The organism is Streptomyces sp. CB02058 (assembly GCF_001905505.1).
Lineage (GTDB): Bacteria > Actinomycetota > Actinomycetes > Streptomycetales > Streptomycetaceae > Streptomyces.
In genome coordinates this window covers 519,045-576,715 of sequence record NZ_LIPG01000002.1, presented here as the reverse complement: position 1 = coordinate 576,715, position 57,671 = coordinate 519,045, and the positions used below count along the sequence as shown (strand labels likewise).

Sequence of the window (57,671 nt, the reverse complement as noted above, 5' to 3'; positions counted from 1 at the left end):
CGCGTGCTCGGCACCGCCGACGTACAGGTCGACACCACCGGTCGGCTGCCCCTCGCGCGGCCCCATCCAGTACTGCTCGATCGCCGGGTCGACCAGCCGCTGGTCGTTGTTCGGGTCCAGGTAGCGCAGCTCGTACCAGCAGGAACCCGCCCAGTTCGGCATGGTGTTGGTCTCGCGGCGGTACTTCTTCGGACCGTCGCCCAGGTCCAGGGTGACGTTGACCCAGTCGGCGTTCCGCGACAGCGGGGTCTCGGGCTGGGTGTCGGCGTCCTCCGGGTCGAAGGTGCGCGGCGAGTAGTCCTCGACCTCGGGCAGCTCCAGCGGCAGCATCGACTCGGGCAGCGGGTGTGCGATGCCCTCCTCGTCGTAGACGATCGGGAAGGGCTCGCCCCAGTAGCGCTGCCGGCTGAACAGCCAGTCGCGCAGCCGGAAGTTGACGGTGCCCTCGCCGACGCCGCGTGCCTGCAGCCACTCGGTGATCTTCGCCTTGGCCTCGACGACGCCCAGGCCGTCCAGCGAGATCTCGTCGTTGGCGGAGTTGACCAGCTTCGCCTCGTACGAGCCGAAGGCGTCCTCCCACGTCGAGGCGTCCGTACCGCGGTCGTCCGACGGCTCGACGACACAGCGCATCGGCAGCTCGAAGGCACGCGCGAAGGCGAAGTCGCGCGCGTCGTGCGCCGGTACGGCCATGATCGCGCCGGTTCCGTATCCCATCAGGACGTAGTCGGCGATGAAGACGGGGACCTGCTCGCCGCTGACCGGGTTGGTCGCGTACGCGCCGGTGAAGACGCCGGTCTTGTCCTTGGCCTCCGCCTGCCGCTCGACGTCGGACTTGGCGGCGGCCTGCTTGCGGTAGGCGGTGACGGCCTCGGCCGGGTTGGCGTGGCCGCCGGTCCACACCGGGTGGGTGCCCTCGGGCCAGGCGGCGGGGATGATCCGCTCGACCAGCTCGTGCTCCGGGGCCAGCACCATGTAGGTGGCGCCGAACAGGGTGTCCTGCCGGGTGGTGAAGACGGTGATGTCACCGGCCCCGTCGACGGGGAAGTCGACGCGCGCACCCTCGGAGCGGCCGATCCAGTTGCGCTGCTGCAGCTTGATGGCTTCGGGCCAGTCCAGCCCGTCCAGATCGTCCAGCAGCCGGTCCGCGTAGGCGGTGATGCGCATGTTCCACTGGCGCAGCTTGGCCTTGAAGACCGGGAAGTTGCCGCGCTCGGAGCGGCCGTCGGCCGTCACCTCTTCGTTGGCCAGCACGGTGCCCAGGCCGGGCGACCAGTTGACCGGGGCGTCCGACGCGTACGCCAGCCGGTACTGACCCAGGATGTCGGCGCGCTCGGCGGCGCTCAGCGCGCCCCATGCGCCACCGCCGGGAACGGGACGCTCACCGCTCTCGAACTGGGCGACCAGCTCGGCGATCGGGCGTGCCCGGTCGGCCTCGGTGTCGTACCAGGAGTTGAAGATCTGCAGGAAGATCCACTGGGTCCACTTGTAGTAGTCCGCGTCGATCGTGGCGAAGGAGCGGCGCTTGTCGTGGCCCAGGCCCAGCCGGCGCAGCTGGACCTTCATGTTCTCCATGTTGGCCTCGGTGGAGGCGCGCGGGTGTGTGCCCGTCTGCACGGCGTACTGCTCGGCCGGCAGGCCGAAGGCGTCGAAGCCCAGGGTGTGCAGGACGTTGTGCCCGGTCATCCGCTGGTGACGGGCGTAGACGTCGGTGGCGATGTAGCCCAGCGGGTGGCCGACGTGCAGACCCGCACCCGAGGGGTACGGGAACATGTCCATGATGAACTTCTTGGGCTTGGCGGCCAGCTCGGAGCCGTCCGCCAGGTCACCGGTCGGGTTCGGAGCCTCGTACGTCCCCTCGGCGTCCCAGAAGTCCTGCCAGCGTGCCTCGATGTCGGCGGCCATCGCTGCCGTGTAGCGGTGCGGCGCGGCCACCTCGGCCGCGGTGTTCGTCTCGCTCATGATCCTCAAAGCTCCATCGATCGTCATCTGCCGGCGCCCACGTCTACGGACACACGTCTACGGAAACGAAAAATCCCCTCGCACAGGAGGGGACGCCGCGCCGAGTCCGACCAGGCATTCTCACCGGTCGGAAATGATCAGCGCGGCTCGCTAAGCAGAAGGCGTACGGCACGCATGGCGTCAGGGTACCGCACGGGCCCGGGACCCGGCCCGGCAGATCTGCCCGCCGACGGGCGGTACGGGTCCCGGCACCCCCGGCCGGCAGGCACGCGAAACGCGCGAACCTTCCACATGACCCACACACTCCGGAGGTTACTCCGCGTACTGCCCTGTAACGGGGCAACCGCTCAAAGCTCGTACCGGCCGGTATGGGGCGACCTAGCATGCGGCAACGGGACCGCTTTGCCGAGCCATTCGGAGTCGCCCCCCATGAAGCCTCATCGCAGGATCCGCTCGTCCCCCACCACGAGCCCGAGCCCAGGAATGAGCCCCTCGCTGCGGGGCGGCCTGGCCGTCGCGGCACTGGTTCTCATCCCTCTGCTGGCCGTCGCCGGGAGCGACGGCATGCGCACCGCGTTCGACTTCACCACCGGCGTCCTGACGCTGGTGTCGCTCACCGCTGCTGTCGCCTGGGGCCTGCTGGCCACCGACCGGCTGTTCCTCTCGACCCGTCAGCGGCTGCTCTGCCAGGGCATCCACCGCGCCTCGGCCGTCGCCTCGCTGGGCTTCCTCCTGCTGCACGGCACCGTGAAGATCGCCCTCGGACACGTCGGCCTGATCGGCGCCCTCATCCCCTTCGGCACCGGTGTCGGCGGCACCGCCGGCCTCATCGGCTTCGGCTCGCTGGCCGGACTGCTGATGATCGTCGCCGGTGCGACCGGGGCGATGCGCAGCGCCTTCGCCACCCCGGGCAGGATCGCGGGCCGCTGGCGCGCGCTGCACGCCCTGGCCTACCCGGCCTGGTGCTCCGCCCTGGTGCACGGGCTGTACGCGGGCAGGCAGCCCGCGACCTGGGTCGTCGTGATGTACATGCTCTGCCTGGTGGCGGTGGCCGCCGCGCTCGGCCTCCGTCTGCTTCCGCCTCCGGCCAAGCGCGCGATCACCGACCGGATCTCCGCCCTGATCAGCCCGGACGTGCCCGTGTCGGCGTCGGACCCGGTCATACGCACTTCCCCGCCGCCCGGCCCGGAACACCTGCCTTCGCGGCCCTCCCGGGGTCTGCCGCCCGAGGCTCCCGGCTGGGGCGAGGACGACCACGGCGTGCGGGGCACCCCGGTCCGCTCCCGGACGCTCAGCGCCCCCGCGCAGCCCGCGGTGCCACCGTACGAACCACCGGCGTACGAGTCCCGGCTCGAGGGACAGCCGCAGTACGGGCAGGCGGAGTACGCGCCTCCTGGTGCCCCGGAGTACGCCCCTCAGGGGTACGAGCCCCCGCCGCGCGGCTCCGAGCGGCTCGCCCCCGGTCCGGTCGCGGCCCCCTCGCCGTCGGCGGGCCCCCGGCAGGGCATCTCCGCCGCGTACAGGGCCGTCTCCCGGCCCTCCGTACGGCCGCCGGAGCGAACGGCGGACACCCGCTGGCCCGCACCCTCCCCCGCGCCTCCCGCGCAGGCGCTCAGGCCCACCTACGCCGCGCCCCCGCCTCCCACGTCCGACCAGGAGACCGAACAGTTGCCGGGGCCGCTCTACCCGCCCCCGGCCGGAGCGCCCTGGCACGCACCCGCAGGAGACCGACCGTGAACGTCCCCCTCCCCGATGTGCCCGAGGTCCGCGTCGTCGGGCTCCCCCAGCTCACCACCGGCTTCGACCTGGTGGAACGCCTCGACCTCGCCATGCATCTGAAGGTGCACGGCCCTCTCGAGCCGATGACGGGCGAGCGGCTCGCCGAACTGGCCGAATCCATCTCGCTGTGTGGCCGCGGCGGCGCGGGCTTCCCCTTCGGGAAGAAGCTCCGCGCGGTCGCGAAGGCGTCCATACGCCGTGGGGTCCGGCCCGTGGTGGTGATCAACGGCAGCGAGGGCGAACCGGCCTGCCGCAAGGACACCGTGCTGCTCAACCGCGCCCCGCACCTCATCCTGGACGGCGCGCTGCTCGCGGCGGAGGCGCTCGGCGCCCGCACGCTGGTGGTGGCCGTCACACGCAACTCCACGGAGATCTCCGTGCGGTCCGCCCTGGCCGAACGCGGTCTGTCCGACCGGCGAGGACAACATCTGCGCGCCCGTGTCGTGCGTACCCCGGAGCGCATGGTCTCCGGTGAGGCCTCGGCGGTCATCAGGGCGGTGAACGGTGGCCCGGCGCTGCCGCCCGGCCGCCGCGAGCGCGCGGCGGAGTCAGGGGTGGCCGGCGCCCCGACGCTCCTGTCGAACGCGGAGACGTACGCACAGCTCGCGGTCGCCGCCCGGATCGGCTCCCGCCGCTACGGGCACACCGGTCTCGCCGACGAGCCGGGCACCGTCCTGCTCACGGTCTCGGGTGCCGTGGCGCGCCCGATGGTGATCGAGGTGCCCACGGGGGTACCGCTGCGGTACGTCCTCCAGTTGGCCGGAGCCCCGCCGCTGCCCCAGGGTGTCCTCACGGGCGGCTATCACGGCAACTGGATCGACGCGGTCGCCTCGCACGACGCCATGGTCTCCAGGGCCTCCCTGGCCGCGGCGGGCGGCGCGCTCGGCGCGGGCGCGATCCTGCCGATCGGGCCGGAGACCTGTCCGATCGGCGAGTCGCTGAGGATCGCGAACTGGCTGGCCGCCGAGACCGCGGGCCAGTGCGGCCCGTGCAAGCTGGGGCTTCCGGCCGCCGCGGGCGGGCTGTCCGACGTACTGAACGGCGGTGGGCCGGCCGCCCTGGAGGCGCTGCGCGAGGTGACCCAGGCCGTCAAGGGCCGAGGGGCGTGCAAGCATCCGGACGGGTCGGCGCGCTTCCTGACGTCCACGCTCTCGGCGTTCACCGACGATCTGGCCGCCCATGTGCTGGACGGCGGCTGCGGGCGGGAGACGCTCGGGGTGCTGCCCCTGCCCGCGCCCGGCTACGAGGGCCTGGACGAGTCCATTCCCAGCGGCGAGAAGCTGGCGGTGGACTGGACGCTCTGCCAGGGACACGGGCTCTGTGCGGACATCGTGCCCGAGCTGATCAGGCTGGGCCCCGACGGATACCCCGCGCTCGCGGACGCCTCCGTTCCGATGCACCTGCGGGGCCGTGCCCAGCGGGCCGTACGGCGATGCCCGGCGCTGGCCCTCCGCATCGAACAGGCTCCCGCCGAACGCCCCGCGCTGCCGAGCGCGGAGCGCAGGGCCCTGGGCAGCGGACGGGGCTGATCCACGGGCTCCGGGAGCTGCCTCACGGTCTCCTGTTGTGTCCTTCGTCTCCCCGGGGAGACGAAGGACACAACGAGAAGCGGGCCACCCGATCCGGGTGACCCGCTTCTTCACTGTGGAGCTAAGGAGAATTGAACTCCTGACCTCCTGCATGCCATGCAGGCGCTCTACCAACTGAGCTATAGCCCCGTGCTGTTTGCCGCCCGGTTTCCCTGGCGACATCGAGAACATTACACGGTCACCCCGGCGCATCAAAAATCGTTTCCACTCCGCCCCGGCACGGCGGTCGAGCGACCCCCCGGTCTGCGGCCCGTCCCCTCGCGACGGCGCTCCGTCAGGCGGTGGCGAAGGAGTAGAACCGCTTGAGCGTGCAGTGCTCCTCCAGGAGCCTGCCGTAGATGGGTTCCCCCTCGAGCTCCCGGTAGGTCTCGATGGGGTCGCCTTTGATGATCAGCGCCCGCGCGCACTCCTCGCACCAGTACTGGAACTCCGCGTTGACCGGGTCCATGTCCCTGACGATGGGCGTACCGCTGCCGCACCAGTCGCATTTCCGCCTGTGTGCACCCATGCGGTCAGCTCCGACTGCGGCTGCTGGCCGTACACGCGGAGGAGTCCTCCTGCGGGCCGACGGAGCCTCGGGGTGCGGTGGAGCGATGGGCTGCGGTGGAGATGAGACGCAGGTCCGGGACCCTTACGCGGCTCGCAGGCATCGCGCTCCCTCCCGATCGGTCCGTCGCCCTCCGGCGCTCCGATTCTGCCATGGCCCCGCAAGGAGGTCAGCCCGACGACGGGCCCGCGGCCCGGCTTTGTCCTGAAGAAACGGCACGGGAACGGCCCGTACGGCCGCGAGGAAGGCAGTGGAGCACCCCGGGAGCCCTTGTCCCGGACGGGCCAAGGCAGTTGGGGCGGGGTCGGCGCACGGAGATGGCCGGATCCGTACGGCCGACGAAAACCCGATCCGTACGACCGGCGAACCGGATCCCTACGACCGGCGGAACCGGATCCGTGCGGCCGGACAAAAAAGGATCCCGCCCCCTGCTGGGGACGGGATCCTTGCTGTGGAGCTAAGGAGAATTGAACTCCTGACCTCCTGCATGCCATGCAGGCGCTCTACCAACTGAGCTATAGCCCCGCTGTCCGCTGTGTTTCCCCGCGTTTCCGCGCTGCGAACAAGAAGAACTTTAGCCTGCGACGAGCCGGAAAGTGAAATCCGGTCCCCGCCGCCCGGAGACGGGCTCCGGGCGCCCGCTAATCGTCATCCCCGAGCACCGGTTCGGGGAGCGTGCCGGCGTTGTGCTCCAGCAGACGCCAGCCGCGCGCGCCTTCGCCCAGCACGGACCAGCAGCAGTTGGAGAGCCCGCCGAGCCCTTCCCAGTGGTGGGCCTCGAGCCCGAGCAGACGGCCGATGGTCGTCCGGATCGTGCCGCCGTGGCTCACGACGACGAGGGTGCCCGCGTCGGGCAGTTTGCGGGCGTGCTCCAGCACCACGGGGGCGGCCCGGTCGGCGACCTCGGTCTCGAGCTCGCCACCACCCCTGCGCACCGGCTCGCCGCGCTTCCACGCGGCGTACTGCTCGCCGTACTGCCCGACGATCTCCTCGTGGGTGAGGCCCTGCCAGGCACCCGCGTAGGTCTCGCGCAGCGCGGAGTCGTGGGCGACGCCGAGGCCGGTGACCGAGGAGAGCTCGGCGGCCGTGGCCGCCGCCCGCCGCAGGTCGGACGCGACGATCGCGTCCGGCTGCAGCGAGGCGAGCAGCCGGGCGGCGCGGCGGGCCTGCCCGACGCCGACCTCGGTCAGCTCGATGTCCGTGGAGCCCTGGAAGCGGCGCTCCAGATTCCACGCCGTCTGGCCGTGGCGCCAGAGGACGATTCTGCGGCCCCTGCCGCTGCTGCTGCCGTTCAGCTGAGCTCACCTTCCGCGCCGCCGTTGAGCTGGGCGTGCTCCTCGGCCTTGCCCCGGGTCTTGACCGCGTCCTCGGGGAGGGCGATCTCGGGGCAGTCCTTCCACAGTCGCTCGAGCGCGTAGAACACACGCTCCTCGCTGTGCTGGACGTGGATCACGATGTCGACGTAGTCGAGGAGGATCCAGCGGGCGTCGCGGTCTCCCTCGCGGCGTACCGGCTTGGCGCCCAGCTCCTTCTGCAGCCGCTCCTCGATCTCGTCGACGATCGACTTGACCTGGCGGTCGTTGGGAGCCGAGGCCAGCAGGAAGGCGTCGGTGATAGACAGCACGTCGCTGACGTCGTAGGCGATGATGTCGTGCGCGAGCCGGTCGGCGGCCGCCTGAGCGGCGGCGTTGATGAGCTCGATGGAGCGGTCCGTGGCGGTCACATGCAGGCTTTCGTCGGCGGTCAGATCAACCTCTAGGGTCTCACGGACCGCCGACAGCCCCGACTCCTCAGGACGTCGACTGCTTCGGGATCTCGTAGTTCTGGCCGAGGATCACGGAGACGTCGGCGTTCGCCGCGGGCTTGCCCTTCTTCACGGAGGTCGTCGGCAGGCCCAGGGTCTTGGCGACCTCCTCCGCCTTCGCCTTGTCCTCGGCGGTCGCGTAGAGGATCTCGGACGTCGCCTCGGTGTCCGCCTTGCCGCTGTCGACGAAGGAGTACCCGCCGTTGACCAGCTGGATCCTGGCAGCCTGGGTGGCGTCCGGGTCACCGTTGGCGTTCTTGATGCCCACGCGCACGGCCGCGCCCTGTTCGGGGGCCTTCACCGCACCGCCCAGGATGTCCTTGACGACCTTCTCGGTGGCCTCGTCGGTGAGCGTTCCGTCGGCCTGGACCGGGAGCAGCTCCGTCTTGTAGTCGCCGACCTTGGCGTGTCCGGCGAGTTTGGCCAGGGAGGCGCCCAGATCCTGCTCGGGCAGGGACGGGTCGAGGATCTGGGCCAGTGTCTCGACCGTGACGGTCGCCGCCTTGGGGTCCTCGGACATCTTGCGCAGCACGCTGCGCATGACCTGCCCGAAGCGCGTCAGCTGCTTGGTCTCGGCCTCGCCCGGGCCCTGGTAAGTGGCGTACGCGACGGCCATCGGGCCGCTCAGTGTCTGAGCCTCACCCTTGCTCACGAGGGGCGAGGCACCCTTCTTGGCGTCGGGCACATCGGTGTCGGTGTCGACCTCGATGTTGCCCACGAGTTCGACGAGGTTCTCGAGATACGGGGTGTCGAGCCGCCAGGTGCCGGTGATGCTGGTGCCGAGCAGGGTGTCGATCGCCTCGCGGGTGCCGGTCGACCCGTCGTCGTCGACGGACTTGCCGAGGGTGGTGGTGGATCCGTCGTCGGATGCCACGGCGAGCGAGTTGGGGAGCAGGATCGTGGTGCCCTGCTTGGTGGTGACGTTGTCGACGAGCAGCGCCGTGGAGGTGCCGCCCTTCTTGGTGTTGTGCAGATGGACGACGATGACGTCCCGCTTCTGCGGGCCGGTCGCCGTGGCGTTCTGCTCGTCCTGGCTGGAGACTCCGGGGATCTTGCCGGCGAACCAGAGGTAGCCCGCGCCGCCGACGACGACGAGGGCCACGACGACTATGAGCGCGACCATACGGTTGTGGCCGCGTCGCCGGGCTTCCTCGCGCCGCTCGCTGCGGCTCTCGGTGAATTTCAGCCAGTCGATGACGTCTTCGGAGTCCTCGTCGGGCTCCTCGATGAACGAGAACTGCTCGGTGCCGTAGTCACGGTCGGCGCGACGCTGCCCGGGTACGTCGGCGGCCGGTTCGGGCTCACGGCGCGGCTCCGGGACGGGCGGCGCGGTGGCGGGCGCCGCGGGGGCCTGGGGGGCGTTCCACTGCTGGGCGGTGTCGTCCACGGCCGGCTGCCGGCCGGTGTCGTAGCCGTACGTCCCGTAGCCGCCGCCGTCGTCGTAGCCGTAGCCCTGCGGCGTCTGCTGCTGGGTGTGCTGACCTGCGTAGGGGTCGTACTGCGGCTGCGTGCCGGCGTACGGGTCGTAGCCGTAGCCCTGCTGCGACTGCGTGTCCTGCTGGGGCTGCTGCGGGCCGTGCTGGGGCTGCTGCTGCGCGTACGGGTCGTACTGCTGCTGGTCGTACTGCTGCCCCTGCTGCTGGTCGTACTGCTGCTGCCCCTGCTGCTGATAGACCGGCTGCCCGTACGCGTCGTAGCCGATGATCTGCGGCTGCTCCTGCCGGTACGGGTCGTACGGGTTCTGTCGGTCGTTCACAGGTGCCCCTCTCCGTGGCTCATTCGCCGCGGTACAGCTGGCGCTTGTCGATGTAACGGACGACGCCGTCGGGCACCAGATACCAGACCGGCTCACCCTGCGCGACCCTCGCACGGCAGTCCGTGGACGAGATCGCCAGCGCGGGAACCTCCACCAGCGAGACGCCGCCCTTGGGCAGTCCGTCGTCCGTCAGCAGATGACCCGGCCGGGTCACGCCGATGAAGTGGGAGAGCGAGAAGAGCTCCTCGGCGTCACGCCAGGTGAGGATCTGGGACAGGGCGTCGGCGCCGGTGATGAAGAAGAGGTCCGCGTCGCCGTGGACGGTGCGCAGGTCCCGCAGCGTATCGATCGTGTACGTCGGTCCGCCACGGTCGATGTCGCTGCGGCTGACGGAGAACTGCGGGTTGGACGCCGTCGCGATGACCGTCATCAGATAGCGGTCCTCGGCCGGGGACACCTGCTTGTGGCTCTTCTGCCACGGCTGCCCGGTCGGGACGAAGACGACCTCGTCGAGCTTGAACTGGGCGGCCACTTCACTGGCCGCCACCAGGTGTCCGTGATGGATCGGGTCAAATGTCCCACCCATCACGCCGAGTCGGCGCTTGCCGCTGCCGGTAGGCACTTTCTGCTCTCCCATGCGTGCAGACCCTACTGGCACAGCTGTTCGCCTCTGCCTCAGCGGTCTCGGTTGAAGCGGGTGGTGATCCAGAGCAGGAGGAGCAGCACGAAGAGCGCGCCGCCACCGGTGAGGTACGGGCTGAGGCTTTCGTGGTTACCACCCTGCTCGCCTTCTGAGGCGAGGGTGACCAGCTGGTGCGCGGTGCTCGTGAGGCTCATCTTCTGCAGGACCTATCCATCGGGAATCAGGAGGGAGACGTCGCGCACATCGTATGCGGGCGCCCCGGGCACGCTCACGCCGACTCAGTCGTTGTTGTCGTCGTTGCGGTATCCGCGCAGCAGGAACCAGGCGAGCAGCGCCGCTCCGACCAGCGAGACGAGCAGCACGATGCGGAGCGTGTCGCCCGGCCCCTGGTCCTCGGACACGGCGGCGAGCAGTACGGCGGTATGCGGCATTCCGGGCGCTCCTCAAAGTTATCCACAGCCCCCCGCACACCGTAGCGCCAGCGCCTACGCTGGCTTTTGTCAGGGGGACGAGCTACGTCTCGTACGAACAGGGGGCTTCCATGACCGACACCAGTCACGAGGACGTGCCGAGCAGGCACCGCAAGCGATTCCCGGGCATCTCGTCGCGGGCGTACGAACATCCGGCGGACCGTTCCGCCCTGGTGGCGCTGCGCAAGCTGACCGGTTTCGACACCGTGTTCAAGGCGCTGAGCGGGCTGCTTCCCGAGCGCAGCCTGCGGCTGCTGTTCCTGTCGGACTCCGTCCGGGTGAGTGACGCCCAGTTCACCCATCTCAACGACATGCTGCGCGACGCCTGTTACATCCTGGACCTCGAGAAGGTCCCGCCGATGTACGTCAGCCAGGACCCGAAGCCCAACGCCATGTGTATCGGCCTCGACGAGCCGATCATCGTGGTGACGACCGGCCTGGTGGAGCTCCTCGACGAGGAGGAGATGCGCGCCGTCGTGGGCCACGAGGTGGGCCACGCACTGTCGGGTCACGCGGTGTACCGCACGATATTGCTCTTCCTCACCAACCTCGCGGTCAAGGTGGCGTGGATCCCGCTGGGCAATGTCGCGATCATGGCGATCGTGACGGCGCTGCGCGAGTGGTTCCGCAAGTCGGAGCTGTCCGCCGACCGGGCGGGGCTGCTGGTGGGCCAGGATCAGCGCGCCTCGATGCGCGGGCTGATGAAGATCGCGGGCGGCAATCACCTCCACGAGATGAATGTGGACGCCTTCCTCGCCCAGGCCGACGAGTACGAGAAGGGTGGCGACCTCCGCGACTCGGTGCTCAAGATCCTCAATGTGCTCCCCCGGACGCACCCGTTCACCACGGTGCGGGCGGCCGAGCTGAAGAAGTGGTCGGAGACCCGGGACTTCCAGCGGATCATGGACGGCCACTACCCCCGGCGCGACGAGGACAAAGACACCTCGGTCACGGACTCCTTCCGGGAGTCCGCCTCGCACTACGCGGACACGGTGCGCACCAGCAAGGACCCGCTGATGAAGCTTGTCGGCGACATCGCGGGCGGCGCTGGCGACCTGGGAGGCAGGCTCCGGGACCGGTTCACCGGCGCGGGCGGCGGCAGCTCCAACGGGGGCGCGGCCGGCAAGGGAGGTGCCGCGACCGGCAAGGACGGCACACCGCCCTCGGACGCTACGGACGGCTCCGAGGGGACGTGGCGGCGTCCGGACCCCGAGGAGGGGCAGTAGGCAGGTCGCCGAGCGCCAGCGTGCCGCAGAGCCCGGCCTTGGGCATGCCCGTGGCGTAGGGGTCGGTGCCCGCGGGGCCCCGGCTGTCGGCCCGCTCGCCGGCGAGCAGCGGGCGCAGCATGCCCGCCGTGTCGGCCGAGCACGACTGCGGCCCGGCCTGGACGTAGGCGTTGCGGACCTCCAGCCGGTGCAGCCGGATGTCCTCGCGGTCGAGGAGGAAGTGGAGGACGCGGCGCACGGTGAACAGCGAGGCGTCGTCCGCCCGGTGGGGGCCGGACACGGCGGGCCTCAGCGTGTACGTGAAGGTGTGGTCGGACACCACCTCCAGGGTGTCCGCCCCCGCCTCCGAGTAGGAGAGGGTGCCGTGGACGCGGACGTCGGGGGCGGCCAGTTCCACGTCGGCCGGGTCGAAGCGGACCAGCCAGCCGGTCGCGGTGTGCTCGCCGTCGTCGGCCGGTGAGTCCATGCTCCGGTCGAACTGCACCGTCTGGTCCGGATCGAGCAGCCGCCCGACCGGCCGGACAACCCCGCCGGTGAGCACGTCCGGGTCGAGCGAGGAGTTCACCAGGTAGTCCTTGACCGTGGTCAGGGCGATGGTCACCTGGCTGTCCGAGAAGTTCTTCGTCCTCCGGACCGTCGGCAGGTTGATGCCCGCGGCACCGGAGCGGTACTCCGCCGCCGGACCGTCGGCAAGGAGGGACTCGGCGGTCCCTCCGGGGACGGGGCCCTGCGGGGACAGCGGGACCACAGTCGTCTGAAGCGGCTCGGCACGTCTGCCCACGGGCGTCGGGTAGGGGTTGCGGAAGCCGATGTAGACGGCGGTGGCGAAGGCCAGGACGATCAGGACGACGAGGGCGATGCCCGCCCTGGAGCGGTGCCGGCGGGTGCCCCGGCCGGGGAGGGAGCGTACGGCGCGGGCGTGGTCGCCCATCCGCTCCTGGGCGGAGAACTCCTGCAGCCGGGCAGCGCGCACAAACGATTCGTCGAAGACGACCGAGCGGTATTCGTCCTCCCCGCCCGAGGGGTTCTCGGGCGGACCTTCCGGCGGTTTTCCGCGGCCTGTCATGACTTCTCCCGATCCTCCGCGCCACCGGCGAGAGCTGGCGCTGGGAACCGCCTCGGCCGCTTGGCCTCGGGCGGAGCTGTCCGTCACGGGTTCGACGCATGGACACGTGGCTGCCCTCTCCCCGGGGACGGGGACGGGAGGAGGGATCACAGGGTCATACCTTGAGAGTGGGTCGATCGTCATCAAGGTAAACGCCCCGCAGGTGGGAGCGCAGGTGGAGCGCGTCCAGGCGGCGTGCGTCCGGAAGCCGCGGGGCCTGAGACCGGTCCGCCCGGACCCGCGCCGGCCCTGAGGCCGCGTGACGGCCCGGAGGAACGCCTGCCCGCAGGGTGCCTGCCCCGGCGAGTGCGTGACGGCCCGGAGGAACGCCTGCCCGCAGGGTGCCTGCCCCGAGGCTGCGTGGCGGCTCGGAGGATGCGTGACGGCCCGGAGGGATGGGGGCCGGCATGCGGAGGGGTTCCGTCCCCAGGGTGGTCGCCTGCCCCCACGCACGCCTGCGGCGCGACCCTCCGCCGCGTGCTCTCAGCGTCTCAGGGGGTGCGGGGCACCGCGGAGACCGCTGGGCGGGAGTAGTCGGCCGAGGCGGAGGGAGCCGCGCCCGGCTTGTCGACGCCGCTCGTCACCGGAGGCGGGACCTGCTGCTCCTGCCTGCCGGCGGCCGCACCGCGGTAGACGGCGCTGAAGGCGAGCGCCACCATCCCGATCCCCATCAGCAGGGCGAGCAGCCAGGCCACCGGGCGGTGCCAGCGCGCGGAGCCTCGGTAGGGACGCAGGGAACCGCCGTGGCGCCCGTAGGGGCTGCTGTCGTCCCCGTAGAAGCCGTCGGGGTCATCAGGGTCGAAAGACTCACCGAAGGCCCTCTCGCGGCCGTACAGCCCGTCCGGGCCGTAGCCTTCGTCGTAGAGGTCGTCGTCGATGGCGCCGCCGCCCGAGCGTGCGCGGCTCGCCTCGGCCTCGGCGCGGGCCTGCGCGGCGGCCAGGAGACGCTCGACAGCGGTGGGTTCGTGGATCTCGGCGGACCTGATGAAGTCCTCGTCGAACACCACGGAGGCGAAGTCCTCGTCCGCGCCCCCGCGGTCGTCGTCGGGCTCCCAGCCGTCCGGGAACGGCCTGCCCCCCACGTCGTCCGGCACAGCTTCAGCGTAGCCCCGGCGGGGCGATTTGGGCAGAGAGCCCGCGAATTCGCCCGCTCCGCCGGGGCCTCCGGCCGCAGGACGTGGCTAACGGATGTGGCCGTCGCCCGTGACGATGTACTTCGTGGACGTCAGCTCCGGCAGCCCCATCGGCCCCCGGGCGTGCAGCTTCTGGGTGGAGATGCCGATCTCGGCGCCGAATCCGAACTGGCCGCCGTCGGTGAAGCGCGTGGAGGCGTTCACGGCGACGGTGGTGGAATCGACCAGTTGGGTGAACCGGCGGGCCGCGGCCTGCGAGGTGGTGACGATCGCCTCGGTGTGGCCGGAGGACCAGAGCCGGATGTGCGCCACGGCCGCCTCCAGGGATTCCACGACGGCGGCCGCGATGTCGTACGAGAGGTACTCGGTCTCCCAGTCCTCCGCCGTCGCCGCCACCACGGTGGCCTTTGACCCCTCGGCGTACCCGAGCACCCGCTCGTCGCCGTGCACCGTCACCCCGGCGTCGGCCAGCGCGTCCAGGGCGCGCGGCAGGAACTCCGCCGCGATGTCCTTGTGGACCAGGAGGGTCTCGGCCGAGTTGCAGACGCTCGGGCGCTGCGCCTTGGAGTTGACCAGGATGTCGACGGCCATGTCGATGTCGGTGCGCGCGTCCACGTACACGTGGCAGTTGCCCGTGCCGGTCTCGATCACGGGGACCGTGGACTCCTCGACCACCGTGCGGATCAGGGAGGCTCCGCCGCGCGGGATCAGCACGTCGACCAGCCCGCGGGCACGCATGAGCTCGCGGACCGAGTCGCGGTTCTCGCCCGGTACGAGCTGCACGGCGTCGGCCGGGAGGCCGGAACCGCCGACCGCGTCGCGGATCACCCGTACGAGGGCCGAGTTCGAGGCGTACGCGGAGGACGATCCGCGCAGCAGCACCGCGTTGCCCGACTTCAGGCAGAGGGCGGCGGCGTCGACGGTCACGTTGGGCCGGGCTTCGTAGATGATGCCGACGACGCCGAGCGGTACGCGGACCTGGCGCAGGTCGATGCCGTTGGGGAGGGTCGAGCCGCGGACCACTTCGCCGACCGGGTCGGGCAGGGCCGCCACGTCACGGGCGTCCGCGGCGATCGCGCGGACCCGCTCCGGGGTGAGCGTGAGCCGGTCGACGACGGACTCGCTCGTGCCGGCCTCCCTGGCACGCGTGACGTCCTCCGCGTTGGCCTCGACGATCTCGCCGGTACGCACCTCGAGCGCGTCCGCGATGGCCAGCAGGGCGTCGTCCTTCGCCGCACGCGGGAGTGGCGCGATGTCGTCGGCGGCGGCGCGTGCCCGGTAGGCCGCCTGGGCGACCGGGGACATGTTGTCGTACGGCGAGAGCGTGGTCATGCCCGCAGGGTAATGCGCACACTGCGGGCATCCGTCACGTATCCCGTGATGCGAGACGGGCGTTCCGGCGCTTGCGCACCAGGGTCGGCCGGACGCGCGCCCCTCGCGTGGGACGTGCTCCGACCGTACGCGTGAACGCGTCCCGGCAGGACACCGCCGGGCACCCGCACGGGACACGAGGGGCAGCCGGCCCGGCGGTCAGTACGGGTGCACCCCGACCGGGGCCGCCGGTGGCGGGCCGTAGCCCTCGGCGATGCGCAGGTGGTAGGTCTCCCGGTCGATGACCTCCAGGCCGACGATCTCCCAGGGCGGGAGCTTCGCGCTGGAGCGGTGCTCGCCCCAGAGCCGGAGCGCCACCGCGGCGGCGTCGTGGAGGTCCCGGGCCTCTTCCCAGTAGCGGATCTCCGCGTGGTCGTTGGCATACCTGCTGGTCAGAAGGAAGGGGTGATCGTGCGCCAGCTGTTCGAGCCCGCGCCTGACCTCCTTCAGCGGTGTCTCGGTGCCGGAGACGCTGAGGGTGATGTGCCACAGCCTGGAGCGGGTGCCTTCCTCCTCCGCCACCGCCGGTTCCTGCTCAAGGGTCTGGTCGGCGGGCGTACCGACGAAGTCGGCCCCCGCTCCGACACTGGTCAGGGCGCGGCTGCCCGTTCCGCGGGGCAGCGCCCCCGGGCGCGCTCGTCTCACCGGCGGCCTCCTGTGAATGTGTAGCTGTGCTGACCCCTTCGTGCCCTGTGACAAAGTTGACCAGCCCGGGGCCGGGTGTGGGGCGGTTTTCGTGAAGGTCTCCGCCCGAAGGCTGGACTTTCAGCCGTTTCAGGAGGCCGGATGGGGCGTGAGAACGACGAGATCGTCCCTGTGTACGACCTCGCGCTCGTAGGCGGGGCCGAGTTCGCGCGCCAGGTCGCGGGTGGACCTGCCGAGCAGCTGGGGGATCTCCTTGGCGTCGAAGTTGACCAGCCCGCGGGCGACGGCCCGGCCGGCCGGGTCCCGCAGTTCGACCGGGTCCCCGGCGGAGAACTCGCCCTCGACCGCGCTGATTCCGGCGGGCAGCAGCGAGGTGCGCCGCTCGACGACGGCACGCACGGCCCCTTCGTCGAGGGTGAGCGCGCCCTGCGGGGTCGAGGCGTGGGCCAGCCAGAGCAGCCGGTCGGCCGAGCGGCGTCCCGTGCGGTGGAAGTACGTGCCGGTGTCGCGCCCCGCGAGCGCGTCGGCGACATGGCTCGCTGAGGTGAGGACCACCGGGATGCCGGCGGCGGTGGCGATCCGGGCGGCCTCGACCTTGGTGACCATGCCCCCCGTGCCGACGCCCGCCTTGCCCGCGCTGCCGATGACGACGCCCTCCAGGTCGGCGGGACCGCTCACCTCCGCGATGCGTGAGGTGCCGGGCGTGCTCGGGTCGCCGTCGTAGAGGCCGTCGACGTCGGAGAGGAGGACGAGCAGGTCGGCGTGGACGAGGTGGGCGACGAGCGCGGCGAGCCGGTCGTTGTCGCCAAAGCGGATCTCGTCCGTGGCCACCGTGTCGTTCTCGTTGACGACGGGGAACGCTCCCATCTCCAGGAGCTGGTCGAGCGTGCTGTAGGCGTTGCGGTAGTGCGCGCGGCGGCTGGTGTCGTCCGAGGTGAGGAGCACCTGGCCGACCCGTACGCCGTAGCGCGCGAAGGAGGCGGTGTAGCGGGCGACGAGCAGCCCCTGCCCGACGCTGGCGGCGGCCTGCTGACGGGCCAGGTCCTTGGGCCTGCGGACGAGTCCGAGCGGGGCGAGGCCCGCCGCGATGGCGCCGCTGGAGACGAGGACGATCTCGCGCTCTCCTCCGCTGCGGACCTTGGCGAGCGCGTCGACGAGGGCGTCCACCCGATCGGCGTCGAGACCGCCCGCCGCCGTGGTGAGCGAGGAGGAGCCGACCTTGACGACGATCCTGCGGGCCTCGGTCACGCCTGGCCTGGCACCGGAACCGTCCCGTGCGGGTGTGCTGAGCGCACCGTCGAAGTCCCCTGCCGCGCCTTCGGAATCCCTTGCCCCTGACACGTACGCCCGTCCCCATCACGTCGTTCTGCTCGGTCTCCTCAATCTACGCGAGCGCCCGGATCCGCACCGTGCCGTCTCAGCTGCTGTCGGCAGGTGGGTCCACTGGACACGTGGACCACCCCAAGTCACGTTCCGACATGCCCCCGAATGGAGTCATTTACGTAATCTCCACCCGCCATTCATCGGGCTACCCTCGTGTATGTGACAGATGAACCGACCCGCCAGAGACGCATTCTGCTCAGATCGGGCAAAAGCCCCTTCGATGTGGCTTCGCTCGAAGAGTCCCTCCACAGAGACGTCTTTGCCACCAACGCCGGCAACCTGATCTTCAGTGATGCCTCGCACAAGATCCTCACGACCCCGCGGGCAGCGGTCTTCTCCAACGGCATCCGCACGGATCCTGGGGCGGCAGGTCGCATAAACGAGGAGTACGACGTCTTCGTCGTGCCCCTCGCGAACGCGTTCCGCCCGACGTTCGAGCGGCCCCTGAAGCGGATGACGCAGCTGATCAAGAAGCTGCGCATCCCCGTCGTCGTGCTGGGTGTGGGCGCGCAGGCCGACCTGAAGTACGACGCGTCACGGCTGAAGCCGATGGAGCCGACGGTCCGGGAATTCGTCACAGAGGTGCTCAACCGCAGCGCGTCCATCGGCGTGCGGGGCGAGTTCACCGAGCAGTACCTCAAGAACATGGGCTTCCGGGACGTCGAGGTCATCGGCTGCCCCTCCATGTTCATGAACGGCGAGACGTTCACGCTCGAGAAGAAGTCCGAGTCGCTCTCCACGGACTCCCTGATCTCGGTGAACGGCTCGCACAGCGCCGTACGCTCGCACGGCCTCGACGCCATCATCCGGCAGGCCCACGAGCGCTACCCGAATCTGCGCTTCGTCGGGCAGAACCTCCTCGAGGCGCAGCTGCTGCACTGGCGGGAGACCCCGAACCCGCTCGGCGCGCAGACCTCGATGCCGACCCATCCGTCCCACCCGATGTACCGCGAGGGCAAGGTCGGGCTCTACATCGACCCGGCCACCTGGATCGAGGAGCTGCGCGCGTACGACTTCTCGTTCGGCTCCCGCATCCACGGGAACATCGCGGCTCTGCTGGCGGGTGTGCCGAGCACCGTGCTCTGCAGCGACTCCCGGACCCTGGAGCTCTGCCGGTACTTCGGCATCCCGCACCGCAAGATCTCCGAGACGCCCAAGAACATCGACCCGGCCGAGCTGTACGAGGCGGCCGACTTCGGTGATCTGGTGAACGGCCACAAGGAACGGTTCCTCCGCTTCACCGGCTTCATGGAGAAGAACGGGCTGGAGAACACCTTCCACCACGGCGACAGCGGCAAGGCCTTCGACGCCCAGCTGTCCAAGCTCGCTCTGCCGCCGGCCGTCCGCCCCTGGACCGAGAGCGACCCCGATTCGCTCAGCAGCCGCTTCAGCTTCATGCGCGGCCGCATGGAGGAGCTGGCGGAGCAGAACGCCCTGCTGCGCGCCCAGCTCGAGAAGCGCAACCGCCCGGTCAGCATCAAGGTGCAGACGGCCGGGGACGGGCCGACCGCGCTGCCGTCCGCCTACCGTCGCGCCCGTCGCGTGGTGGGGCGGCCGGTGCGCAGGCTGCTCCGCCCCGAGCAGTAGGGATCCCTCGTCCGCCGTCGCGCGGAGCCCACCTCAGACCCGGTGGGCTCTGCGCGGCATGTGCAGTCCGGCCGACCTGGCCGTCCTGCGTGCCTTGCCCGCCAGCCCTCGCAGGAAGACCGCGGTGGACTGACGCCCCGGCACCTCGATCCGCTTCCGGCCGATCCACTCGGTGACGGTGAGCTCGTACGCCGACAGGGGCAGCACCTCCCCCTCCCCGAAGTGGGGGTAGACCAGATACAGCCGCCCCCGGAGCCCCTTGCGGACCTGGCGGGGCTTCTTGTCCTCCTTCATGAACCGCAGGATGTCCAGGAGCAGGTCGAGCCGCCCCTCGGAGATGCAGATCAGCCGGAGCCGCTCGTGGACCTTGAGGCGCCGGGCCAGGCCGGGTGACCAGTAGGCCTTCAGCAGCGGCGCCGCCAGCTCCATCTTCTTCTTCCGCACCTCGTCGGACTGGCGCAGCAGGGCGGTCCCGAACTGCGGGAGCAGCGTGATGACCATGGGCCGGACCATCAGGGCGTCCCGCTTCGGCCCCGGCGGGACATGGGCGGCGATGAGGCCCGTGAGCGCGCGTGCCGAGTCGAAGCGCAGCAGGTAACTCCCGCTCTTCGTCACGTGCTTGCCGTCGTCCCGGCCCACCAGGTAGTAGCAGGTGTAGTCGGCCACGACGGAGACGCCGTTGCCCCGCAGGTACGCCTCCATGGTGAAGAGCGCGTCCTCACCCGTCCTGAGGTCCTCGTCGAAGGTCATCCCGAGCCGCACGAGCAGCTCACGCCGGAACAGCTTCTGGGCGCTCAGGGTGAACTTGATGTTGGAGGAGTAGAGGTCGGCCCGTTCGACCGTCTCCTTCCACATCGACTTCGCGGCGCCGCGGTTGACGCCGACGACCTTCCCGAGCACCACGTCGGTGCCGGCCCGGTCGCCCATCGCGACCATCCGCTCCAGGGCTTCCTCACCGAAGTAGTCGTCCGCGTCGAGGAAGAAGACGTACCGGCCGCGGGCGAGCCCGAGACCGACGTTGCGCGGGCCGCTGGGGCCGCCGGAGTTCTTCTGGCGGACGACGCGCATGTCGATGGCCGTCCGGGCCGCGAACTCCTCGAGGTACTCCCCCGTGCCGTCGGTCGACCCGTCGTCGACCGCCACGATCTCGATACGCCCGGCAGGAAGCGTCTGCGCCTCGACCGACTCCAGGCAGCGGATCAGATACGGCATGGCCTCGTAGGCGCCGATGATGACGGTCACGTCTGGTGCGCTGTTGCTCATCTCTCCCCGGTTCACGCATTTACGCATTTATCAGGAGAAACGATGGAACGACGAATCATGTGTGTTCCATGCACGGACACACCGAACGGCCCGTACGTTCCCCCTCCCCAGGAGGAAGACGGACGGGCCGTTCAGTAGGTTGCGCCGCGAATCGGACGCGTTTCGAACATCTGGATGACGGCTGGATTACACCTGCCGTCGGCCTTACGGCCGGCCGTCCGCGTCGTTCCCGCGGCCGGCCGGAGACCCCCAGGTCAGCGGAGCGCCGAGGGGCCCGTGTTGATCTCCGCGTCGGCGTCCGGGGACGGCACGTCGGGATCGACGGCCGCCTCGGCCTCGGCGACGACCTCGGCCGCTCCGTCGCCGACACCGCTGGACGCGGCCTCGGGGTCGGGCAGCGGGGCGGGCTGCTGACCGCCGACGCGCTGGGCGACGCCCACGTTGCGGGCCTCGGCCTTGGCCGCGAGTGCCAGCACGGCGGCGTTGAACTGCTCCATGGACGTCGGCTCGTCCGGGCCGAGCAGATAGGTCTTCAGCTCGTGGCGCGCCTCGGCCAGCGGGTCCGCCGCGGGGTCGGCGACGGCCCGCAGCAGGTCGTCGATCTCCGCCGCGCTGTTGGAGAGGATGACGGCCGCCCGTACGGCGGTGTTCTGGCGCTTGAACTCCTCCGCGCCGAACTCGGCGGAGTCCGTGACCGCGTACGGCTTGCCGCTCGCGATGAAGTCGGAGACCACGCTGGAGATGTCCGAGACCATGGCGTCGGACTGGTTGAAGCAGTCGTACAGCTTCGGCTGCGAGCCGGTCACCGTCTTGTGCTCCCACCAGCCGAAGGACTGCCAGTAGGCGTCGTTCCACTCGGCCCGCAGGGTGGCGATCTCGGTCTGGCGGGCCGGGTCGGCGAGCGCGACACGCGACTCCTCCGACTCGTCGCCCCCGGCGCGGCCGGCCTGCGCCAGCTCGGCCAGGCGGGCCTCGACACGAGCCAGTTCGGCCTTGGCGGCGCGCTGCCCGGCGGCGGCGGCCGAGGCCTCCTTCACCCAGCGCGGGTCGGTGGCACGTTCCTGCGCGGCCTTGGCGACCAGCGCCTTGATCCGGGCGTTGACGGCCTTGGCCTTCGCACTGCGGATGCCGGTGAACGGGTGCGGCTTGTAGATGACCCGGACCGGGCTGTCCGCCGTCAGCAGGCGGCGGACGATGTTCTCACCGGCAAGCAGCAGGGAGGTGTTGCCCGGGTTGTCGTCCCAGCCCTCCCAGGTGGGGGCGTACAGCACCGTCGGGATGGGGTTCTTCGTGGTGCCGGTCCAGCTCTCGATCGGCGCCAGTTGCGGCCGCCCGACCTCGACGATGTCCTCGTCGCGGATGCCGACGTCGGCCAGGGCGTAGCGGTCGCGGCCCGCGCGGCCCGCCGTCCAGACCTCGTCGTAGACCTTGGAGTACGGGTTGACGCTGGCCAGCTTGTCGCTGTCGCCGTGGCCGATGAAGACGTGCTTCATGGTCGGGACGCGCAGCATGTGGATGTTCTTGCCGACGTTGGCCGGATACAGGCACACGCGGACGGTGGAGAGGTTCAGGTTCATCAGGTGGGTGCCCGCGGGCACGCAGACCACCGGCACGGAGGTGTCCGCGAGCTGCGACACGAGGTTGCGCTCACGCATGACGATCAGCGGGCGCCCCTCGACGGCCGCCATCGTGTCCAGCCACATGTTGCCCTGGTAGGCGGACTCGTTGGAGCCGGAGAAGTAGAGCACTACGGTCGGCTGGTACTCGCCCAGCCAGGTGTCCAGGGCCTTCAGGACGGCGGGGGCCGACGGCGCCCGGCGGCTGCGGCGCAGGTACGGCATCAGCAGGGCGTTGAAGACGACGGCCAGCAGCACCGTCACACCGGCACCGATGTAGCCGACGAGGTCCTCGCCCGTGCCGGCGGCGATCAGGACGCCCGCCACCGCGGGCAGGTCGAGGTGGAGCATCTTCTCGCTGGAGCGGTGCAGCAGCGCACGCGGCGGGGCGTCGGGGATGCGGACGGCGTGCAGGTCCACGTTCCGGGTGACGATCGGCAGGCTGCGGCGGAGCCGGATCAGCGTCGTGAGCGCGCCGTGCGGGGCCTGCAGACCGTAGAAGACGAGGAAGCAGGCGACCGCCGCGTAGAACAGCGGCTCCTCGGCGAGGTCCAGCCGGGCCAGCAGCAGGATGATCATCAACTGGCGGAGCAGGAAGCGGATGGACAGTCCGGCCCGCACCTTGCCGAGCCTGTTGATCAGGTAACTGCCGCGCTGGTGCAGGTACCAGTCCGCGATGTACGTGACAGCCGTGGCCGCCGCGAAGAACCAGATATCGGGAAGAAGCGCGGCGATCATGACGCAGGGGTAGCCCAGCATCATCAGTACTGCTGCCGCCAGTTCTGACCGACTGCCCACACGGGCCAGGCGGATGGCTGTCGAAATCACGAAGGACCTGCTCCAGGGGGTGCCGGTTGTTTCACGTATAGAGGGAAATGTGAAGGTGCGGCTTCACGCACTCGGGCCTCTGCAATCACCGAAAAGTGATCGCAGAGGCCCGTAAAAGTACATTTGTCAAGAATTATTACACATCTTCCTGACGGTCCAGCACCGATGCCAGCGCCTGTTCGAATCCCGAGGCCTCGGTGACGTCACGGGTCGGGTCCTGCTGCCGTACGTCGATGACGTGGCCCGTCATCGCCGACAGCAGAACGTCCAGCGAGGTGCGCGCCACGGCCTCGGAGGAGAGCAGCGAGCCCTCCGGCTCCTGGCCGAACGCCTTGGTGCGCATGGGGGTCGCGGTGCGCTCCGGGTTCACGCAGTTCACCCTGACGCCCTCGCCCGCCCACTCGTCGGCCAGCGCCTGGGTGAGGTTCACCATGGCGGCCTTGGTGGAGGAGTAGAGGCTGTACTCGGCACGGCCCCGGGTGTAGCTGCTGGAGGTGTAGAGCAGCAGCTGGCCCTGGGTCTCCGCGAGGTACTTGTACGAGGCGCGGGCGATCTGCACGGGCGCCAGGTAGTTGACGTTCAGCGCTTCCTGGATCGTCGTGTTGTCCGTCTCGGCCAGCTTGCCGATGCGCAGGACGCCCGCGGTGTTGATCACGTAGTCGATGCGCCCGGTCTCGGCGTACGCCTTGGAGAGCGCGTCGTCGATGTGCTCCGGGTTCTCCACGTGCGTACCGGTGGTGGAGCGGCCCAGCGCGTACACGCTGGCGCCGTACTGCTCCGCCAGCGCGGCGATGTCCGCTCCGATGCCGTACGAACCGCCGAAGACGACCAGGGTCTTGCCCGAGAGCAGTTCGCGGTAGGCGGCCTCGTCGGCCTGGCGCGGGGCGGCGGTGGAGGCCAGCTGGAAGAGCTTGTCGGTGATGAAGACGTCGACCGGCTGCGTCACCTTCATGTTGTACTCGTCGCCCGCGACCACGTAGATCGGCACGTCGGGGAGGTACCGCAGGACGACCGAACAGTCGTCGGTGGCCTGGAAGTTGGGGTCGCCGGCCGCGACCTCGTACGCCTTGCGGATCGTGGACAGCTTGAACGCCTGCGGGGTCTGGCCGCGGCGCAGCCGGGACCGGTCCGGGACGTCGGTGATGAACTCGCCGTCCTCGCCGTGGGTACGGGTCACGATGATCGTGTCGGCGGACGGGATGGCGACGTCGACCGCCTGGTAGCGGCCGAGGGCCTCGACGCAGTCCTTGATGACACGCTGTGACAGCAGGGGGCGGACCGCGTCATGGAAGAGGACGTTGCGGTCCTCGCCCTCCGCGAGTCCCTCGCCGAGAGCGGAGATGGCGCGCTCGGTGGTCTCGTTCCGGGTGCTGCCACCCTCGATGATCTTGGTGACCTTGGTCAGCCCGGCCTTGGCGACGATCTTCTCGACGTCGGGCACGAAGCCCGGCGCCATGAGCACGATGACATCGTCGATGTCCTCGGCGTTCTCGAAGATGCTCAGCGTGTGCTCGATGACTGCCTTACCGGCGATCTTCAGCAGCTGCTTGGGGATCGCCAGTCCCACTCGCTGACCGGTTCCACCGGCGAGCACGACCGCTGTGGTCCGGGGCTTGGCTTCATGCGGCACAGACACAGACGACCTACCTTGCGATGACAGGGGGGAACAGTGTGATGGTCGCACTCTCCGTGACCGTCTCGCAAGGCGGACGTTTACCGGCGCTTGCCCTGGGGAAACCCGCAGTTCACCGCCTGGCCAGGCAGATTGCGTCCTCGGACCCCCGTACCCGGAGTGACGGACTCCACAGAGTCTTACGCAATCCCCACATCGCCGGCGGCCCCGACGCCCGCCACCTGGCAATTCGCTGTGAATCCGGGCGCCCCCGCGCGGCGGGGGCGCCCGGCAGGACCGGCTAGAAGGGGTCGAACTCGTCGTACTCGCGCTGCGCGTCGTCCCGCTCGGACTCGCGGTCGCGGCGGCGCTGCGCCGCGGGGCGCGGGGCCTCCAGGCGGTGGTCCTCACCGCGGCGGCCCAGCATCTCGGCGCCGGCGGCCATGGTCGGCTCCCAGTCGAAGACGACGGCGTTCTCCTCGGGCCCGATGGCCACGCCGTCACCGGCCTGGGCACCCGCCTTGCGGAGCTCGTCCTCGACACCGAGGCGGTTGAGGCGGTCGGCGAGGTAGCCGACGGCCTCGTCGTTGTTGAAGTCGGTCTGGCGGATCCAGCGCTCGGGCTTCTCGCCGCGCACGCGGTAGATGCCGTCCTCCTCCAGGGTCACGGTGAACCCGGCGTCGTCGACGGCCTTCGGGCGGATGACGACGCGGGTCGACTCCTCCTTGGGCTTGGTCGCGCGCGCCTCGGCGATGATCCCGGCCAGGGCGTACGAGAGGTCGTTGAGGCCCTTGTGCGCGATGGCCGACACCTCGAAGACGCGGTAGCCGCGCGCCTCCAGGTCCGGGCGGATCATGTCGGCGAGGTCCTGGCCGTCCGGGATGTCGACCTTGTTGAGGGCGACGATGCGCGGACGGTTCTCGAGGCCGCCGTACAGCCGCAGCTCCTCCTCGATCATGTCCAGGTCGGAGACGGGGTCGCGGTCGGACTCCAGCGTCGCGGTGTCCAGGACGTGCACGAGGACCGAGCAACGCTCGACGTGGCGCAGGAACTCCAGGCCGAGGCCCTTGCCCTGGCTGGCGCCCGGGATGAGGCCGGGGACGTCCGCGATGGTGTAGACGGTCGAGCCCGCGGTGACGACGCCGAGGTTGGGCACGAGGGTCGTGAACGGGTAGTCCGCGATCTTCGGCTTGGCCGCCGAGAGCACCGAGATCAGCGAGGACTTCCCGGCGCTCGGGTAGCCGACGAGCGCGACGTCGGCGACGGTCTTGAGCTCCAGGACGATGTCCCGGCTCTCCCCCGGCTCGCCGAGCAGCGCGAAGCCGGGCGCCTTGCGGCGGGCGGAGGCCAGCGCGGCGTTGCCGAGGCCGCCGCGGCCGCCCTGGCCCGCGATGAAGGTGGTGCCCTGGCCCACGAGGTCGGCGAGGACGTTGCCCGCCTTGTCGAGGACGACGGTGCCGTCCGGGACCGGCAGGACGAGGTCCTGGCCGTCCTTGCCGGAGCGGTTGTCACCGGCGCCGGGCTGGCCGTTCGTGGCCTTGCGGTGGGGGTGGTGGTGGTAGTCCAGCAGCGTGGTCACGGACTGCTCGACGACGAGGATCACATCGCCGCCGCGTCCGCCGTTGCCGCCGTCGGGGCCGCCGAGCGGCTTGAACTTCTCACGGTGCACGGAGGCCACGCCGTGGCCTCCGTTACCCGCGGCGGCATGCAGCTCGACGCGGTCCACGAAGGTGGTCATGGGTGGGTGCCTCCAGGTACAGCGGAAAAATACGGGAATGTCTCTAGACGTAACGCGCCGAGGGCGGACCCGCTTCCCCGGTTGCCGGGAAAGCTGAGATCCGCCCTCGGAAGGTGCTGTGACGTCTCGCCGGTGCCTGGATCAGGCAGCGACGGGAACGATGTTCACGACCTTGCGGCCACGGTGCGTACCGAACTCCACCGCACCGGCGGTCAGCGCGAACAGCGTGTCGTCGCCGCCACGGCCGACGCCCGTGCCCGGGTGGAAGTGGGTGCCACGCTGGCGGACCAGGATCTCACCGGCGTTGACGGCCTGACCGCCGAAGCGCTTCACGCCGAGCCGCTGAGCATTGGAATCGCGCCCGTTCCGAGTGGACGATGCGCCCTTCTTGTGTGCCATGTCTCCTCAGTCCCTTACTTCGCAGCCGCGGGGATGCCGGTGACCTTGATCGCCGTGTACTGCTGGCGGTGACCCTGGCGGCGGCGGTAGCCCGTCTTGTTCTTGTAGCGAAGGATGTCGATCTTCGCGCCCTTGTGGTGGTCCACGACCTCGGCCTGGACCTTGATGCCGTCCAGCACCCACGGGTCGCTGGTCACGGCGTCGCCGTCGACAACGAGCAGGGTCGAGAGCTCGACCGTGTCGCCAACCTTGGCGGTGGAAATCTTGTCAACCTCAACGATGTCGCCGACAGCAACCTTGTGCTGGCGACCACCGCTGCGCACGATGGCGTACACGCGGATCTCTCTCTCACTCGGAACGGATCCCCTGATGCCAGCCGCCCGCGCAGGCCGGGGCCCACGACAGTCCGGAAGGATGAGCGGCCTCCCCCGGGGACGGATCACCGGGAGGGATGTGCTCAGGGGGTAGGCGCACAGAAACACGCCGAGGGTCAAGGGTACGGGGAGGGGTGCGGGGGGTCAAACCGGGTACCGCGCCGCCCCTGCCGGACTCCGGCAGGCCGAGGGCCCCGGCGGGGACCGTAAGATTCCCCGCACATCCGCATCCCCGGAAGGCGCAGCCCGTGAACTACAGAGTCCAGCCCACCGCCCAGGTCGACGAGAGCGCCGAGATCGGGGACGGCAGCAGCGTCTGGGAACTCGCGCAGATCCGCGAGGGCGCCAGGCTCGGCGAGGGCTGTGTCGTCGGCCGCGGCGCGTACGTCGGCACGGGCGTGCGGATCGGCGACAACGTCAAGCTGCAGAACTACGCCCTCGTCTACGAGCCGGCGGAGCTCGGCGACGGCGTCTTCGTCGGCCCCGCCGTGGTCCTCACCAACGACCACAACCCGCGCTCCGTCGACCCCGAGGGCAAGCAGAAGCGCGGCGGCGACTGGGAAGCCGTGGGCGTGAAGGTCGCCGAGGGCGCCTCGCTCGGCGCACGGTCCGTCTGCGTCGCCCCGGTTCGGATCGGCCGCTGGGCCATGGTCGCGGCGGGCGCGGTGGTCACCAAGGACGTCCCGGACTTCGGCCTGGTCGTGGGCGTGCCGGCCCGCCGGATCGGCTGGGTGGGCCGCAGCGGCGTCAAGCTCGTGGAGCGCGCGGACGAGCCGGGCGTCTGGGAGTGCCCGCAGACGGGCGCGCTGCACGACGAGACCGACGGCGTACTGAGCGAGCGGGCCGCCCGCGCGCTCTGACCCCGCTTCCCGGCGTCCGGCCTCCCCGCGGTGGACCGCGGGGCCCGGAGGCCTCCTGTGCCGTCCCTACCGCACTCGAAGATGGTGACCTCCATGCCGGCCAGCCGGATAACCGGTCCGGACACCCGTGACCGGCTCGCCTCACTGACCGGCCTGCGCTTCTGGGCCGCTCTCGTCGTCGTCCTGTACCACCTGTCCCGGCTGACGGGGAAGCTTCCCCTGATCAGCGACGTCACCTGGTACGGGCGCACCGGGGTGACCTTCTTCTTCGTCCTCTCCGGCTTCGTGCTGGCCTGGACGTACGACGGGAAGACCGTGCCCGCCGCGGTCTTCCTCTGGCGCCGCTTCGCGCGGATCTGGCCCCTGCTGGCGGTCTCGACCGTCGTCTCCGTGACGGTGTGGCGCGTCCTGGGGACGGACTTCTCCCTGCGGGGCGTGGCCGCCACCCTGGGGCTCGTCAACTCCTGGGCGCCGGGGCGCGAGTACCTCGTGGGCGGGAATCCCGCCGCGTGGTCGCTCAGCGACGAGGCCTGGTTCTACCTGCTCTTCCCGCTGCTGCTGATGCTGCCCCTGCTGCGGTCGGCCCGCGGCAGGACGTGGTGCGCGGTCGTGCTCTGCCTCGCCTCCGCTGCCGTGTGGGTGTCGGGCTCGCTGTTCACCGAGCCGTCGCTGCGGGTCTGGGCCCTCGACTACTTCCCTCCGACCCGCACCCTCCAGTTCGTCCTGGGCGTGGTGGCGGGCCTTGCGGTCAAGCAGGGATGGCGGCCCCCGGTCGGTCTCCCCGTGGCCATCGCCCTGGTGGTGGCCGGGCACATCGCGCTCGTGCCGTGGTCGCGGGCGGTCCCCGACAGCCTCTGGTACAGCCCGTACAGCGCCTCGCACCTGCTGTCGGCGCCCCTCTTCGCCCTGCTCGTCGCGGCGGCCGCCAGAGCCGACCTGGAGGGCTGCAGGACCGGCCTCTCCGGTACCTGGTCGGTCCGGCTGGGCCACTGGTCCTTCGCGTGGTACCTGTTCCACGAGATCGTCATCAGGGCTCTGCTCGGCGTGCTGGGCCGGCCCGTCACCCAGCTCGAAACGGCGAGGATCTGGCTGCTGACCCTGGTCATCAGCCTGGCCGTCGCCGCCGTGGCCTACCACTGGGTGGAGCATCCGCTGGAACGCCTGCTCCGCCGCGCGGGGCCGGGCGGCGCCCGCCGCACCGCACCCGCCGGGTCCCCGGACCCGGACGGCTCCACTCCCCGTGAACCGCACGTGCCCGGCCCGGGCACGCCCGCCCTCGAGAAGAAGAGCGTCCAATGAAAGTCGTCAGCATCGTCGGCGCCCGCCCCCAGCTGGTGAAGCTCGCGGCCGTGGCCGCGGCGTTCGCCGGTACGGACCACCGTCATGTGATCGTCCATACCGGACAGCACTACGACGCGGACCTCTCGGACGTCTTCTTCTCCGGCCTCGGCATACCCGACCCGGATGTGCATCTGGGCGTCGGTTCAGGGAGCCACGGAGTGCAGACGGGGGCCGTCCTGAGCGCACTCGACCCGGTCCTGGACGCCGAGAAGCCCGACTGGGTCCTCGTGTACGGCGACACCAACTCGACGCTGGCGGGCGCGCTTTCGGCAGTCAAGCAGCATCTTCCGGTGGCTCATCTGGAGGCGGGCCTGCGCTCGTTCAACCGCAGGATGCCGGAGGAGCACAACCGGGTCCTCACCGACCACTGCGCCGACCTCCTGCTGGCCCCCACCGCGGAGGCCATGCGTCACCTGGCGGACGAGGGCCTCGCCCCCCGGGCGGAGCTGGCGGGTGACGTCATGGTGGACATCTGCCTGCGCATCCGGGACGCCGTGCTGGCGGGCGAGCATCCGCAGCCGGCGCTGCCCGAGGGGATCGACCCGTCGAAGCCCTTCCTGCTGGCCACGCTCCACCGCCCCGACAACACGGACGACCCGGCGCGGCTGTCCGCCCTGGTGGGGGCGCTGGCCGCCCTCCCGGTGCCGGTGGCCCTGCTCGCGCACCCCCGTCTGGTCGCGCGCGCGGAGCAGCACGGCATCGACCTCGCACAGGGCTCGGTGCACGTGGGCCGTCCCCTGCCGTACGCGGGGCTCGTGGCCGCCGTCCTGGCCTCCTGCGGTGTGGTGACCGACTCCGGGGGGCTCCAGAAGGAGGCCTTCCTGCTGGACCGCGTCTGTACCACCGTGCGGCCGGAGACGGAGTGGGTGGAGACCCTGGAGGACGGCTGGAACCACCTGGTCCCCGACCCTCATGAGCTGGCCCCCGACAGCTGGGCCGCCCTGGCCGCCCGCCCCGCGCCGACGGCCTCGCGCGGCACTCCGTACGGCGACGGCACGGCCGCCGCACGCGTGGTGGAGCTGATGGAGCGGGCACTGGCCGACCGGGCCTGAGCGAGCGGACACGGACACGGCGAAGGGCCCACCCCGGCCGGGGTGGGCCCTTCGCCGTACCGCCTCCCGGAGACGGACCGGTCAGTCCAGCAGCCGCTCGTACAGGGCGACGTACTTCTCGGTCTGCACTTCCCAGCTCCACTCGTCCAGCATGCCCGGCTGCTCGTACGGCGCCGTGTAGCGCTCACGGTCCGCGAGGATGAGCCCCACCGCTCGGGCCAGGTCCTCGCCGTCCTCCGAGCGGAACACCTCGCCGTTGCCGACGCGGGTGACCTCGTCCGACATGGCCTTCACGTCACTGACCGCCACCGGCAGCCTGGCCTGCATGAACTCGAAGAACTTCGTGCTCAGCGCGACCTCGTGGTTGACCGGGCCCTTGCGCAGGGGGTGGATCCCGACGTCCGCGGTGGAGAGGAAGCCCACCAGGACGTCGTAGGGCACGTAGGGCATCAGGTGGATGCGGTCCGCCACGCCGATGTCCTCGGCGAGCGTGCGCAGCGACTTCACGTACGCGCCGTCGAGGTTGTTGATCACGAAGGCGACGTGCAGGTCGCCGGTGTGCCGCAGCGCCTCGACGACGGTGTGCAGCCCCCGCTGCGGTCCCGCCGCGCCGCAGTACACGGCGAGCGGCGTCGCGTCGTCCAGGCCGCAGGCCTCGCGGACGTGCTTGGCCCCGCTGTCGGTGGCCCAGGCGCCGCGTTGACCGGGGATGAGCTTGGGCGGGGCGTTGAGCGTGACTTCCGGGCGCTCGGTCAGGCCGTGCGATTCCTCGAGCATCTCGGCCAGGGCCGGGGACACCGTGACCACCGCGTCCGCGTATCCGATGTGCTCGCGCTCATAGGCGATCTGGGCCGCCAGCCACTTCTTCCCGGGGGCGTTGAGACCCGGCACGAACTCATGGGCGTCGTAGACGAACCGAATGGTCCGCCCCGCCCGGCGGGCCCGGGCGACGTAGCGTGCGGCGACACCGAGCATCCGGAAGTCGTGGGCGTGGATCAGATCGGGCTTCAGCCGGTCGAGCTCGGCGCTGAAGCTGATCTCGTAGCGGAACGGCAGCGGGTCGAGCCGCCGCCACGCCCGGTCGCCCATGACCGCGGTCCAGAACACGGCCTCGATGTTCTCGAGCGTGCCGTCGTGCTTCACCCGGGCGTCCAGCGCCGCGGGGGTCTGCCTGGCGCGTGCGGCTATGAACGAGCGCCGGGCCTTGGCCGCGGCCCGCTGCACCACGTGCGGGACCCTGCGCCCGGTGGAGCGCTTGCGGGAGATGCCGGTGCGCACCGCGTCACCGGCGCTGCCGACCAGCAGCTCGGCGGTGTCGACCGCGATCTGGTTCTGCTTGAACTCGATACGGTTCTTCGCCGTGTAGGCCAGCGGGTAGCGCAGCCGGTGGAGCCGCAGCCGCAGCGTCTTCTTGGCGACGAGGTGCTTCAGCGGAACGCGCAGCACCCGGGCAGGGCCTATCGCGTACTCGTCCCTGCCGGTCTTCGGCGCCTTCCCCAGCAGATGGACCTCCCAGCCGGCCTCGGCCATCGCCCGGGCACTCTTCTGTACCCGGGAGTCACCGTCGACCGTGTTGTCCACCAGCATGACCACGCGCCCTGGGCGCTTCACTGCAGTCATTCTCATTCCAATCGGAGAAGGCGCCGGAACCTGTCAGCCGCCGATGACGACGCGTCGCACGCCCGCCCAGTTGGCCGGGTCGGTCGTGCGGCGGCCGTCGACCAGGACGCGGACGTCCGGCAGGTCGGCGGCGGCGAGCTCACGGTACTCGGCGTGGTCGGCCTGGAGGATCGCGGCGGTCACGGCCTGGCCCTCGTGCGGCACGAGGCCGTGCGCGGTCAGCTCGTCGGCCGTGTACATCGGGTCCGAGACGAACGGCACCGCGCCGCGCGCCTTCAGCGCCTCGACCACACCGAAAACGCCGGAGAAGGCGGTCTCCTTGACGCCACCGCGGTAGGCGGCGCCCAGCACCAGGACCCCGACGCCGTCCAGGTCGCCGTAGGCGGCGGCCAGCAGGTCGACGGAGTACTCGGGCATCGCGGCGTTGGCCTCGCGGGCCGAGCGCACGACGGTGGCCTCGGGGTCGTTCCAGAGGTACATCCGCGGGTAGATCGGGATGCAGTGGCCGCCGACGGCGATGCCGGGCTGGTGGATGTGGCTGTAGGGCTGGCTGTTGCAGGCCTCGATGACCTTCTTGACGTCGATGTCGTTCTTGTCGGCGAACCGGGCGAACTGGTTGGCCAGACCGATGTTGACGTCGCGGTAGGTGGTCTCGGCGAGCTTGGCGAGCTCGGAGGCCTCCGCCGTACCGAGGTCCCAGACACCGTTCGGACGCGCCAGGTCCTCGCGCTCGTCGAAGTCGAGCACGGCCTCGTAGAACTCCACGCCGCGCTGCGAGGACGCCTCGTCGATGCCGCCGACGAGCTTGGGGTAGCGGCGCAGGTCGGCGAAGACGCGCCCGGTGAGCACGCGCTCCGGCGAGAAGACGAGGTGGAAGTCGCGGCCCGGGGTGAGGCCGGAACCCTCGGCAAGCATCGGCGCCCAGCGGGTGCGCGTGGTGCCCACCGGCAGGGTGGTCTCGTAACTGACGAGGGTGCCCGGCTTCAGGCCCGCGGCGATGGCCTTCGTCGCGGCGTCCATCCAGCCGAAGTCCGGCGTGCCCTCGGCGTCCACGAAGAGCGGGACGACGACCACGACGGCGTCGGACGCGGCGACCGCGGCCGTGGTGTCCGTCGTCGCGGAGAGCAGGCCGGCGCCCACGGTCTCCTTGAGCTTGACGTCCAGGTCGTGCTCGCCGGGGAACGGCTCGGTGGCCGCGTTGACCAGCTCGACGACCTTCTCGTTGACGTCGGCGCCAATGACCTTGTGGCCCTTGGCGGCGAACTGCACGGCGAGCGGAAGGCCGATCTTGCCGAGCGCGACTACACAGATGTTCATCGGGTTACTTTCCTCTTCAGCCTGGACAGCATGTGGCGCAGCCGCTTGCCCGCACCGGGTTTGATCTCCCACAGGGGCGCGGTCGTGATCACGAGCCGTCCCTTGGGGTTCTGGTTCGCCGCGACCCTGTACGGGACGGCCTGCCGCCAGCGGCGGGCCAGGGGCAGCGGCCGTCCGCCGGTCTTCACCGGGATCTCGTACGTCGAGCCTGCCACGTCCACATAGACGCGGACGCCTCGCTTCGCCTTCTCGGCCGGGACCGGGATGTCCGCGCGCACCAGGGTCGCCCGGCCGTCCTCGGCCGGGGTGCGGGTGAACCCGCCCGTGGACGCCGGCGGCTCCTGCCCGTCGGTGAGCCGGCGCGCACCGGGCTTGTCGGCGCTCTTCGGCATCGCGCCCTGGACGAGGCGCACCGTCAGCGAGCCGGTGTCACCGAGGACCCCGACCCGTGCGGTGAGGATCAGCCGCAGGTCGTCACCGGTCTGGTCCCAGCCGGCCTCGACCAGCCGGGTCCCCTGTGCCAGACGCCCGGGCACGGCCTCGCCGACCAGTTCGTAGACGCGGTCGGGAAGCCCGAGGTCCTCGTCACGGAAGCCGGGGTACATCGCGAAGGCCCGGCCGTCCTCCAGGTGGAAGGGCGGGGCGCCGTGCTCCGCCTCCTCGGTGATGGCGCGGACCAGCGCGTCCACGGCACCCGCCTGCGCGAGGCAGATCCGCACCCGCCGCTTGACGTCCAGGGTGTCCCTGAGTCCGTCGGTGAGGTACTCGTCGGCGAGGGTCGCGATGCCCGCGCAGACCTGGCGCCGGGTGTCCTCGTCGAGCGCGGGGAAGTCGCCCTGGACGAGCTTGGCGATCTCCCAGGTGAAGTGCCGCTCGAAGAGCGCGTCCCGGTCGGGACCCGCGTCCACGAGCGAGGCGGTGTGCTTCATGATCGCGGTGGTGCAGCGCAGCCGGGACAGGTGATTGGCCCGGTAGGTGATGTTGCTGGAGTCGCCCCGCTTCACCGCGTAGTAGAAGGTGTAGTCCGAGAGGACGGAGATCTTCCGGGCCCGGACGCACGCCTCGATGGTGAACGGCTGATCGCTGCCGACCGGCAGGTCCTCGGGGAAACGCAGCCCGTGCTTCTCGACCAACTCGCGGCGGAAGAGCTTGGTGTTCGCCAGCGTGAAGGGCAGGCTGGAGCGGTAGAGGCTGACGTCGGGGTCGTTCTTCTTGTACAGCTTCTGGTGCACGTAGCGGCCGTTGGTGCCGACCATCTTCCCGACGACCACGTCGGATCCGTGCTCGTCCGCGTAGTCCACCATGCGGGCGAGGGCTTCCTCGCCGAGGTAGTCGTCCGAACCTATGAAGTACACGAACCGGCCGGTGGCCACATCCAGCGCCCGGTTGCTGGGCGCGGCGGGGCCACCGGAGTTGGCCTGGTGGATGACCTTGACCGTGCCGGGGTAACGCTCGGCGAACCGGTCGAGCTCGGCACTGCTCCCGTCGGTGGAACCGTCGTCGACCGCCACGACCTCCAGGCGGTCGAGACCGATGCTCTGCCCGACGAGGGAGTTCAGGCATTCCGTCAGGTAGGGCATGGTGTTGTAGACGGCCACGACGACCGTGACATCAGGTCTTCCGGTCATGCCACCACCTGGGCAACACTCGCCGGAGCCTTGCCGCGGGTACCGCCGCCGAGCACGCGGTCGTACACATCGTCGAGCACCTCTGCCTGCGCCTCCCAGGTCCACTCCTCGAGCAGCCCCTCGGAGTCGTAGACGCCGCGGTACTTCTCGGGGTCGGCCAGTACGGCCTTGACCGCGCGGACGTAGTCGGACACGTCCTCGGCGGTGAACACCTCGCCCTGACCGGTGCGCGCCACCATCTCGCCCATCGTCTTGACGTCGCTGACGACGAACGGGAGCCGCGCGTGCGAGTACTCGAAGAACTTGGTGATCAGGGCGATCTCGTGGTTCGGCCAGTGGTGGATCGGGATGACCCCCACGTTCGCCGAGGCCAGGAACGGCACGACCTGGTAGTGCGGGACGTACGGCAGGATGTGCAGCCGCTCCGTCACGCCGAGCTCCTGCGCCCGCGCCGTCAGCTGGTTCATGTAGTCCGACGTCGGCCGCAGCACCACGAAGGCCACGTGCGTGCCGGGCAGTTGCGGAAGTCCCTCGACCATGATGTCGAGGCCGCGCTGCGGGGCCGCCGCACCGCTGTAGACGGCGAGCGGGACATCGGGCCCGATCCCGCACAGCTCACGCAGGTCCGGCACGGGCTCGGCGGCCTGCTCGGGCGAGATCTCGGCGTCCGGGGCGTTCAGCACGACCCCGGGCTTCTCCTTGAGACCGTGCCGTTCGGCGAGCATCTCGGCGAGGGTCTCGGAGACGGTCGTCACGGCGTCGGCGTACTGCGAGAACTCCCGCTCGTAGGCGCACTGCGCGACGTGCCAGCGCGGGTGCGAGTTCCACGGCTTGATGCCCGGCAGGAACTCGTGGGCGTCCCAGACGAGCTTGACGGAGCGGCCCTTGGCCTCGGCCCGCAGCTTCGCCCGGGCGCCCACACCGAGCATGCGGAAGTCGTTGGCGTGGATCAGGTCGGGCTCCAGGGAGTCGATGACCTTGCCGTACGCCAGCTCCATGTCCCACAGCGCGGGGTCGAGACGACGCCAGGCGCGGTCCCCCATCGTGCGCAGCCAGAACGCGGTGGTGAAGCGGTCCAGCGGGGAGTTCATGTCCTTGCGGCGCTGGTCGAGGGTCTCCGTCTGCTTGACGCGCAGGGCGACCCACTTGCTCATCACCTTGGAGGCCACCCGGGGCGGCAGCAGCTTGAGCCTGCCGACCGCGGAACCCTTCCGCCCCGCCTGGATGAGCCGGATGTTCAGCTCGGTCCGCCATGCCTTCATCCGCTGCCTGCGGTAGGCGGCCAGGGGGCCCGGCTTGTAGGCGAGCGGAGACCTCAGAATGGCGCGACGGTACTCGTGGCGCCTGCGGTGCATGGGCGTCGGGACGTGCAGCAGGCGTACCTGGGCGTCACCGATCTGCCAGCGCTGTCCCTTCTTGGTCGGGGACTTGCCCAGCAGGACCACGTCCCAGCCAGCCGCAGCGGCGGAACGCGCCTCCTTCTGGACACGCGAGTCACCGTTCACGCCGTTGTCGACCAGCATGACGATCTTGCCGCGTGTGCTGTGCTTCGTCGCCGTCACCGAACTCTCAACCGCCATGATGAGCGGGCTCTCCTGTCTCAAGAACAATCGTCCGACCGCTCCGGGCCGATTCCAGCACCGAAGCCGCCACCTCAACGGTACGCAGCCCCTGCCGCAAAGTGCAGATATCGGCCGACTCGCCCAGCACGGCGTCCCGGAAGAGCTCGTGCTCGACGAGCAGCGGCTCGCGCTTCGGGATCGCGTAGCGGATCATGTCGCCCTCGGAGACACCGCGGAAGGCGCGCAGCGCCTCCCACTCGGTCGTCACGGCCGCGTTCGAGTGGAACGTGAGGTCGGCGGTGAGGGTGTCGGCGATGTAGCAGCCGCGCTCGCCGGTGACCGAGGTGAAGCGCTCCTTGAGCGGGCTCAGCCAGTTGACCAGGTGGTTGACCATGGTGCCGTCGGAGAGCTGGCCGACGGCGGAGACCATGTCCTCGTGCTTGCGGCCGGACTTGGAGACCGTGTGGGCCGCGATCGAGGTGTACGTCCGGCCGGTGACCCAGCCCGTGAGGTCGATGTCGTGCGTCGCGAGGTCCTTCACCACACCGACGTCGGCGATGCGGTGGGGGAAGGGCCCCTGGCGGCGGGTGACGACCTGGAACACGTCACCGAGCTCGCCGGCCTCCAGGCGGCTGCGCAGGGAGCGCAGGGCCGGGTTGCAGCGCTCGATGTGGCCGACGCCGGCCACCAGGCCGCGCGACTCGAAGGCCTCGACGAGGCGGCGGGCGCCCTCGACGGTGTCGGCCAGCGGCTTCTCGATCAGGGCGCAGACGCCGGCCTCGGCCAGCTTGAGGCCGACCTCTTCGTGGAGGGCGGTCGGGCAGGCCACGACCGCGTAGTCGACGCCGAGCGCGATGAGCTCCTCGACGGTCGACAGGACGGGGGCGCCCTGCGCCCAGCCGTTCTTGTCGCCCATCGGGTCGACGACGCCGACCAGGGTCACGCCCTCCAGTCCGGCGAGGACACGGGCGTGGTTGCGCCCCATGGAACCGAGGCCGATGAGGCCTGCCCTCAGTACGGCGGTCACAGGTTCTCCCCCAGCGAGTTCACGGCGTCGGCGATGCGCGCCAGGTCACCCTCGCTCAGCGACGGGTGGACGGGGAGCGAGACGACCTCGGCGGCGGCCCGCTCGGTCTCCGGCAGGTCCCAGTTGCGGCCGGCCTTCTGGTCCGGCTCCCAGTACGGCTTCAGCCGGTGGATCGGGGTCGGGTAGTAGACGGCGTTGCCGATGCCCGCCTCGGTGAGCTTGGCCATCGCGGCGTCGCGGTCGCCCTGCACCCGGATCGTGTACTGGTGGTAGACGTGGCGGGCACCCTCGGCGACCGGCGGCGTCGTGACGTTCGGGGCGGTGATGTGCGCGTCGAGGTAGGCGGCGTTGGCGCGGCGCTGCTCGGTCCAGCCACCGACCTTGGTGAGCTGTACGCGGCCGACGGCGGCGGCGACGTCCGTCATGCGCATGTTGGCGCCGACGATCTCGTTGGCGTACCGCGCCTCCATGCCCTGGTTGCGCAGGAGGCGCAGGGTGCGGGCGAGTTCGGCGTCGGCCGTGGTGACCATGCCGCCCTCGAGGGAGTGCATGTTCTTGGTCGGGTAGAAGCTGAACGTTCCGCCCGCGCCGAACGCGCCGACGGGGGTGCCGTTCAGAGCCGCGGCGTGCGCCTGGCACGCGTCTTCGACGACGGCGAGTTTGTGCTTCTCCGCGATGGGCATGAGCTTGTCCATGGCAGCCGGGTGACCGTAGAGGTGCACCGGCATGACGGCGGCCGTGCGCGGCGTGATCGCCGCCTCGACGGCGGCCGGGTCGAGGCCGTAGCTGCCGGGCTCGATGTCGGCGAACACGACGTCGGCGCCGACCAGTCGGACCGCGTTGGCGGATGCCGCGAAGGAGAAGGACGGGACGATCACCTCGTCGCCCGGGCCGATGCCGAGGGCGAGCAGCAGCATGTGCAGTGCGGAGGTACCGGAGTTGACGGCGACGCAGTGACGTCCGTCGACCAGCTCGGAGAAGCCTTCCTCGAAGGCCGCGACCTCCGGGCCCTGCACGACGCGACCGCTGCGCAGCACGCGTACGGCTGCCTCGATCTCTTCTTCACCGATGACCGGGCGGGCAGCAGGAATCGGCTGCTCGTTGATGCTCGTCATGGACGTCCTCCTTGAACACCGCAAGAGCTCTTCACAGGCAGAGGTCTGGGGTGCGGGACGTCTCACGAGGCCGCGCATAACCCCACCGGCAGAATGCCGACGCCCTACCAAGGAAACTTGGGTCCGGTCTGTCCTGAACCGGGCCGGTCACCGACCGTAGTTCCCGTCCAGGAACTTCACAGCCAGCGACCGCCGTCACATTATCAGGGATTTCTCAGGCGATTTCGGGCCTGTTAACCGGCTAGTGCATCAGTTCTGAAACAAAGCACGTGTCCCGCCCCGAAGGCTTCGGGGCGGGACACGGATCGATGAACAACCGGTTACGAAAGGCTCGGTCGGCGATTCACTCCGAATCGGCGGACGGAGCGGAAGCCGTCACGGAAGGCGACGACTGCTCGGCCGCGACGGTCTTCTTCGCGGCCGCCTTCTTCGTGGTCGTCTTCTTCGCGGCGGTCTTCTTCGCGACCGTCTTGGCGGCCGTCTTCTTGGTGGCCGCCTTCTTCGCCGTGGCCTTCTTCGCGGTCTTGCGCGCTGCCGTCTTCTTGACCGGAGCCTCCGTTTCCGACGCCTCGGCCTCGGGGGCCTCGGGCGTGTCGGACTCGGTGCCCGCGACCACGACGACCGCGGCCTCCTCGGCACCGGCGGGCGACCCGGCCGGAGCGGTGACCTTGCGGGTCACCCGGCGACGGGCGCGCGGCGGGGCCGCCGGGGCGGACTCCTCCTCGGCCGCGGGGGCCGGCGTCTCATCGGACGGAGCGGGAGCCGGGGCCGCGGGGGCCTCGACGACCGGGTCCTCGACCGCGACGGGCTCCGCCGCGGGCTCGGCCGGCTGGACCGGGGGCGTCACATCGGCCGCCTTGGGCGAGCCCGCCGGAGCGGTCGCCTTCCGGGTCGCCCTGCGACGCGCACGCGCCGGAGGTGCGGCCTCGGGCGCGGGGGCCTCGGCCTCGGGCTCGGCCGGAGCCGCCACCGGGGTCTCGGCGACCGGCTCGGGCTGCGGCTCCTCGACGACCGGGGCCGGAGCGGGCTCCGCCACCGGGGCACCGGCCGGAGCCGTCACCTTGCGGGTGGCACGCCGGCGGCCACGGCCGCGCGACGCCGCCGCCTCGGCCTCGGCGGGGCTGCTGTACAGCTCCTCGTCGGCCACGAACTCCGGCTCGGGCAGGGCCACCGGTGCGGCGACCTCCGCCGCGACCTCGGCCTCGGTCTCCGCCTCGTGCTGCTCGGCGTGCTCGTGGTCCTGGCCGTGCTCGTGCCCGGCACCACCGCGGCGCTTCTTGGAGCGCTTGCCACCGCCACCGGCGGAGGTCGGCTGCTCCATGTGGACGATGACGCCGCGCCCGTTGCAGTGGACACAGGTCTCGGAGAAGGACTCCAGGAGACCCTGGCCCACCCGCTTGCGGGTCATCTGGACCAGGCCCAGCGAGGTGACCTCGGCGACCTGGTGCTTCGTACGGTCGCGTCCCAGGCACTCCAGCAGCCGGCGCAGCACCAGGTCGCGGTTGGACTCCAGCACCATGTCGATGAAGTCGACGACGACGATGCCACCGAGGTCGCGCAGCCGGAGCTGGCGCACGATCTCCTCGGCCGCCTCCAGGTTGTTCTTGGTGACGGTCTCCTCGAGGTTTCCGCCCTGCCCGGTGAACTTGCCGGTGTTGACGTCGACGACGACCATCGCCTCGGTCTTGTCGATCACCAGCGAGCCGCCGCTGGGCAGGTAGACCTTGCGGTCCAGCGCCTTCATCAGCTGCTCGTCGATGCGGTACGTCGCGAAGACGTCGACCTCGGAGGTCCAGCGCGAGAGCCGGTCCGTCAGGTCGGGCGCCACGTGCGAGACGTATCCGTGGATGGTCTCCCAGGCGTCGTCACCGCTGACGATGACCTTCGAGAAGTCCTCGTTGAAGATGTCGCGGACGACCCGGACGGTCATGTCCGGCTCGCCGTAGAGCAGCGTCGGCGCGTTGGAGCTGCTGGTGTTCTTCGACTTCTTCTGGATCTCTTCCCACTGCTGCTGGAGACGCTCGACGTCACGGCGCAGCTCGTCCTCGCTCGCGCCCTCGGCGGCGGTGCGCACGATGACGCCCGCGTCCTCGGGAACGATCTTCTTGAGGATGGTCTTCAGCCGGGCACGCTCGGTGTCGGGCAGCTTGCGGCTGATGCCGGTCATCGAGCCCTCGGGCACGTAGACCAGGTAGCGGCCGGGCAGCGAGACCTGGCTGGTCAGGCGGGCGCCCTTGTGGCCGATCGGGTCCTTCGTCACCTGGACGAGGACGGACTGGCCGGACTTCAGCGCGGTCTCGATGCGGCGGGGCCCGTGGGCCATGCCGAGCGCCTCGAAGTTGACCTCGCCCGCGTACAGCACGGCGTTGCGGCCCTTGCCGATGTCGACGAAGGCGGCCTCCATGGACGGCAGGACGTTCTGCACCTTGCCCAGGTAGACGTTGCCGACGTAGCTGGTGGCCTGCTCCTTGTTGACGTAGTGCTCGACGAGCACGTTGTCCTCGAGGACGCCGATCTGCGTGCGCTCGCCGCTCTGGCGGACGACCATGACGCGCTCGACGGCCTCGCGGCGGGCCAGGAACTCGGCCTCGGTGATGATCGGGACACGGCGGCGGCCCTGCTCCCGGCCCTCGCGGCGGCGCTGCTTCTTGGCCTCCATACGGGTCGAGCCCTTGATGGACTGGACCTCGTCGAAGCCGGTGCCGGGCTCGCGCTCGGCCTCCTTCTTGCGGGGCTCGCGGACCTTGACGACCGTACGCTCCGGGTCGTCGGAGCCCGTGCCGTGGTCCTCGCCGGAGGCGTCCCCGCTGCGACGGCGACGGCGACGGCGGCGACGGCTGCTGCTGGAGCCGGCGGAGGACTCGTGCTCGTCGTCCTCCTCTTCCTCCCGGGCCTGCTGCTCGTCCTCGGAGCGGTCCGCCGCGGCGTCGTCGCTCTGCTCGGCGTCGTCCGCCTCGTTGGCCTCGCCACGACGGCGGCGACGGCCACCACGACGGCGGCGGCGCGAGGGGCGGTCGCCGTACTCGTCCGACTCGTCGCCCTCGTGCTCGGCCTCGGTCTCCTGCTCGGCCTCGTGCTCGTCGTCGACGGCGGTGGAGGCGGCGGGCTGCTCGGCCGGGAGCGTGACCGGGGTCGCGGCCGGCTCGGTCTCGACGGCCTCGCCACGACGGCGCCGACGGCGGCGGGAGCCGCCCTGCGGTGCGGCCTCGGCCGCCTCGGCGGGTGCGGCGGCCTCGGGGGCCTGGCCGGCCTCGGCCTTGCGCGGCGCCCGGTCCGAGGTCTTCCGCTCCTCGACGTCGTCGCTCTCGTCGTACGGCGAGACGGAACCTGCCGCGGCCGCGGCGGCGGCAGCGGTCTCCGGGGTCTGGAACATCGGCTCGGCGAAGACCGGGGCCTGGAAGACGGCGACGGCGGGACGCGTCGCGCGGCGGCCCTTGCGGGCCGGTTCCTCGGCCTTGCCGGTGAACTCGGGTCGGCCCGCGGCGGCGGTGGCCCGGCGGCGCTGACGGCCTCGCGGCGCGGCTTCCTCGACCTGCTCGGTCTCGGTGGCCAGTTCCTCGGCGACGGCGGCGGGGAGGCTCTCGGCCTTCTCGGCGGCCGCCTCGGCGACCTCCTCGACGGGCTGCGGCGAACCGGCCGGGGCGCTCGCCTTGCGGGACGCCCTGCGGCGTCCGCGGGGGGCCTCGGCGGCGGGGGCCTCCTCAGCGACGGCGGGCTCCTCGGCCCGGGCGGTCCCGGCGACCGGCTCGGCCACGGTCTCGGCCTGGGTCTCGGTGCCCTGGGCGGCCTGCGGCGCACCGGCCGGGGCCGACGCGCGGCGCCTGGTGCGGCCACGCGGGGCCGCGGCGGGCTCGGGCTCGGCCACGGGTGCGGCGGGCTCGGCGGCCTTCACCGGCTCGGCTTCGGGGGTCTCCTCCGCGACGGCCGCGACGGCCTCGGCGGTCTGCGGGGCGCCCGCCGGAGCGGTCGCCTTACGGGTGGCGCGGCGGCGGCCGCGGGGCGCCTCGACGACGGGCGCCTCGACGGTCTCCTCGGCCTCCTCGGCCTCTTCCTCCACGGGGGCGGTCTCGACGACCGGCTCCACGACCTCGGCGGTCTGCGGGGCCCCGGCCGGAGCGGTGGCCTTGCGGACCGCACGGCGGCGGGCACGCGGAGGCGCGGCCTCGGCGGGCTCGGGGGCGGTGACCGGCTCGGCGGCCGGGGTCTCGGCCACCGGCTCCACGACCTCGGCGGTCTGCGGGGCTCCGGCCGGAGCGGTGGCCTTGCGGACCGCACGGCGGCGGGCACGCGGGGGCGCGGCCTCGGCGGGCTCGGGGGTTTCGTCGGCAGCGGCCTGTACGGCCGGCGCCACGTCCTCGGCGGCGGACGCGCCCGGCGCGCCCGACGGCGGTCCCGCGGGGCGGGAGGCGGCGCGGCGCCTGCGGCGCGGCGGCAGCTTGTCCCCGGGGGCGTTGTTCTCTTCGGTGTTCCCGGTCGTACCGGGTTCGTTCGGCTCGTGCATGCGGGCGGTTCTCCCGTCGCGCTCCCGGGCGCCACGCCTGAATCCGGTCCGGCGCGATTCGCGTGATGTGCGCGATACCGCCGTCCGGGGCGCGGGCGCCGCACGGGAGCTGATGTCTGGCTCGCCGGTTCCGTACGCACTGCGCACGGCCTGGCGAAAGTCTTATGGGGCGGTGCGCGGCCCGACCCAGGTGGCTCCCGAGTCCGAGGGCTGCGCTACAACGACCGCCTTACGCGGAACCTGCACCTTCCGGCGCCGTCGCGGCGGCGGCCGGATCGGCCGTGGAAACGGCCGGGGCAGCCTCGCGGTCGGGCGCGAGCGGGTCGGTCACCGTGCCGGACTCCTCGTCGAAGAGCCCCTGCGCCAGCCTGGTCACCGCTGCGGGGACCGGCGGCGTTAGGTCGGCCACAGCTCGGAGACCGGACAGGACGTCGTCGGGTCGCACGGCAGGTGTCACGTGCCGCACTACCAGCCGCAGTATCGCACAGGGCCCGTCCCCGGACCTATCAGGCTGTGGATCAAGAGCCTGCAGGTCGGCCACGGCCGCGCGGGCGTCGAAGCTGCGCATGCCGTTCTTCGCGCGGCGCTGGACCTCGACGGTCTCGGCTGCCAGGAAGGCGGCCACGGCCTTCTCCGCGTCCCGCACGGCGACGCCGTCGAGCCGCATCTCCCATACGGAAGCGGTCAGCCGGTCGGCGAGGCCGGAGGTACGGGCCTCCACCGCGTCGATGACGTCGAGCCCGTCGGGCATCGACTCGTCGAGCAGCCTGCGCAGGATGTCCGGATCCCGCGCCTCGGTGAGGGCGATCTCCAGGAACTCGGCCTCGCTGCCCGTGCCCGTGGGGGCGGCGTTGGCGTACGACACCTTGGGGTGCGGGGTGAATCCGGCCGAGTAGGCCATGGGCACCTCGGAGCGGCGCAGCGCCCGCTCGAAGGCACGCTGGAAGTCTCTGTGACTGGTGAACCGGAGGCGGCCCCGCTTGGTGTAGCGCAGTCGGATGCGCTGCACCGCCGGTGCGGGCGGCGGGCCTTCGGGCTGTCGCTTGCCCAGTGGTTCTTCTCCTCGGTGCGGGGCGGCCGCGGTGGCGTGCCGCCCACGAAATACGGGGTGCCCCGGGGTGCCGCTCCGGCTCACCCCCGCCTGACGTTTTCGTCGGCAGGCAGGGAGATCTCTGATGCGGGCGCCGCGCTGGGGACAGTCGTTGTCCTACCCAGGGTACGCGCAGCGGACCCTCCGAGTTCCCGCGAGTCCGTGACCTGGGGCGGTCCGGCCTGCGCGCGCCACGCGTCCCGGCGCGCCGTGCGCAGGGTCTCCCGGCCCGCTGACAGCGCGCCGCGGGCGGCGCGTCCCATGCCGGACAGGACACGGACGCCCGGCCCGGGGTTCCCGGGCCGGGCGTCCGTCACGGGGCTGTCACCCCAGGGGCCTACTTCACGACCGTGAGCGGCAGGAGCTTCTTGCCGGTCGGGCCGATCTGGATGCTGGTGTCCATCTGCGGGCAGACGCCGCAGTCGAAGCAGGGGGTCCAGCGGCAGTCCTCGACCTCGGTCTCGTCGAGCGAGTCCTGCCAGTCCTCCCAGAGCCAGTCCTTGTCGAGACCGGAGTCCAGGTGGTCCCAGGGCAGGACCTCCTCGTACGTCCGCTCGCGGGTGGTGTACCAGTCGACGTCGACGCCGAAGCCGGGGAGCGTCTTCTCGGCGCTCCGCATCCACAGGTCGTAGCTGAAGTGCTCACGCCAGCCGTCGAAGCGGCCCCCCGACTCGTACACCGCGCGGATGACGGAGCCGACGCGGCGGTCGCCCCGCGAGAGCAGGCCCTCGACGATGCCGGGCTTGCCGTCGTGGTAGCGGAAGCCGATGGAGCGGCCGTACTTCTTGTCGTCGCGGATCTTGTCCCGGAGCTTCTTCAGCCGGGCGTCGGTGTCCTCGGCGCTGAGCTGCGGGGCCCACTGGAACGGGGTGTGCGGCTTGGGCACGAAGCCGCCGATGGAGACGGTGCAGCGGATGTCGTTCTGCCCGGAGACCTCGCGGCCCTTGGCGATGACGTTGACCGCCATGTCCCCGATCTGGAGGACGTCGTCGTCCGTCTCGGTGGGCAGGCCGCACATGAAGTACAGCTTCACCTGGCGCCAGCCGTTGCCGTACGCGGTGGCGACCGTGCGGATCAGGTCCTCCTCCGAGACCATCTTGTTGATGACCTTGCGCATGCGCTCGGAGCCGCCCTCGGGGGCGAAGGTGAGACCGGACCTGCGGCCGTTGCGGGTCAGCTCGTTGGCCAGGTCGACGTTGAAGGCGTCGACGCGGGTGGAGGGCAGCGAGAGACCGATCTTGTCGTCGGTGTACCGGTCGGCGAGGCCCTTGGCGATCTCACCGATCTCGGTGTGGTCCGCGGAGGAGAGCGAGAGGAGGCCGACCTCCTCGAAGCCGGTGGCCTTGAGGCCCTTCTCGACCATCTCGCCGATGCCGGTGATGCTTCGCTCCCGCACGGGGCGCGTGATCATGCCGGCCTGGCAGAAACGGCAGCCGCGGGTGCAGCCGCGGAAGATCTCGACGGACATCCGCTCGTGGACGGTCTCGGCGAGGGGGACGAGCGGCTGCTTCGGGTACGGCCACTCGTCGAGGTCCATGACGGTGTGCTTGGACACACGCCACGGCACACCGGACTTGTTCGGCACGACGCGGCCGATGCGGCCGTCGGGGAGGTACTCGACGTCGTAGAAGCCGGGGACGTAGACGCCACCGGTCTTCGCGAGCCGGAACAGCACCTCCTCGCGCCCGCCGGGGCGGCCCTCGGCCTTCCAGGCCCGGATGATCTCCGTGATCTCCAGGACGGCCTGCTCGCCGTCGCCGATGACCGCGCAGTCGATGAAGTCCGCGATCGGCTCGGGGTTGAACGCCGCGTGGCCGCCCGCCAGCACGATCGGGTGATCGACGGTGCGGTCCTTGGACTCCAGCGGGATGCCCGCGAGGTCCAGGGCGGTGAGCATGTTGGTGTAGCCGAGCTCGGTGGAGAAGCTCAGGCCGAACACGTCGAAGGCACCGACGGGACGGTGGCTGTCCACGGTGAACTGCGGCACCTTGTGCTCGCGCATCAGCTCCTCGAGGTCCGGCCACACGCTGTACGTGCGCTCGGCGAGGACGCCCTCGCGCTCGTTCAGCACCTCGTAGAGGATCATGACGCCCTGATTGGGCAGTCCGACCTCATAGGCGTCGGGGTACATGAGTGCCCAGCGGACGTCGCATTCGTCCCACGGTTTGACGGTGGAGTTCAGCTCACCGCCGACGTACTGGATGGGCTTCTGCACATGCGGGAGCAGAGCTTCGAGCTGCGGGAAGACCGACTCGGCAGACATCTGTGGACCTTCGTAGCTGGCAGGGGTGACCATCAAGCGTAACCCGGTGCTCAGCCTTTCAACGCCGCCCGGAGCCGGGGGTCCGCCGCCCGCGCCCAGGTCCCGGGCAGTTCGCGCTCCCGTGCCGCCGCCGCGGCCTCCTCCCGGCCGTACAGCAGTCCCCAGGTGAAGGCGGACTCCCCGGCCCCGTGGGCCTGGACGGCCAGGGTGCGCAGGGCGTCCCGGGCGACGACGCTGTCCTGGTGGTCGCCGAGGACCGTCTGCACGGACTTCATCCTCCGGGCGAACTTCTTGGCGGGCTTGCCCAGGGCGGGCTTCGCGGCCTCCGCGGCGTAGCGCACGCGCTTGGCGGCCTTGCGCGCCTCGTGCATCGCCACGTCGCGCTCCTCGCCCGGCGGCTGCTCCAGGGCACCGGCCATGCGGGTGGCGAGGCGGTCGTACTCCTTGAGGACGGCGCGGGGCAGCGTGTCCCCGGGCGCCCGGCTCGCGGCGGGGCGCAGCGGCGGGTCGGCCAGCAGGGCGTCCAGGGAGTCCAGCAGGGCGAGGTAGCGGTCGCCGTCGAGCACGGCGGCCACCTGGCGCCGCGCGCCGCCGCGCCGGGCGACGAAGGTGAGCTTCAGCCGGGCGGCCACCGGCCCGAGGACGAGGGTGCCGGGCAGCCCGGCGACGCGGGAGCGGAGCCGTTCGTCGAGGACTTCCTGGTCCCGGTCGACACCCAGCTCCCCCGCGAGCCATTTCAGCTCCTCGCGGAGCGGGTCGGTGACGGTCCGGTCGAGGACCGAGCGGTACGTCCGGAGGGCGCTGCGCAGCCGGCGGGTGGCGACCCGCATGCTGTGCACGCTGTCGGGCAGGTCGCGGCGGACGGCCGGGTCGAGCTCGACGACGGCCTCGGCCTGGGCGCGTACGTAGGCGAGCACATGGTCGCCGGCGCTGCGCGGGGAGGCCGTCCCCCGGGGCTTGCGGTGCTTCCCCGGTGCCGTCTCCTCCAGCGCCCTGGCCAGCTTGGACGGTGCGGCCGACGGCCGGACACCGGCCTTGCGCAGGCGTCGCTCGACGGCGTCCAGGAGCGCGGGGTCGCCGTCGTCGGCCAGCTCGACCTCCAGTTCGGTCCAGGCCGAGGTGGTGCCGTGGCCCTCTTCGGTGAGGCGCTCGGCGAGCACCTCGTCGACGCTGAGCTCGGCGAGGAGGCCGCCGTGCTCGTCGAGGAGGTGGTGGACGTCCCGCGCGGAGAGGATGCGGACGACGGGGACGACGGGGGTGTTCCGCACGCGGGAGCGGAGCAGCGCGGTGAGTCCGGAGGGCAGGGCGTCGCTGAGCGGTGCCCTGATCTCGTCGCGGACATCGGCGGAGACGGGGACCTTGAGGTGCCAGCCGGCGTCCTCCCCGCCCGTCCTGCGGCGCAGCGTGAGGGAGGCGGCGGCGAGCCGGAGGTCCTCGGTGTCGTAGTAGACGGCGTCGAGTTCGGTGACGCCCCGGTGGACCACGGCCGAGACCCCGGCCGCACGGGTCAGATCCGGCAGCCGGGTTTCGGGAGTCGCTTCGTACTTCCGTTCGACCTCGCGCTTCGAGTCCGCCATAGGACGAATCTATCCGCGATGGGCGCGAACATGCAGGGGGGCGAACCGCTCAGGCAGTTATCGGCCGTTGCACCCGGATCGACTGGAGGAGCCCGATCGCCACCCAGACGGCGAACATCGACGATCCTCCGTACGACACGAACGGCAGCGGGAGCCCCGCCACCGGCATGATCCCGAGGGTCATCCCGATGTTCTCGAAGGACTGGAAGGCGAACCAGGCGATGATGCCGGCGGCCACGACCGTCCCGTAGAGCTCGGTCGTCTCGCGGGCGATCCGGCAGGCGCGCCACAGGACGACGCCGAGCAGGACGATGATCAGTCCGGCACCCAGGAAGCCGAGCTCCTCCCCCGCGACGGTGAAGACGAAGTCGGTCTGCTGCTCGGGGACGAACTGGCCGGTCGTCTGGGAGCCGTTGAAGAGCCCGGTGCCGGTGAGTCCGCCGGAGCCGATGGCGATACGGGCCTGGTTGGTGTTGTAGCCGACGCCGGCCGGGTCGAGCGCCGGGTTGGCGAAGGCCGCGAAGCGGGCGATCTGGTAGTCGTCGAGGACGCCGAGCTGCCAGACGGCCAGGGCGCCCGCCGTGCCCGCCCCGAGGAGTCCGAAGATCCAGCGGTTGGACGCGCCGGAGGCGAGGAGCACCCCGAGGACGATGACGGCCATGACCATGACGGAGCCGAGGTCGGGCATCAGCATGACGACACCCATCGGGATGATCGCCAGGCCGAGCGCCTTGGCCACGGTCCGGTGGTCGGGGTGCAGCTGGTCGCCCGCGTCGACGCGGGCGGCGAGCAGCATCGCCATGCCGAGGATGATCGTGATCTTGGTGAACTCGGAGGGCTGGAGGGAGAAGCCGCCGGGGAGCAGAATCCAGGCGTGCGCCCCGTTGACCGTGGCGCCGAGCGGGGTGAGGACCGCGAGGACGAGCAGGACCGACAGCCCGTAGAGGACCGGGACCGCTCCCCGCAGGGTGCGGTGCCCGAGCCAGATCGTGCCGATCATCAGCGCGAAGCCGATGCCGGTGTTGAGCGCGTGCCGGAACAGGAAGTAGTACGGGTCGCCGTGGGTCAGCGAATCGCGGCCGCGGGTCGCCGACCAGACCAGGAGCGAGCCGACGAAGGACAGCGCGAGCGCCGATCCGAGCAGCGGCCAGTCCAGCCGACGCACGACGGAGTCGCGGGCGGTGAGCTTGGCCCAGGTGGAGCGCTCGGGGGCGTAGCGCGAGACGGAGAAGCCCGCCATCAGTCCCGCCTCCCCAGCGTGCCGGGCAGAGCCCCCGCGAGTGCCTGCGTGCCGTCCTCGGCGGGCGGCTCGGGGACGTACGGCTTGATCTTGGGCGACACGATCTGGCCGTCGGGCTTGATCGTGGGCAGGGCCTTCTGGGGCTTGGGCAGCAACGCCTTCTTCAGGTCCTGCTTGCCGCTGGAGTCGAGCCCGTAGAGCGCGTTGTAGATGTTGCGCACGGCGGGGCCGGAGGCGCCGGAACCCGTACCACCCTGGGAGATCGTCATGACGATCGAGTACTCCTTGGTGTACGTGGCGAACCATGAGGTCGTCTGCTTGCCGTAGACCTCGGCCGTGCCCGTCTTGGCGTGCATCGGGATCTTGTCCTGGGGCCATCCGCCGAATCGCCAGGCGGCGCTTCCCCGGGTCGCGACTCCCGCGAGGGCATCGTCTATCTTGTCGCGCGTGTCTCCCTTGAAGGGGAGCTTGCCGTGGGCCTGGGGCGCGATCTCCTGGACGGTCCTGCCGTCGCCGCTGACGATCGCCTTGCCGACGGTGGGGTCGTACAGGGTACCGCCGTTGGAGATCGCCGCGTAGATCGTCGCCATCTGGATCGGCGTGACGAGCGTGTCACCCTGGCCGATCGAGTAGTTGACGGAGTCACCGGCGCGCATCTTGTTGCCCTCGATGCAGCCCTCGTACGCGATCTTCTCGACGTACGTGCCGTCCTTCTTGCCCTGCTTGCACCAGGAGGCCTTGTTGGCGTCGTAGAAGTCCTGCTTCCACTGGCGGTCCGGGACGCGGCCGGAGACCTCGTTGGGGAGGTCGATGCCGGTCTCCTTGCCGAGGCCGAACTGGTGGGCGGTCTTGTAGAACCAGTCCGCCGGGTTCTTCTTCGGGCTGTTGCCGCCGTCCTTGGCCCACTCCTTGTGCGCCAGGCCGTAGTAGACCGTGTCGCAGGAGACCTCCAGGGCGCGCCCGAGGTTGATGCTTCCGTAGCCCTGGGACTCGAAGTTCTTGAAGACCTGGCCGCCGATGGAGTACGAGCTCGGGCAGGGGTAGTTGCCGTCGAAGTCGTATCCGGCGTTGACCGCGGCGGTCGACGAGATGACCTTGAAGATCGAGCCGGGGGCCGCGGTGCCCTGGATGGCCCGGTTCAGCAGCGGGAAGTTGGACTTCTTCCCGGTGAGCTTCGCGTAGTCCTTGGCGGAGATGCCGCCGATCCAGGCGTTGGGGTCGTACGTCGGCAGGGACGCCATCGACACGATGCGGCCGGTCTTGGCCTCCATGACGACGACGGCGCCCGAGTCCGCCTTGTACAGCTCGTTGGTGTTGCGGTCCATCTCCTTGCGGGCCGTCTCCATCGCCTTGTTCAGCTCGTACTCGGCGACGGCCTGGACCCGGGCGTCGATGGAGGTGACGACGCTGGCCCCGGGCTCCGCCTCGTCGTTCTGCGCCTGGCCGATGACCCGGCCGAGGTTGTCGACCTCGTAGCGGGTGACCCCGGCCTTGCCCCGGAGCTCCTTGTCGTAGGTGCGCTCCAGGCCGGAGCGGCCGACCTGGTCGGAGCGGAGGTAGGGCGAGTCGCTGTCCTGGGCCTTGGTCACCTCCTCGTCGGTGACCGGCGAGAGGTAGCCGAGGACCTGCGCGGTGTTGGCCTTGCCGGGTGCGGCGTAGCGGCGTACGGCGGTGGGTTCGGCCGTGATGCCGGGGAAGTCCTCGGCGCGCTCACGGATGGTCAGCGCCTGCTGCGTGGTGGCCTCGTCGGTGACGGGGATCGGCTGGTAGGGCGAGCCGTTCCAGCAGGGCTGGGGGGTCTTGGCGTCGCAGAGCCGGACCTTGTCCGTGACTTCCTTGGGCTTCATGTCGAGGACGTCGGCGAGCCGGGTGAGGACCGCGACCCCGTCGTCCTTCATCTTCATCAGCTCGGTGCGGCTCGCGGAGACGACCAGCCGGGTCTCGTTGTCGGCGAGCGGCACACCGCGCGCGTCGAGGATCGAGCCCCGGACGGCGGGCTGCACGACCTGCTGGACATGGTTGTTCTTCGCCTCGTCGGTGTACTCCTGCCCGTTGCGGATCTGGAGGTACCAGAGCCGCCCGCCGAGCGTCAGGAGGAGGGAGAAGACGAGGACCTGGATGACGACGAGACGGATCTGAACCCGCTGGGTCCTTCCGGTCTCCGGAATATTGCTCACGGAGCGCCCCCGGTGGTGGTGGTTCGGCCGGGGTCACGGGGGTCTCCCCCGGTGCTCGTCCGGTGCCGGTACTGCCTCACAGTCGCTTGACCCCCTTGATCCTTCCCGCGCGCGCGGCGCGGCTGCGGGCGGCCCTCAGGCGCATCCCGCCACGCTGGCTCCCGATCCGCAGCCCGGTGCCGGACGCCAGCCAGCCGGCGGCGACGTCGCCGCTGCCGGAGCTGTCGGCCACCGGGTCGTTCTCGGTACGTCTGGCGAGCGCCATGATCAGCGGAACGGTGAACGGCGCCAGCAGCAGGTCGTAGACCACGGCGGTGAACAGCAGGCTGCCGAGGCCCACATGGCGGGCGGCCGTGTCGCCGACGAGGGAGCCGACTCCGGCGTACAGCAGGGTCGATCCGATCGCCGCGACGACGACGAAGGCCATCGGGGTGAAGGCCGACTTCAGCTGGCCGTTCTCGGGGCGCGCCATTCCGGCGAGGTAGCCGATGACGCAGAGGACCAGGGCGTAGCGCCCGGCGGCGTGGTCGGCGGGCGGTGCCAGGTCGGCGAGCAGACCCGCGCCGAAGCCGATGACGGTGCCGCTGACGGGCCCGTACACGAAGGCGAGTCCGAGGACGACGAGGAGCAGCAGGTCGGGGGTGGCCCCGGGGAGCTGGAGGCGGGCGAGGACGGAGACCTGGATCACGAGGGCGACCACGACCAGGGCGACGGAGAGCAGAGTCCTGTTCAAGCGCATGGGGATCAGCTCTATTCCTGCTCGTTCGCCGCGTCACCTGCGGCCGTGTCGGCGTTGCCCGAGGCTTCGGGGGAGGCGCCGGGGGACGCGGAGGCGCCGGGCTTCTCGTTGATGTTCCCGACGACCTTCCCGCTGCCGTCGACGAGGTCGCCGTTCGGCTGGACGGTGACCGTGACGGTCGGGGTGGGCTTGGGCTTCTCCGGCTTCTTGGGCTGCGCCGGCAGGACCATGTCGCGGGGGTTCTCGCGGGGTGCCTGGACGACGATGCCCACGATGTCGAGCTTGGTGAAGCCGACGAACGGGCGGACGTAGACCGTACGGGTCAGGTCGCCGCCCGACGGGTCGACGCGGACCACCTCGCCGACGGGCACGCCCGGGACGAAGGGCTTGTCCTTGCTGGACCCGAAGGTGACCAGCCGGTCGCCCTTCTTCACGTCGGCCTTGCCGTTGAGGAACTGGACCGAGAGCGGCCGGGACCCCTGCCCGGTGGCGAAGCCGAGCTCGTCGGTCTTCTCCAGCCGGGTGCCGACGGTGAAGTCCGGGTCGTTGGCCAGCAGGACGGTCGCGGTGTTCGGGCCGACGGTGGTGACCCGTCCGACGAGCCCCTCGCCGTTCAGTACGGTCATGTCGCGCTTGAGGCCGTCGTTCGCCCCCGCGTCGATGGTGATGGTCCAGGAGAAGCCCTGGGCCGCTCCTATGGCGATGACCTGGGCCGCCTTGATGCCGTACTGGCCGGCCCCGGCGCTCTTCAGCATGGTGTCGAGCTGCTTGACCTTGCTGGTGTTGCGGTCGTCGCTGCCGAGCTTGGTCTTCAGCTCGGCGTTCTCGTGCTCCAGGGCCGCGATCCGGTCGTGCCGGTCACCGGAGTCCCGTACGGCGCCGATGGCGTTGCCCACCGGGTCCACCGCGGCCGCGACGCCGTTCTCGACCGGTCCGAAGACCGTGGCGGCGGCCTGCCGGGCTCCGTCCACCGGTGACTCCTCGCCACCGCGGATATCGACCGTGATCAGGGCGAATGCGATGGCGATCAGCAGCACCAGGAGCAGCCGGCTCTCTCGTGTGTCCCTCACGTGCGGCGGCCGTGCCTTCCTCGTCGGAATGTTCGTGCCTGTATACCAACGTTCCGCCGCACGGGGCGGCAGCGCCCGTACGGCGGAACGTCGTGTTCTACCGTCGGGGCTGGGCGTCCAGCACCTGCTGGAGCGCCTCGAACTCCTCGACGCACTTGCCGGATCCGAGCGCCACCGAGTCCAGCGGGTCCTCGGCGATGTGGATCGGCATGCCCGTCTCGTGGCGCAGCCGCTCGTCGAGCCCGCGAAGGAGCGCGCCGCCGCCGGTGAGGACGATGCCCCGGTCCATGACGTCGCCGGAGAGCTCCGGCGGGCACTTGTCGAGCGTCGTCTTCACGGCGTCGACGATCGCGTTGACCGGTTCCTCGATGGCCTTGCGGACCTCGGTCGCGGAGATGACGACGGTCTTGGGCAGGCCCGAGACCAGGTCGCGTCCGCGGATCTCGGTGTGCTCGTCCTTCTCCATCTCGAACGCCGAGCCGATCGTGATCTTGATCTGTTCGGCGGTGCGCTCACCGAGGAGGAGGGAGTACTCCTTCTTGATGTGCTGGATGATCGCGTTGTCCAGCTCGTCGCCGGCGACCCGGATGGACTGGGCAGTGACGATTCCGCCGAGCGAGATCACGGCGACCTCGGTGGTGCCGCCACCGATGTCGACGACCATGTTCCCGGTGGCCTCGTGGACCGGCAGACCGGAGCCGATGGCCGCTGCCATGGGCTCCTCGATGATGTGCACCTGACGCGCGCCCGCCTGCGTCGACGCCTCGATGACGGCGCGTCGCTCGACCCCTGTGATGCCGGAGGGCACACAGACGACGACCCGGGGGCGGGCGAGGTAGCGCCGCTTGTGGATCTTGAGGATGAAGTAGCGGAGCATGCGCTCCGTGATCTCGAAGTCGGCGATCACGCCGTCCTTCAGCGGCCGCACGGCAACGATGTTGCCGGGCGTGCGGCCGATCATTTTCTTTGCCTCGGCGCCGACCGCCAGGATGCCGCCGGTGTTGGTGTTGATGGCCACGACGGACGGCTCGTTCAGAACGATGCCGCGCCCCCTGACGTACACCAGCGTGTTGGCAGTCCCGAGGTCGATAGCCATGTCACGGCCGATGAACGACATTGAGTTCCCCTTGTTCCCCATGAGGATGCGTCGGGCCTTCCCAAGAAGCGAAGAATGGCTTGTTTTGAGTAGGCGAGGGTTGGCGCTGCGGGCGTGGAAGCTTCCATCGTAGTGCCGTGAGCACGGACACAGCGCGAGGGTCCTTCGCCATGGCGAGCGGAACGGCTGCCCGTTCCACCCATGGTGACGTTACGTCGGAGGGATGCGTTCCCGCGATACGTGACCCTATGCCGAAGGGCGACCGAATTACTTCGGTCGCCCCAGGTCATGAGCGCTGATTGGCCGAGCCGAAGTCAGGAAAGTCCGGGAAAGAAAAGCTTCAGTTCTCGCTCTGCGGACTCCTCGGAGTCCGAGGCGTGGATGAGGTTCTCCCGGGTGATGGTGCCGAAGTCACCACGGATCGAGCCGGGCGCGGCGGCGATCGGGTCGGTCGGACCCGCCAGGGCGCGGACGCCCTCGATGACTCGCTCGCCTTCGGCCACAAGAGCGACGACGGGGCCGGATGCCATGAATTCGACGAGGGGCTCGTAGAACGGACGGCCCTTGTGCTCGCCGTAGTGCTGCTCCAGGGTCTCCTGGTCGAGCGTGCGCAGCTCCAGCGCGGTGATCGTCCAGCCGGCCTTGCGCTCGATGCGGCCGACGATCTCGCCGATCAGCCCACGCCGGACGGCGTCGGGCTTGAGAAGGACGAGGGTGCGCTGAGTCATGTGCGGCTCCTTGCGGGCTTTCGGTGCGGGTGGGGGCGAGATTACAGGGATACGCCGACGGCCATACGGCCGGGCTCACTCTGCGTCATCCTTGGGCCGGAGCCTCTGCGCTCTCCTGTGCCTCGGCCTGCGCCGCCCACCGCGCCTTGGCCTCGTCGATCTTGCGGCCGTAGTGCACCGACGCCCACCACAGGACGACGAAGAGCACGCCCAGGATGAACATCATGGGAACGAAGAAGCCGCTCAGCACGAGCAGGATCTGAAGCGCCCAGCCGAGCTGGATGCCGCCCGGACGGGTGATCATTCCGCAGAGCAGGACGGACAGCAGCATGCCGATGCCGCAGACCGTCCAGACCGTGCCCATGGACAGGTCGTCGGACTTCATCGCGACGAGCCCGGCGAAGCCGATGACGAAGAACTCACTGATGAGCGTCGATGCACAGAGCGTACGCACAGGTCAGCGCCTTCCCAGAAGCAGCCGGGCCTCGCCGACCGTGATCACGGATCCGGTCACCAGGACTCCGGCGCCCGCGTACTCGGCCTCCTCCTCCGCGAGGGTGATGGCCGCCTCCAGCGCGTCGTCCAGGCGTGGCTCGACCTGGACGCGCTCGTTGCCGAAGACCTCGACGGCGACGGCGGCGAGCGCGTCGGCGTCCATCGCGCGCGGGCTGGAGTTCTGCGTGACGACGATCTCGGCGAAGATCGGCTCGAAGGCTTCCAGGAGTCCCCGGACGTCCTTGCCGTCGCTCGCGCCGACGACCCCGATCAGCCGGGAGAAGCTGAACGCCTCCGAGATCCCCTCGGCGGTGGCGAGGGCTCCGGCCGGGTTGTGCGCCGCGTCCAGGACGACGGTCGGGCTGGACCGCACGACCTCCAGCCGGCCCGGCGAAAGCACCGAGAGGAAGGCCTTGCGGACCGCTTCCACGTCGAGGCTGCGGGCCTGCTCCGCGCCGATGCCGAAGAACGCCTCGACGGCGGCGAGGGCCACCGCCGCGTTGTGCGCCTGGTGCGCGCCGTAGAGCGGCAGGAAGATGTTGTCGTACTCGCCGCCGACCCCGCGCAGCGTCAGCAGCTGGCCGCCGACCGCGATCTCACGGGAGACGACACCGAACTCCATGCCCTCGCGGGCCACCGTGGCGTCGACCTCGACGGCCTTCTTCAGCATCACCTGCGCGGCGTCGACCGGCTGCTGGGCCAGGATCACCGTCGCGTCCTGCTTGACGATGCCGGCCTTCTCGCCCGCGATCTCGGCCGGGGTGGTGCCGAGGCGGTCGGTGTGGTCCAGCGAGATGGGGGTGACGACGGCGACCGACGCGTCGATGACGTTCGTCGCGTCCCAGGTGCCGCCCATGCCGACCTCGACGACCGCGACGTCCACCGGCGCGTCGGCGAAGGCCGCGTACGCCATGCCCGTGAGCACCTCGAAGAACGAGAGCCGGTAGGGCTGCTGGGTGTCGACCATCTCGACGTACGGCTTGATGTCGTTGTACGTCTCGATGAAGCGCTCGGGATCGATCGGGGCGCCGTCGAGGCTGATCCGCTCGGTGATCGACTGGACGTGCGGGGAGGTGTAGCGGCCGGTGCGCAGCTCGAAGGCGCCGAGCAGGGCCTCGATCATGCGGGCCGTGCTCGTCTTGCCGTTCGTCCCCGTGATGTGGATCGAGGGGTAGGCGCGCTGGGGCTCGCCCAGCACGTCCATCAGGGCCGCGATACGGGTCACCGAGGGTTCGAGCTTGGTCTCGCCCCAGCGGCCGGCGAGCTCCTGCTCCACGGCGCGCAGCGCGCGGTCGGTCTCCGGGTCGGCGGGGCGGTCGGGGACCGCCTCACCCTGGGGCGGTCCCGACTGGGTGCGCAGCGTCCGGCTCCCGGCCTCGATCACCGCCAGGTCGGGGTCGCGCTGGGTCTCTTCGTCGACGATCTCCGCGAAGGTGTCGTCGGGATCTGACGCGTCGTGCCGGTCTGAAGGGCGGGGCTCACTCACAGGGCCAGTCTACGGATGGGCACCGGCATCGTGCGCAGCGCCCGGGGCCGGGCCCCCCGGGCACGGCGAAGCCCCCGCGCTCCCGGTCGGTCGGGGGCGCGGGGGCTCCGGCTCTACGTCATCAGCCCTGCGGCAGATTCGCCAGCTGGGCGGTGATCCGCTCGATGTCGGTCTCCGCCTTGGCGAGCCGGCCACGGATCTTGTCGACCACGTTGTCCGGCGCCTTGGCCAGGAAGGCCTCGTTGCCGAGCTTCCCGTTGGCCTGGGCCTTCTCCTTCTCGGCGGCGCCCAGGTCCTTCGTCAGGCGCTTGCGCTCGGCCTCGACGTCGATCGTGCCGGACAGGTCGAGCGCGACGGTGGCTCCGGCGACCGGGAGGGTGGCCGTCGCGTGGAACCCCTCCTCCGCGGGCTGGAGCCGCAGCAGCTGGCGGATGGCCGCCTCGTGCGGGGCGAGCACCGTGCCGGTGACGGTCAGCTCGGCCGGGACCTTCTGGCCGGGCTGGAGGCCCTGGTCGGAGCGGAAGCGGCGGACCTCGGTGACGACCTGCTGGACGAGCTCGATCTCCTTCTCGGCCGCCTCGTCACGGAAGCCGCTGTCCTTGGGCCAGTCGGCGACGACGACGGACTCCTGACCGGTGAGGGTCGTCCAGAGCTGCTCGGTCACGAACGGGACGATCGGGTGCAGCAGCCGGAGCGTGACGTCCAGGACCTCGCCGAGGACCCGGGCGGACACCCGCGCCTGCTCGCCGCCAGCGAAGAACGTGGTCTTCGACAGCTCGACGTACCAGTCGAAGACCTCGTCCCACGCGAAGTGGTAGAGGGCGTCGCTGAGCTTGGCGAACTGGAAGTCCTCGTAGAAC

Annotated in this window: 45 protein-coding genes and 2 tRNA genes (2 of these 47 cut by a window edge); 7 read left to right on the top strand and 40 right to left on the bottom strand. The window is 70.7% G+C overall.

Annotated features, from left to right (window positions below):
* Positions 1–1,959: the 5' portion of a leucine--tRNA ligase gene (leuS, locus tag AMK10_RS09710; protein WP_073746988.1), read on the bottom strand. Its footprint begins 909 nt before the window's first position; 1,959 of the gene's 2,868 nt are visible here — the first part of the coding sequence; it begins with the start codon at positions 1,957–1,959; its stop codon lies beyond the left edge, outside the window.
* A gap of 429 nt (positions 1,960–2,388) precedes the next feature.
* Here leuS and AMK10_RS09705 point away from each other — a divergent pair, with 429 nt between their 5' ends.
* Both AMK10_RS09705 and AMK10_RS09700 read left to right on the top strand, forming a co-directional pair.
* Positions 2,389–3,696 carry a hypothetical protein gene (locus AMK10_RS09705; RefSeq protein ID WP_443333120.1) on the top strand — a complete coding sequence of 436 codons (1,308 nt, stop codon included), beginning with the start codon at positions 2,389–2,391 and terminating at the stop codon, positions 3,694–3,696.
* A complete protein-coding gene (locus tag AMK10_RS09700; protein WP_073746984.1) occupies positions 3,693–5,267 on the top strand; it encodes an NADH-quinone oxidoreductase subunit NuoF family protein in 1,575 nt (524 codons plus the stop codon). Before AMK10_RS09705 ends, AMK10_RS09700 begins: the two co-directional genes overlap by 4 nt.
* Positions 5,268–5,383: 116 nt before the next feature.
* Here AMK10_RS09700 and AMK10_RS09695 read toward each other — a convergent pair.
* From AMK10_RS09695 to AMK10_RS37650, 9 genes are all read right to left on the bottom strand, one after another.
* Positions 5,384–5,456: transfer RNA gene (locus AMK10_RS09695), tRNA-Ala, on the bottom strand.
* A 145-nt stretch (positions 5,457–5,601) separates the two neighbouring features.
* Complete coding sequence (locus AMK10_RS09690) at positions 5,602–5,835, bottom strand: hypothetical protein (protein WP_033305681.1); 234 nt, start codon at positions 5,833–5,835, stop codon at positions 5,602–5,604.
* 491 nt (positions 5,836–6,326) lie between these two features.
* Positions 6,327–6,399: transfer RNA gene (locus AMK10_RS09685), tRNA-Ala, on the bottom strand.
* A gap of 116 nt (positions 6,400–6,515) precedes the next feature.
* Positions 6,516–7,169 (bottom strand): histidine phosphatase family protein, encoded by a 654-nt coding sequence (locus tag AMK10_RS09680; protein ID WP_073746982.1) that lies wholly within the window; start codon positions 7,167–7,169, stop codon positions 6,516–6,518.
* A complete protein-coding gene (rsfS, locus tag AMK10_RS09675; protein WP_073746979.1) occupies positions 7,166–7,597 on the bottom strand; it encodes a ribosome silencing factor in 432 nt (143 codons plus the stop codon). The genes AMK10_RS09680 and rsfS overlap by 4 nt, the downstream gene beginning before the upstream one ends.
* 67 nt (positions 7,598–7,664) lie before the next feature.
* Positions 7,665–9,434, bottom strand: coding sequence for an LCP family protein (locus AMK10_RS09670; RefSeq protein WP_073746977.1), 1,770 nt, complete (start codon positions 9,432–9,434; stop codon positions 7,665–7,667).
* A gap of 19 nt (positions 9,435–9,453) precedes the next feature.
* A complete protein-coding gene (gene nadD / locus AMK10_RS09665; RefSeq protein WP_073746975.1) occupies positions 9,454–10,071 on the bottom strand; it encodes a nicotinate-nucleotide adenylyltransferase in 618 nt (205 codons plus the stop codon).
* A gap of 38 nt (positions 10,072–10,109) precedes the next feature.
* Entirely contained in the window at positions 10,110–10,271 is a 162-nt protein-coding gene (locus AMK10_RS37655) for a hypothetical protein (protein WP_198959665.1), read from the bottom strand.
* 84 nt (positions 10,272–10,355) lie between these two features.
* A complete protein-coding gene (locus AMK10_RS37650) occupies positions 10,356–10,508 on the bottom strand; it encodes a hypothetical protein (RefSeq protein WP_198959664.1) in 153 nt (50 codons plus the stop codon).
* A gap of 110 nt (positions 10,509–10,618) precedes the next feature.
* Between AMK10_RS37650 and AMK10_RS09660 the strand changes: the two genes are divergently transcribed.
* Entirely contained in the window at positions 10,619–11,773 is a 1,155-nt protein-coding gene (locus AMK10_RS09660) for a M48 family metallopeptidase (RefSeq protein WP_073746973.1), read from the top strand.
* Here AMK10_RS09660 and AMK10_RS09655 read toward each other — a convergent pair.
* The 5 genes from AMK10_RS09655 to proB form a co-directional block, all read right to left on the bottom strand.
* Positions 11,718–12,839 carry an SCO2583 family membrane protein gene (locus AMK10_RS09655; RefSeq protein WP_073746971.1) on the bottom strand — a complete coding sequence of 374 codons (1,122 nt, stop codon included), beginning with the start codon at positions 12,837–12,839 and terminating at the stop codon, positions 11,718–11,720. The genes AMK10_RS09660 and AMK10_RS09655 overlap by 56 nt on opposite strands.
* Positions 12,840–13,369: 530 nt before the next feature.
* Entirely contained in the window at positions 13,370–13,972 is a 603-nt protein-coding gene (locus AMK10_RS09650; protein WP_073746969.1) for an SCO2584 family spore wall biosynthesis protein, read from the bottom strand.
* Positions 13,973–14,059: 87 nt separating this feature from the next.
* Positions 14,060–15,343, bottom strand: coding sequence for a glutamate-5-semialdehyde dehydrogenase (locus tag AMK10_RS09645; protein ID WP_073746967.1), 1,284 nt, complete (start codon positions 15,341–15,343; stop codon positions 14,060–14,062).
* Between the two features lie 198 nt (positions 15,344–15,541).
* Positions 15,542–16,027: a hypothetical protein gene (locus AMK10_RS09640; RefSeq protein WP_073746966.1), complete on the bottom strand. Its 486-nt coding sequence runs from the start codon at positions 16,025–16,027 to the stop codon at positions 15,542–15,544.
* Between the two features lie 129 nt (positions 16,028–16,156).
* Positions 16,157–17,275: a glutamate 5-kinase gene (gene proB / locus AMK10_RS09635; protein ID WP_073746964.1), complete on the bottom strand. Its 1,119-nt coding sequence runs from the start codon at positions 17,273–17,275 to the stop codon at positions 16,157–16,159.
* A gap of 357 nt (positions 17,276–17,632) precedes the next feature.
* Between proB and AMK10_RS09630 the strand changes: the two genes are divergently transcribed.
* A complete protein-coding gene (locus AMK10_RS09630) occupies positions 17,633–18,997 on the top strand; it encodes a polysaccharide pyruvyl transferase family protein (protein ID WP_241839511.1) in 1,365 nt (454 codons plus the stop codon).
* Positions 18,998–19,030: 33 nt separating this feature from the next.
* Here the strand turns inward: AMK10_RS09630 and AMK10_RS09625 are convergent, their stop codons facing one another.
* From AMK10_RS09625 to rplU, 6 genes are all read right to left on the bottom strand, one after another.
* Positions 19,031–20,260 (bottom strand): glycosyltransferase family 2 protein, encoded by a 1,230-nt coding sequence (locus tag AMK10_RS09625; protein ID WP_073746960.1) that lies wholly within the window; start codon positions 20,258–20,260, stop codon positions 19,031–19,033.
* A gap of 254 nt (positions 20,261–20,514) precedes the next feature.
* Positions 20,515–22,704 carry a hypothetical protein gene (locus tag AMK10_RS09620; protein ID WP_073746958.1) on the bottom strand — a complete coding sequence of 730 codons (2,190 nt, stop codon included), beginning with the start codon at positions 22,702–22,704 and terminating at the stop codon, positions 20,515–20,517.
* Positions 22,705–22,840: 136 nt separating this feature from the next.
* Positions 22,841–24,340 carry a bifunctional cytidylyltransferase/SDR family oxidoreductase gene (locus AMK10_RS09615; RefSeq protein WP_073746956.1) on the bottom strand — a complete coding sequence of 500 codons (1,500 nt, stop codon included), beginning with the start codon at positions 24,338–24,340 and terminating at the stop codon, positions 22,841–22,843.
* A 277-nt stretch (positions 24,341–24,617) separates the two neighbouring features.
* Positions 24,618–26,054, bottom strand: coding sequence for a GTPase ObgE (obgE, locus tag AMK10_RS09610; protein WP_073746954.1), 1,437 nt, complete (start codon positions 26,052–26,054; stop codon positions 24,618–24,620).
* A 141-nt stretch (positions 26,055–26,195) separates the two neighbouring features.
* Positions 26,196–26,453 carry a 50S ribosomal protein L27 gene (gene rpmA / locus AMK10_RS09605; protein WP_014045902.1) on the bottom strand — a complete coding sequence of 86 codons (258 nt, stop codon included), beginning with the start codon at positions 26,451–26,453 and terminating at the stop codon, positions 26,196–26,198.
* A gap of 14 nt (positions 26,454–26,467) precedes the next feature.
* Positions 26,468–26,788, bottom strand: coding sequence for a 50S ribosomal protein L21 (gene rplU / locus AMK10_RS09600; protein WP_014045903.1), 321 nt, complete (start codon positions 26,786–26,788; stop codon positions 26,468–26,470).
* Between the two features lie 287 nt (positions 26,789–27,075).
* On the opposite strand from rplU, the gene AMK10_RS09595 reads away from it, so the two are divergent.
* From AMK10_RS09595 to wecB, 3 genes are all read left to right on the top strand, one after another.
* A complete protein-coding gene (locus AMK10_RS09595) occupies positions 27,076–27,687 on the top strand; it encodes an acyltransferase (RefSeq protein ID WP_073746952.1) in 612 nt (203 codons plus the stop codon).
* Positions 27,688–27,780: 93 nt separating this feature from the next.
* The gene (locus tag AMK10_RS09590) at positions 27,781–28,986 is read left to right on the top strand and encodes an acyltransferase family protein (RefSeq protein ID WP_073748006.1); all 1,206 of its coding nucleotides are present in this window, start codon (positions 27,781–27,783) and stop codon (positions 28,984–28,986) included.
* Positions 28,983–30,080: a non-hydrolyzing UDP-N-acetylglucosamine 2-epimerase gene (gene wecB / locus AMK10_RS09585; RefSeq protein WP_073746950.1), complete on the top strand. Its 1,098-nt coding sequence runs from the start codon at positions 28,983–28,985 to the stop codon at positions 30,078–30,080. The genes AMK10_RS09590 and wecB overlap by 4 nt, the downstream gene beginning before the upstream one ends.
* Before the next feature lie 81 nt (positions 30,081–30,161).
* Here wecB and AMK10_RS09580 read toward each other — a convergent pair whose 3' ends face one another.
* From AMK10_RS09580 to AMK10_RS09490, 19 genes are all read right to left on the bottom strand, one after another.
* Positions 30,162–31,700, bottom strand: a complete 1,539-nt coding sequence (locus AMK10_RS09580; RefSeq protein ID WP_158070868.1) for a glycosyltransferase family 4 protein — start codon at positions 31,698–31,700, stop codon at positions 30,162–30,164.
* A gap of 33 nt (positions 31,701–31,733) precedes the next feature.
* Positions 31,734–33,017, bottom strand: coding sequence for a nucleotide sugar dehydrogenase (locus AMK10_RS09575; protein ID WP_073746948.1), 1,284 nt, complete (start codon positions 33,015–33,017; stop codon positions 31,734–31,736).
* Positions 33,014–34,645: a glycosyltransferase family 2 protein gene (locus AMK10_RS09570; RefSeq protein WP_073746946.1), complete on the bottom strand. Its 1,632-nt coding sequence runs from the start codon at positions 34,643–34,645 to the stop codon at positions 33,014–33,016. The genes AMK10_RS09575 and AMK10_RS09570 overlap by 4 nt, the downstream gene beginning before the upstream one ends.
* Positions 34,642–36,225 carry a glycosyltransferase family 4 protein gene (locus AMK10_RS09565; protein WP_073746944.1) on the bottom strand — a complete coding sequence of 528 codons (1,584 nt, stop codon included), beginning with the start codon at positions 36,223–36,225 and terminating at the stop codon, positions 34,642–34,644. The genes AMK10_RS09570 and AMK10_RS09565 overlap by 4 nt, the downstream gene beginning before the upstream one ends.
* Positions 36,215–37,234: a Gfo/Idh/MocA family protein gene (locus AMK10_RS09560; RefSeq protein WP_073746942.1), complete on the bottom strand. Its 1,020-nt coding sequence runs from the start codon at positions 37,232–37,234 to the stop codon at positions 36,215–36,217. Before AMK10_RS09560 ends, AMK10_RS09565 begins: the two co-directional genes overlap by 11 nt.
* Complete coding sequence (locus tag AMK10_RS09555; RefSeq protein ID WP_073746940.1) at positions 37,231–38,349, bottom strand: DegT/DnrJ/EryC1/StrS family aminotransferase; 1,119 nt, start codon at positions 38,347–38,349, stop codon at positions 37,231–37,233. Before AMK10_RS09555 ends, AMK10_RS09560 begins: the two co-directional genes overlap by 4 nt.
* A 343-nt stretch (positions 38,350–38,692) precedes the next feature.
* The gene (locus tag AMK10_RS09550; RefSeq protein WP_073746938.1) at positions 38,693–42,850 is read right to left on the bottom strand and encodes an Rne/Rng family ribonuclease; all 4,158 of its coding nucleotides are present in this window, start codon (positions 42,848–42,850) and stop codon (positions 38,693–38,695) included.
* Positions 42,851–43,079: 229 nt separating this feature from the next.
* On the bottom strand, positions 43,080–43,859 hold the full coding sequence (locus tag AMK10_RS09545; protein WP_073746936.1) for a TIGR03936 family radical SAM-associated protein: 780 nt from the start codon (positions 43,857–43,859) through the stop codon (positions 43,080–43,082).
* Positions 43,860–44,277: 418 nt separating this feature from the next.
* Complete coding sequence (locus AMK10_RS09540) at positions 44,278–46,203, bottom strand: TIGR03960 family B12-binding radical SAM protein (RefSeq protein ID WP_073746934.1); 1,926 nt, start codon at positions 46,201–46,203, stop codon at positions 44,278–44,280.
* Positions 46,204–46,253: 50 nt separating this feature from the next.
* Positions 46,254–47,780, bottom strand: a complete 1,527-nt coding sequence (locus AMK10_RS09535; RefSeq protein ID WP_073746932.1) for a CYTH and CHAD domain-containing protein — start codon at positions 47,778–47,780, stop codon at positions 46,254–46,256.
* A gap of 49 nt (positions 47,781–47,829) precedes the next feature.
* The gene (gene rodA / locus AMK10_RS09530) at positions 47,830–49,020 is read right to left on the bottom strand and encodes a rod shape-determining protein RodA (protein WP_073746930.1); all 1,191 of its coding nucleotides are present in this window, start codon (positions 49,018–49,020) and stop codon (positions 47,830–47,832) included.
* Positions 49,020–51,197: a penicillin-binding protein 2 gene (gene mrdA, locus AMK10_RS09525; RefSeq protein ID WP_073746928.1), complete on the bottom strand. Its 2,178-nt coding sequence runs from the start codon at positions 51,195–51,197 to the stop codon at positions 49,020–49,022. The genes rodA and mrdA overlap by 1 nt, the downstream gene beginning before the upstream one ends.
* Positions 51,198–51,273: 76 nt before the next feature.
* On the bottom strand, positions 51,274–51,936 hold the full coding sequence (gene mreD / locus AMK10_RS09520; protein WP_073746926.1) for a rod shape-determining protein MreD: 663 nt from the start codon (positions 51,934–51,936) through the stop codon (positions 51,274–51,276).
* Positions 51,937–51,947: 11 nt separating this feature from the next.
* Positions 51,948–53,006 (bottom strand): rod shape-determining protein MreC, encoded by a 1,059-nt coding sequence (gene mreC / locus AMK10_RS09515; RefSeq protein ID WP_073746924.1) that lies wholly within the window; start codon positions 53,004–53,006, stop codon positions 51,948–51,950.
* 97 nt (positions 53,007–53,103) lie between these two features.
* Positions 53,104–54,123 (bottom strand): rod shape-determining protein, encoded by a 1,020-nt coding sequence (locus AMK10_RS09510; RefSeq protein ID WP_073746922.1) that lies wholly within the window; start codon positions 54,121–54,123, stop codon positions 53,104–53,106.
* A 293-nt stretch (positions 54,124–54,416) separates the two neighbouring features.
* On the bottom strand, positions 54,417–54,830 hold the full coding sequence (gene ndk / locus AMK10_RS09505) for a nucleoside-diphosphate kinase (protein WP_014156293.1): 414 nt from the start codon (positions 54,828–54,830) through the stop codon (positions 54,417–54,419).
* An 85-nt stretch (positions 54,831–54,915) separates the two neighbouring features.
* Positions 54,916–55,284 (bottom strand): DUF4233 domain-containing protein, encoded by a 369-nt coding sequence (locus AMK10_RS09500; protein ID WP_073746920.1) that lies wholly within the window; start codon positions 55,282–55,284, stop codon positions 54,916–54,918.
* Between the two features lie 3 nt (positions 55,285–55,287).
* Positions 55,288–56,811: a bifunctional tetrahydrofolate synthase/dihydrofolate synthase gene (gene folC, locus AMK10_RS09495; protein ID WP_073746918.1), complete on the bottom strand. Its 1,524-nt coding sequence runs from the start codon at positions 56,809–56,811 to the stop codon at positions 55,288–55,290.
* A gap of 121 nt (positions 56,812–56,932) precedes the next feature.
* Positions 56,933–57,671: the 3' end of a valine--tRNA ligase gene (locus AMK10_RS09490; RefSeq protein ID WP_073746916.1), read on the bottom strand. It continues 1,883 nt past the right edge of the window; only the last 739 of its 2,622 coding nucleotides appear in the window; the start codon falls outside the window, past its right edge — the gene reads right to left on this strand; it ends in the stop codon at positions 56,933–56,935.

What these genes read in the sequence shown, in the direction of transcription:
- AMK10_RS09705 (WP_443333120.1), top strand. Translation starts at nt 2,389, where the DNA reads ATGAAGCCTCATCGCAGGATCCGCTCGTCCCCCACCACGAGCCCGAGC.
- AMK10_RS09690 (WP_033305681.1), bottom strand. Translation starts at nt 5,835, where the DNA reads ATGGGTGCACACAGGCGGAAATGCGACTGGTGCGGCAGCGGTACGCCC.
- nadD (WP_073746975.1), bottom strand. Translation starts at nt 10,071, where the DNA reads ATGGGAGAGCAGAAAGTGCCTACCGGCAGCGGCAAGCGCCGACTCGGC.
- AMK10_RS37655 (WP_198959665.1), bottom strand. Translation starts at nt 10,271, where the DNA reads ATGAGCCTCACGAGCACCGCGCACCAGCTGGTCACCCTCGCCTCAGAA.
- AMK10_RS37650 (WP_198959664.1), bottom strand. Translation starts at nt 10,508, where the DNA reads ATGCCGCATACCGCCGTACTGCTCGCCGCCGTGTCCGAGGACCAGGGG.
- AMK10_RS09660 (WP_073746973.1), top strand. Translation starts at nt 10,619, where the DNA reads ATGACCGACACCAGTCACGAGGACGTGCCGAGCAGGCACCGCAAGCGA.
- AMK10_RS09655 (WP_073746971.1), bottom strand. Translation starts at nt 12,839, where the DNA reads ATGACAGGCCGCGGAAAACCGCCGGAAGGTCCGCCCGAGAACCCCTCG.
- AMK10_RS09645 (WP_073746967.1), bottom strand. Translation starts at nt 15,343, where the DNA reads ATGACCACGCTCTCGCCGTACGACAACATGTCCCCGGTCGCCCAGGCG.
- AMK10_RS09625 (WP_073746960.1), bottom strand. Translation starts at nt 20,260, where the DNA reads ATGAGCAACAGCGCACCAGACGTGACCGTCATCATCGGCGCCTACGAG.
- obgE (WP_073746954.1), bottom strand. Translation starts at nt 26,054, where the DNA reads ATGACCACCTTCGTGGACCGCGTCGAGCTGCATGCCGCCGCGGGTAAC.
- rpmA (WP_014045902.1), bottom strand. Translation starts at nt 26,453, where the DNA reads ATGGCACACAAGAAGGGCGCATCGTCCACTCGGAACGGGCGCGATTCC.
- AMK10_RS09590 (WP_073748006.1), top strand. Translation starts at nt 27,781, where the DNA reads ATGCCGGCCAGCCGGATAACCGGTCCGGACACCCGTGACCGGCTCGCC.
- wecB (WP_073746950.1), top strand. Translation starts at nt 28,983, where the DNA reads ATGAAAGTCGTCAGCATCGTCGGCGCCCGCCCCCAGCTGGTGAAGCTC.
- AMK10_RS09580 (WP_158070868.1), bottom strand. Translation starts at nt 31,700, where the DNA reads ATGACTGCAGTGAAGCGCCCAGGGCGCGTGGTCATGCTGGTGGACAAC.
- AMK10_RS09575 (WP_073746948.1), bottom strand. Translation starts at nt 33,017, where the DNA reads ATGAACATCTGTGTAGTCGCGCTCGGCAAGATCGGCCTTCCGCTCGCC.
- AMK10_RS09570 (WP_073746946.1), bottom strand. Translation starts at nt 34,645, where the DNA reads ATGACCGGAAGACCTGATGTCACGGTCGTCGTGGCCGTCTACAACACC.
- AMK10_RS09565 (WP_073746944.1), bottom strand. Translation starts at nt 36,225, where the DNA reads ATGGCGGTTGAGAGTTCGGTGACGGCGACGAAGCACAGCACACGCGGC.
- AMK10_RS09555 (WP_073746940.1), bottom strand. Translation starts at nt 38,349, where the DNA reads ATGACGAGCATCAACGAGCAGCCGATTCCTGCTGCCCGCCCGGTCATC.
- AMK10_RS09550 (WP_073746938.1), bottom strand. Translation starts at nt 42,850, where the DNA reads ATGCACGAGCCGAACGAACCCGGTACGACCGGGAACACCGAAGAGAAC.
- AMK10_RS09540 (WP_073746934.1), bottom strand. Translation starts at nt 46,203, where the DNA reads ATGTCTGCCGAGTCGGTCTTCCCGCAGCTCGAAGCTCTGCTCCCGCAT.
- AMK10_RS09535 (WP_073746932.1), bottom strand. Translation starts at nt 47,780, where the DNA reads ATGGCGGACTCGAAGCGCGAGGTCGAACGGAAGTACGAAGCGACTCCC.
- rodA (WP_073746930.1), bottom strand. Translation starts at nt 49,020, where the DNA reads ATGGCGGGCTTCTCCGTCTCGCGCTACGCCCCCGAGCGCTCCACCTGG.
- mreD (WP_073746926.1), bottom strand. Translation starts at nt 51,936, where the DNA reads ATGCGCTTGAACAGGACTCTGCTCTCCGTCGCCCTGGTCGTGGTCGCC.
- AMK10_RS09510 (WP_073746922.1), bottom strand. Translation starts at nt 54,123, where the DNA reads ATGTCGTTCATCGGCCGTGACATGGCTATCGACCTCGGGACTGCCAAC.
- ndk (WP_014156293.1), bottom strand. Translation starts at nt 54,830, where the DNA reads ATGACTCAGCGCACCCTCGTCCTTCTCAAGCCCGACGCCGTCCGGCGT.